The 50,623-nt window shown below is 36.7% G+C and carries 48 protein-coding genes, 1 pseudogene and 2 riboswitches; of the genes and pseudogenes, 15 read left to right on the plus strand and 34 right to left on the minus strand.

What is annotated here, in order from left to right; all coding sequences use genetic code 11:
* Positions 1 to 94 precede the first annotated feature (94 nt).
* Complete coding sequence (locus tag PVA17_RS03830; RefSeq protein ID WP_274066938.1) at positions 95 to 2,119, plus strand: multicopper oxidase family protein; 2,025 nt, start codon at positions 95 to 97, stop codon at positions 2,117 to 2,119.
* Between the two features lie 219 nt (positions 2,120 to 2,338).
* Here the strand turns inward: PVA17_RS03830 and PVA17_RS03835 are convergent, their stop codons facing one another.
* The 4 genes from PVA17_RS03835 to PVA17_RS03850 all read right to left on the minus strand — a co-directional run bounded on the left by PVA17_RS03835 (position 2,339) and on the right by PVA17_RS03850 (position 4,764).
* Positions 2,339 to 2,470, minus strand: a complete 132-nt coding sequence (locus tag PVA17_RS03835; protein WP_274066939.1) for a hypothetical protein — start codon at positions 2,468 to 2,470, stop codon at positions 2,339 to 2,341.
* Positions 2,471 to 2,614: 144 nt separating this feature from the next.
* The gene (locus PVA17_RS03840; RefSeq protein WP_274066940.1) at positions 2,615 to 3,880 is read right to left on the minus strand and encodes an MFS transporter; all 1,266 of its coding nucleotides are present in this window, start codon (positions 3,878 to 3,880) and stop codon (positions 2,615 to 2,617) included.
* Entirely contained in the window at positions 3,864 to 4,115 is a 252-nt protein-coding gene (locus PVA17_RS03845) for a hypothetical protein (protein ID WP_274066941.1), read from the minus strand. Before PVA17_RS03845 ends, PVA17_RS03840 begins: the two co-directional genes overlap by 17 nt.
* 73 nt (positions 4,116 to 4,188) lie before the next feature.
* Positions 4,189 to 4,764: a MarR family winged helix-turn-helix transcriptional regulator gene (locus PVA17_RS03850; protein ID WP_132359106.1), complete on the minus strand. Its 576-nt coding sequence runs from the start codon at positions 4,762 to 4,764 to the stop codon at positions 4,189 to 4,191.
* A 346-nt stretch (positions 4,765 to 5,110) separates the two neighbouring features.
* Here PVA17_RS03850 and PVA17_RS25345 point away from each other — a divergent pair, with 346 nt between their 5' ends.
* From PVA17_RS25345 to PVA17_RS03875, 6 genes are all read left to right on the plus strand, one after another.
* Positions 5,111 to 5,485 (plus strand): DUF2085 domain-containing protein, encoded by a 375-nt coding sequence (locus PVA17_RS25345; RefSeq protein WP_369128045.1) that lies wholly within the window; start codon positions 5,111 to 5,113, stop codon positions 5,483 to 5,485.
* An 11-nt stretch (positions 5,486 to 5,496) separates the two neighbouring features.
* On the plus strand, positions 5,497 to 5,904 hold the full coding sequence (locus tag PVA17_RS03855; RefSeq protein ID WP_132359108.1) for a zinc ribbon domain-containing protein: 408 nt from the start codon (positions 5,497 to 5,499) through the stop codon (positions 5,902 to 5,904).
* Between the two features lie 20 nt (positions 5,905 to 5,924).
* Entirely contained in the window at positions 5,925 to 6,227 is a 303-nt protein-coding gene (locus PVA17_RS03860; protein WP_274066942.1) for a zinc ribbon domain-containing protein, read from the plus strand.
* 274 nt (positions 6,228 to 6,501) lie between these two features.
* On the plus strand, positions 6,502 to 8,256 hold the full coding sequence (locus PVA17_RS03865) for an ABC transporter ATP-binding protein (protein ID WP_274066943.1): 1,755 nt from the start codon (positions 6,502 to 6,504) through the stop codon (positions 8,254 to 8,256).
* Positions 8,257 to 8,273: 17 nt separating this feature from the next.
* Entirely contained in the window at positions 8,274 to 8,951 is a 678-nt protein-coding gene (locus tag PVA17_RS03870) for a response regulator transcription factor (protein WP_274066944.1), read from the plus strand.
* The gene (locus PVA17_RS03875) at positions 8,948 to 10,018 is read left to right on the plus strand and encodes a HAMP domain-containing sensor histidine kinase (protein ID WP_274066945.1); all 1,071 of its coding nucleotides are present in this window, start codon (positions 8,948 to 8,950) and stop codon (positions 10,016 to 10,018) included. Before PVA17_RS03870 ends, PVA17_RS03875 begins: the two co-directional genes overlap by 4 nt.
* Positions 10,019 to 10,064: 46 nt before the next feature.
* Here the strand turns inward: PVA17_RS03875 and PVA17_RS03880 are convergent, their stop codons facing one another.
* Positions 10,065 to 10,652, minus strand: coding sequence for an NAD(P)H-dependent oxidoreductase (locus tag PVA17_RS03880; RefSeq protein ID WP_274066946.1), 588 nt, complete (start codon positions 10,650 to 10,652; stop codon positions 10,065 to 10,067).
* 120 nt (positions 10,653 to 10,772) lie between these two features.
* Between PVA17_RS03880 and PVA17_RS03885 the strand changes: the two genes are divergently transcribed.
* Entirely contained in the window at positions 10,773 to 11,210 is a 438-nt protein-coding gene (locus tag PVA17_RS03885) for a MarR family winged helix-turn-helix transcriptional regulator (RefSeq protein ID WP_274066947.1), read from the plus strand.
* Between the two features lie 46 nt (positions 11,211 to 11,256).
* Here PVA17_RS03885 and PVA17_RS03890 read toward each other — a convergent pair whose 3' ends face one another.
* Positions 11,257 to 11,466, minus strand: coding sequence for a GNAT family N-acetyltransferase (locus PVA17_RS03890; RefSeq protein ID WP_337993591.1), 210 nt, complete (start codon positions 11,464 to 11,466; stop codon positions 11,257 to 11,259).
* A gap of 384 nt (positions 11,467 to 11,850) precedes the next feature.
* Positions 11,851 to 12,714: a GNAT family N-acetyltransferase gene (locus PVA17_RS03895; RefSeq protein ID WP_274066948.1), complete on the minus strand. Its 864-nt coding sequence runs from the start codon at positions 12,712 to 12,714 to the stop codon at positions 11,851 to 11,853.
* 220 nt (positions 12,715 to 12,934) lie between these two features.
* Between PVA17_RS03895 and PVA17_RS03900 the strand changes: the two genes are divergently transcribed.
* Positions 12,935 to 13,699, plus strand: a complete 765-nt coding sequence (locus PVA17_RS03900; protein ID WP_483307999.1) for a YqcI/YcgG family protein — start codon at positions 12,935 to 12,937, stop codon at positions 13,697 to 13,699.
* Here the strand turns inward: PVA17_RS03900 and PVA17_RS03905 are convergent.
* From PVA17_RS03905 to PVA17_RS03915, 3 genes are read right to left on the minus strand one after another with little or no spacing between them, the layout of a single operon-like run.
* Positions 13,696 to 15,021: an amino acid permease gene (locus tag PVA17_RS03905; RefSeq protein ID WP_274066949.1), complete on the minus strand. Its 1,326-nt coding sequence runs from the start codon at positions 15,019 to 15,021 to the stop codon at positions 13,696 to 13,698. The genes PVA17_RS03900 and PVA17_RS03905 overlap by 4 nt on opposite strands.
* Positions 15,022 to 15,049: 28 nt before the next feature.
* Positions 15,050 to 15,553, minus strand: coding sequence for an arginine deiminase family protein (locus PVA17_RS03910; RefSeq protein ID WP_274066950.1), 504 nt, complete (start codon positions 15,551 to 15,553; stop codon positions 15,050 to 15,052).
* An 11-nt stretch (positions 15,554 to 15,564) separates the two neighbouring features.
* A complete protein-coding gene (locus tag PVA17_RS03915; protein ID WP_274066951.1) occupies positions 15,565 to 15,975 on the minus strand; it encodes a hypothetical protein in 411 nt (136 codons plus the stop codon).
* 138 nt (positions 15,976 to 16,113) lie between these two features.
* Between PVA17_RS03915 and PVA17_RS03920 the strand changes: the two genes are divergently transcribed.
* Entirely contained in the window at positions 16,114 to 16,530 is a 417-nt protein-coding gene (locus tag PVA17_RS03920; protein WP_274066952.1) for an NUDIX hydrolase, read from the plus strand.
* Between the two features lie 154 nt (positions 16,531 to 16,684).
* On the opposite strand, the gene PVA17_RS03925 is transcribed toward PVA17_RS03920, so the two are convergent.
* The 11 genes and pseudogenes from PVA17_RS03925 to ribE form a co-directional block, all read right to left on the minus strand.
* On the minus strand, positions 16,685 to 16,912 hold the full coding sequence (locus tag PVA17_RS03925) for a transcriptional regulator SplA domain-containing protein (protein ID WP_274066953.1): 228 nt from the start codon (positions 16,910 to 16,912) through the stop codon (positions 16,685 to 16,687).
* 263 nt (positions 16,913 to 17,175) lie between these two features.
* Entirely contained in the window at positions 17,176 to 17,685 is a 510-nt protein-coding gene (locus PVA17_RS03930; protein ID WP_132359144.1) for a QueT transporter family protein, read from the minus strand.
* 152 nt (positions 17,686 to 17,837) lie between these two features.
* Entirely contained in the window at positions 17,838 to 18,593 is a 756-nt protein-coding gene (locus PVA17_RS03935; RefSeq protein WP_274066954.1) for a 3-oxoacyl-ACP reductase, read from the minus strand.
* A gap of 55 nt (positions 18,594 to 18,648) precedes the next feature.
* The gene (locus PVA17_RS03940) at positions 18,649 to 18,870 is read right to left on the minus strand and encodes a DUF2829 domain-containing protein (RefSeq protein WP_274066955.1); all 222 of its coding nucleotides are present in this window, start codon (positions 18,868 to 18,870) and stop codon (positions 18,649 to 18,651) included.
* A gap of 355 nt (positions 18,871 to 19,225) precedes the next feature.
* The gene (locus PVA17_RS03945; RefSeq protein ID WP_274066956.1) at positions 19,226 to 20,074 is read right to left on the minus strand and encodes a GNAT family N-acetyltransferase; all 849 of its coding nucleotides are present in this window, start codon (positions 20,072 to 20,074) and stop codon (positions 19,226 to 19,228) included.
* Between the two features lie 19 nt (positions 20,075 to 20,093).
* Complete coding sequence (locus tag PVA17_RS03950; protein ID WP_337993590.1) at positions 20,094 to 20,657, minus strand: histidine phosphatase family protein; 564 nt, start codon at positions 20,655 to 20,657, stop codon at positions 20,094 to 20,096.
* Between the two features lie 776 nt (positions 20,658 to 21,433).
* Entirely contained in the window at positions 21,434 to 22,738 is a 1,305-nt protein-coding gene (locus PVA17_RS03955) for a Spo0B domain-containing protein (protein ID WP_274066957.1), read from the minus strand.
* 913 nt (positions 22,739 to 23,651) lie between these two features.
* Entirely contained in the window at positions 23,652 to 25,097 is a 1,446-nt protein-coding gene (locus tag PVA17_RS03960) for a spore germination protein (protein ID WP_274066958.1), read from the minus strand.
* A 184-nt stretch (positions 25,098 to 25,281) separates the two neighbouring features.
* On the minus strand, positions 25,282 to 25,749 hold the full coding sequence (gene ribH, locus PVA17_RS03965) for a 6,7-dimethyl-8-ribityllumazine synthase (RefSeq protein ID WP_132359158.1): 468 nt from the start codon (positions 25,747 to 25,749) through the stop codon (positions 25,282 to 25,284).
* Between the two features lie 51 nt (positions 25,750 to 25,800).
* Positions 25,801 to 26,394: pseudogene (gene ribB, locus PVA17_RS03970) on the minus strand (3,4-dihydroxy-2-butanone-4-phosphate synthase); the annotation flags it as partial.
* Between the two features lie 94 nt (positions 26,395 to 26,488).
* Positions 26,489 to 27,127, minus strand: coding sequence for a riboflavin synthase (gene ribE, locus PVA17_RS03975; protein ID WP_274066959.1), 639 nt, complete (start codon positions 27,125 to 27,127; stop codon positions 26,489 to 26,491).
* Between the two features lie 143 nt (positions 27,128 to 27,270).
* Positions 27,271 to 27,396, minus strand: a riboswitch (FMN riboswitch).
* A 124-nt stretch (positions 27,397 to 27,520) separates the two neighbouring features.
* Positions 27,521 to 27,646, minus strand: a riboswitch (FMN riboswitch).
* A 246-nt stretch (positions 27,647 to 27,892) separates the two neighbouring features.
* Here ribE and PVA17_RS03980 point away from each other — a divergent pair.
* The 3 genes from PVA17_RS03980 (at position 27,893) to PVA17_RS03990 (ending at position 30,720) form a co-directional block, all read left to right on the plus strand.
* Positions 27,893 to 29,017 carry a YibE/F family protein gene (locus PVA17_RS03980; RefSeq protein WP_274066960.1) on the plus strand — a complete coding sequence of 375 codons (1,125 nt, stop codon included), beginning with the start codon at positions 27,893 to 27,895 and terminating at the stop codon, positions 29,015 to 29,017.
* The gene (locus tag PVA17_RS03985) at positions 29,017 to 29,793 is read left to right on the plus strand and encodes a YibE/F family protein (RefSeq protein WP_132359164.1); all 777 of its coding nucleotides are present in this window, start codon (positions 29,017 to 29,019) and stop codon (positions 29,791 to 29,793) included. The genes PVA17_RS03980 and PVA17_RS03985 overlap by 1 nt, the downstream gene beginning before the upstream one ends.
* 309 nt (positions 29,794 to 30,102) lie before the next feature.
* Positions 30,103 to 30,720 carry an HAD hydrolase-like protein gene (locus PVA17_RS03990; RefSeq protein WP_132359166.1) on the plus strand — a complete coding sequence of 206 codons (618 nt, stop codon included), beginning with the start codon at positions 30,103 to 30,105 and terminating at the stop codon, positions 30,718 to 30,720.
* Between the two features lie 415 nt (positions 30,721 to 31,135).
* On the opposite strand, the gene PVA17_RS03995 is transcribed toward PVA17_RS03990, so the two are convergent.
* A complete protein-coding gene (locus tag PVA17_RS03995; RefSeq protein WP_132359168.1) occupies positions 31,136 to 32,122 on the minus strand; it encodes a VanW family protein in 987 nt (328 codons plus the stop codon).
* 164 nt (positions 32,123 to 32,286) lie between these two features.
* Positions 32,287 to 32,910: a transmembrane-type terpene cyclase gene (locus PVA17_RS04000; RefSeq protein WP_274066961.1), complete on the minus strand. Its 624-nt coding sequence runs from the start codon at positions 32,908 to 32,910 to the stop codon at positions 32,287 to 32,289.
* 166 nt (positions 32,911 to 33,076) lie between these two features.
* Between PVA17_RS04000 and pgeF the strand changes: the two genes are divergently transcribed.
* The gene (pgeF, locus tag PVA17_RS04005) at positions 33,077 to 33,841 is read left to right on the plus strand and encodes a peptidoglycan editing factor PgeF (RefSeq protein WP_274066962.1); all 765 of its coding nucleotides are present in this window, start codon (positions 33,077 to 33,079) and stop codon (positions 33,839 to 33,841) included.
* A gap of 83 nt (positions 33,842 to 33,924) precedes the next feature.
* On the opposite strand, the gene PVA17_RS04010 is transcribed toward pgeF, so the two are convergent.
* The 9 genes from PVA17_RS04010 to PVA17_RS04050 form a co-directional block, all read right to left on the minus strand.
* Complete coding sequence (locus PVA17_RS04010; protein WP_274066973.1) at positions 33,925 to 35,289, minus strand: amino acid permease; 1,365 nt, start codon at positions 35,287 to 35,289, stop codon at positions 33,925 to 33,927.
* Between the two features lie 436 nt (positions 35,290 to 35,725).
* A complete protein-coding gene (locus tag PVA17_RS04015) occupies positions 35,726 to 36,130 on the minus strand; it encodes a hypothetical protein (RefSeq protein ID WP_274066963.1) in 405 nt (134 codons plus the stop codon).
* A gap of 18 nt (positions 36,131 to 36,148) precedes the next feature.
* Positions 36,149 to 36,676 (minus strand): hypothetical protein, encoded by a 528-nt coding sequence (locus tag PVA17_RS04020; RefSeq protein ID WP_274066964.1) that lies wholly within the window; start codon positions 36,674 to 36,676, stop codon positions 36,149 to 36,151.
* Positions 36,677 to 36,892: 216 nt separating this feature from the next.
* Positions 36,893 to 37,102, minus strand: a complete 210-nt coding sequence (locus PVA17_RS04025; protein ID WP_274066965.1) for a hypothetical protein — start codon at positions 37,100 to 37,102, stop codon at positions 36,893 to 36,895.
* A 37-nt stretch (positions 37,103 to 37,139) separates the two neighbouring features.
* Entirely contained in the window at positions 37,140 to 38,666 is a 1,527-nt protein-coding gene (locus PVA17_RS04030; RefSeq protein WP_274066966.1) for an NCS1 family transporter, read from the minus strand.
* A 196-nt stretch (positions 38,667 to 38,862) separates the two neighbouring features.
* On the minus strand, positions 38,863 to 40,125 hold the full coding sequence (gene preA, locus PVA17_RS04035; protein WP_132359182.1) for an NAD-dependent dihydropyrimidine dehydrogenase subunit PreA: 1,263 nt from the start codon (positions 40,123 to 40,125) through the stop codon (positions 38,863 to 38,865).
* Positions 40,126 to 40,265: 140 nt separating this feature from the next.
* Positions 40,266 to 41,648, minus strand: coding sequence for an NAD(P)-dependent oxidoreductase (locus PVA17_RS04040; RefSeq protein ID WP_274066967.1), 1,383 nt, complete (start codon positions 41,646 to 41,648; stop codon positions 40,266 to 40,268).
* Positions 41,649 to 42,002: 354 nt separating this feature from the next.
* A complete protein-coding gene (gene hydA, locus PVA17_RS04045) occupies positions 42,003 to 43,406 on the minus strand; it encodes a dihydropyrimidinase (RefSeq protein WP_274066968.1) in 1,404 nt (467 codons plus the stop codon).
* Between the two features lie 66 nt (positions 43,407 to 43,472).
* Positions 43,473 to 44,717 carry a Zn-dependent hydrolase gene (locus tag PVA17_RS04050; protein WP_274066969.1) on the minus strand — a complete coding sequence of 415 codons (1,245 nt, stop codon included), beginning with the start codon at positions 44,715 to 44,717 and terminating at the stop codon, positions 43,473 to 43,475.
* Positions 44,718 to 44,856: 139 nt separating this feature from the next.
* On the opposite strand from PVA17_RS04050, the gene PVA17_RS04055 reads away from it, so the two are divergent.
* Positions 44,857 to 46,026: a PucR family transcriptional regulator gene (locus tag PVA17_RS04055; protein ID WP_274066970.1), complete on the plus strand. Its 1,170-nt coding sequence runs from the start codon at positions 44,857 to 44,859 to the stop codon at positions 46,024 to 46,026.
* A 224-nt stretch (positions 46,027 to 46,250) separates the two neighbouring features.
* On the opposite strand, the gene PVA17_RS04060 is transcribed toward PVA17_RS04055, so the two are convergent.
* Together PVA17_RS04060 and dinG are read right to left on the minus strand one after the other, a co-directional pair.
* On the minus strand, positions 46,251 to 46,625 hold the full coding sequence (locus tag PVA17_RS04060; protein WP_274066971.1) for a DUF378 domain-containing protein: 375 nt from the start codon (positions 46,623 to 46,625) through the stop codon (positions 46,251 to 46,253).
* Positions 46,626 to 47,421: 796 nt separating this feature from the next.
* Positions 47,422 to 50,193, minus strand: a complete 2,772-nt coding sequence (gene dinG, locus PVA17_RS04065) for an ATP-dependent DNA helicase DinG (RefSeq protein WP_274066972.1) — start codon at positions 50,191 to 50,193, stop codon at positions 47,422 to 47,424.
* Between the last annotated feature and the right edge of the window lie 430 nt (positions 50,194 to 50,623).

A 50,623-nucleotide genomic window follows, 5' to 3' on the forward strand; every position in this document is an offset into this window, starting at 1 on the left:
ACAATTATCTCCATTATTGTCCTAGTTGCCTATTGTTTTTACCCATATGATGAGGTAATGAGCAATTTTAAGAATTGAAAAGGGACGTGATGTTTTGACTAAAGAAGTTAATCCTACAGATCCAGAGACAATACCAAAATTTGTGGATGAGCTGCCAAAACCGGTTACCGCTAAACCTAAATATTATAAAGGCCAACAGAGAAAAAATTATTATGAACTTAAAATGATGCAAGCAGAGCATTCTTTCCATAAAGATTTCCCCAAATCAATCATATGGGGCTATAACGGACTTTATCCCGGACCGACAATTGAGGCTACAAAAGACAAAAGCATTTATGTTAGATATAAAAATCAATTGCCCTTAAATCACTTTTTACCGGTTGATTTTTCACTGCATGTGGCAAACGATTCAAAGGAAGTAAGAACTGTTACACATTTACATGGTGCAAATGTAGATTGGGAGAGTGACGGACATCCCGATGCATGGTATACAAGAGATTATGCACAAACAGGTCCAAAATTCAATAAAGAAATACATGAATATACTAATCATCAACCCGGCGCGACTCTGTGGTACCATGATCATGCAATGGCACTAACTCGTTTAAATGTCTATGCGGGATTAGCCGGTTTTTATTTACTTCGAGATTCGCTTGAGGAGCGTTCTAACCTACCTTGTGGTGACTATGAGTATCCCATCTTAATACAAGATAAATCGTTTAATGAAGACGGCTCACTTTTCTATCCAGATGAACCACCATTCCCAGTTTCCGTTCATCCATCTATTACACCTGGCTTTGTTGGTAATACCATCGTTGTAAACGGGAAGGTCTGGCCATATTTAAATGTCGAACCTCGTAAATATAGATTGCGTTTTCTCAATGGTTCCAATAGAAGAGGTTATGTCATTAGCCTTTCAAACGGTGATCCTATGATACAAATCGGAACAGACGGAGGCTTTTTAACTACGCCTCAAGAAATTCAATCTGTCGAATTATTGCCGGCAGAACGAACAGATGTTATAGTCGATTTTTCATCATATGAAGGTCAGGAAATAATGTTAGTCAATTCTGATGAAGATTTCATTGATGAACATACACGGGTAATTATGCAGTTTAAAGTGTGTCTTCCTCTAAAGTGTGAGGATACTAGTGAAATACCAGAAAGACTCGCAGTATCAACGGATTTACATTCTCACGATGCACATATCGAGAGACATTTACCATTAACTGCTACGACAGACGATTTTGGTCGACCAATGTTATTATTAAATAATCGTATGTATCATGATCCTACTACCGAAAAGCCTGCACTTGATAGTATTGAGATTTGGAATTTTATTAATGCCACGAGGTTTGATCACCCTATTCATCTACATTTAATTCAATTTAAAATACTAGAACGACGCCCTTTCGATATGGAGCTATATCAAACTGAAGGTAGACTGGAATTTACAGGACCCCCTGAAAAACCGCATAACTATGAGCAAGGTTGGAAGGATACTGTAAAAGCGGAAGCAGGGAAGGTTACGAAAATTATTATGCATTGGAAAGATCATGTCGGCCAATATATGTGGCATTGTCATGTCCTAGAACATGAAGATCATGACATGATGCGACCAATACTCGTCACGAACGAATTTCACCCTGTGCAAGAGCCACATCATGCTGAAATCCAGCATGAAATAAAACATGCGCAACGGCAACATGATGACTCTACGATTGTTTTGGGCAATAATGAGCACGCTGTACCGTTCTTGAACACTTCTCCACACATCACGCCAGTTGAAGAAATTGTAGAATACTCTCAAGCTTCTTTGCAAACAACGTATTTAGAAGATGAAATAGCACATACTCCGCAAACTACCCCTTTCTTAGCTAGTAAACAAAACAATACTCACTCTACTGAAACAGCTTATTTAGAAGACAATGTGGAATATAATCAGCTATCTTCACCACTCTTGAACAATACTCAAAATATCACGTTTTCAAAAATAGAACTGCCACAACATCAAATTATTCGTTCCGATATTGAAAGCATCCCTCAACCAATCTTCCCGTCTGACGAGTTTCAATCTCGACAAAGAATACCTGCGAGGCGTCGGAGAAGATGGTACTAATGTCACCAATATAAAAGGCTCGGACAAAACTGCAAACTCTTAAAATGCGCGAGATATCAATTTTAGCAACATGATTTCCCGCGCTTTTCTGATGTGATAAAAATCTTTTTTGAAAATATACTTACGTCCCTACCTTTCTATGATTTTATGCCTTTTTAATTAAACTATAAAGAATAGGGACGATAAACAATGTTAAATAAGTAGATAGTCGGCCTATAACTACAACATAAGGAGAATTTGAGCATTCGAAATAGCTATCGGGATTAATGCACCCATTGTTGCAATTGCTGTCATAAAAATTGGGCGAATACGTACGCCCCCTGCTTCAATTAAAGCTTTTTGCTTGGTCATACTTCCCTAAGCAACACATCTACTTCTTTTATCTACAAAAAAGAGCCCCTTTTGCTGTGCATTAAGAGACTCAAAAGTTAATCATATGAAAATGATTGTCAGTATTTAAAAAAGTAAAACATTGTGCAAAAGATTTCTTATGAATTATTCTGCTACTTCCTCGCTCTTTTCAACGCGTAAAATTCTCTTTGTTGCCATTGCCATCATTACCATGACAATACTAATCATTAAAATAGGAACGTAGACTTTAACACTAAATGCTTCAAATAAAAGGCCATACAATATTTGGCCAATCGGTGCCATACATTGTGAAACGGCGATGATGATAGCCATGACCTTCCCTAAGTTTTCATTAGGCGTTTCTTTTTGAACAAGTGTAATCACATATATTGAAATAACGGTCAAAACCATAGCTATAACAAGCGCACTACCGACAAATAAAGTATAAGACGGATAATATCCTATATGAAGGATGAGTGGCGTAACTGCTAGAGCCATTGGAACAATCAATAAAGCAGTGATAAACACCCAAAAGTATAAATTATTGATACCCATTTTTTTCGCAAAGTACCCCATTGATAAAGCGCCTAAAATTGTAGCAAAATCGATTAATCCCATCCCTATTCCATACAATGTATCACTACTTTGCATTGTAACACGCAGAATAATCGGTACACCTACGACAAACAGCGGTGTTAAAAATAAATTTAATAATGCAGCTAAAATCATACATTTGAATATAAAAGATTTCTTCACTACATAACTAAAGCCTTCTTTCAAATCATTTACAAGCGTCGGAATAATATGTCTATCCTGTTCTCGTTGCATAAATGGTATATGGATAAACATCTCTAATATAGCAGAAAGGAAAAAAAACACACCACTCACTATGACAAGCACTTTTAAGCCTATTAAACCGTAAAGTATTCCGCCTAATACAGGAGCAGCTACATTAGACAATGATTGAATACCATTGACTATTCCATTAGCTTGCTCTAGTTTCTCCTCTTCTACAAGTACCGGAATACTGGCCATGACTGCTGGTGCATACATAGCACTAACAAAGGAAAGAAGCACCATCACAACACCAATAAGCCAAATAGAACTATTACCATAAGCTAGCATTGCAAAGAAAATAAAAACGATTATGCTACTCGTAAAGTCAAAAATCACCATTAAATTGCGTCGATTAAACCTGTCTGCAATTGCTCCTCCTAGCGGTGCTAGTAAAATTGGGATACTCGATATCGCAAATAGTACCGCAAAAAGATCTGCACGTCCTGTAATATCTAGCACATAAAGTGATAAGGCAAACCTTAAAAGCGCAGATCCTAATATCGAAATAATTTGCCCAATCACCATAAGATTAAAATCTTTTGAAAAGCCTTTTCTTTTATTTTGTGATTCCATTCATTTGACCCCTTCCTTTACCATTCATTGCGCCTTTGATTGTAAGAAGAAAGACATTACTAAAAATACTGATAGTACTTAACCAAATGAGCCATTCTATTTGCACATACCAAGACATTATTAGCAATAAGACCCCCACGATAATGGATACATAATTTCCAGTACGATTAATGTTTGATTTCCGATAAAATTTTTCCTTAACCTCAAACGTAGATTTTTTTATTTTACGTTTCATAAAATAAACTTTTTATTGTAACTTCTGCTTAGTATCTTTTGCTTTTTGAGGGTAAAAAAATGTTATAGCTCCTTTAGTCACGGCGTTCTTCATCTCCATATCGTCTTTTTAATAACTCAGTAAAAACTCTCTCTTGGAAGTCTGAAATCTGTTTTGGCTCCTCGATCTCCATATTTACCGTTTCTTCATATCCGTCTAGTTCCTCACCGTCAAAGCGATAGAGTTTTTGTAATAGCTTCCATAATGTTTCAATTTCCTCTGTTGTAAAGTCTTTAAAGATATCTGCTAAAAAGTAAGTAGACTTCTCCGAACAAGCAATTAAAGCTGTTTTTCCCTCTGAGGTAATCTCGACATTGATCGACCTTTTATCTAATTTACTTGGTACCGTTTGGACATATCCTTTTTTCACAAGACTCGTTATTAACTTATTCGCAGTCTGCTTAGTTGTACCAAGCTTTTTGGCGATATTTACGAGTGTTGTATTTTCTACTGGTAAATGCGCAATAGCAATAAGAGCCATATGCTGTCTCGACGTTAATACTTCTAAATATTCATCTCCTTTTATTTGGACTTTATTGACAACTGAAAACAATGTCGCATAACTTTGCTGCATAAAATGCAATTCCTTCAATAAAAGCTGTAAATCCATATGTAGCACCTCGCTATTTAGTCACCATGTTTACTAAATAATACACAATAGCATTATTAACGTCAACATGGTGACTATTGTTTTTTGAATAAATCAAACATCCAATAGACCGACTGTCGGTTTATAATATTATATGGTATTCCTCCAAAAAAAGGAACTTATTTTAAACATTCCCCTTAAAAAAAAAGCTAGAAAAATTTCACGCAGGAACAAATACCTATTAACTTAATCTCTAAATATGTAAAAAGTAATTTTTATCATAGAAGGTACTACCAATATTTCTTTTTATAGTATATTATATTCGGTGTTTCCTTTTATTGAAAAACTTGATTAAATAGGTGATTTCGTGAATCGATATTTTCAACTTTTATTCCTTTGCCATAGATTACCGAGTCGATCTTTTTTTTACAGAGGTGTTCAATTTCCAATTTGCGCACGTTGCACAGGAATTTGTATAGGATATATAATTGGCATTATATTGGCATTATTTAAAATTTTACCCTTTTTTTATGCGCTTATTTTAACAATTCCAATGATTATAGACGGAACGGGGCAATTATTTAATAAATGGCTTAGTACTAATAATCGGCGATTAGTAACGGGAATATTCGGGGGAATAGGCATTGTTTTTATGATTTTACACGCCGCTCTCATATTTTGGAAACTAACTTTGTATCTCTATAAAAAAGGAGAATATATTGGTTCATTAATTTTTAACTAAGGAGACTGAAAATGTTTTGTACATATTGTGCATCCAATCTATCAGAACACGCAGAAATTTGCACAAATTGTGGTGTTAGAAAATTCAAAGTGTATAATTACTGTCATAATTGTGGGAATGAATTAAATGCTTTACAAGAAATGTGTACTTCATGCGGTATTATTTTAAAAAATTCTTCAAAAGGTACTCATCCACTAGTTCCTACATTACTTACATTTCTAATACCTGGTGTAGGCCAAATCATTAATAATCAAATTGGTAAGGGATTTCTTTGCTTATTTATATCTATAATATTCATTATTTTCATTCCTTTTCCTATAGGATTCATTATGGTTGGTATACCCATTTTAATTGATGCTTATTTAATCGGGAAAAAAATATATGAAAGAAAAGCAGTAGGAAAATGGGAATTCTTTTAATTTTAGGAGGTATAATTTAAATGTTTTGTCCACACTGTAGTGAAGAAATTGCAGCACAAGCAGAAATTTGTCCAAAATGTGGTGTTCGTGTACATAATACATCCGAAGAGGATAAACCAAATATAGCTATTAATATCCTTTCCTTTTGTTGTACACCGCTTTTAGGGATTATTATGTATTTTGTATGGAAAAATGATAAGCCTAAAGCAGCTAAATCCGCTTTAGTATGGGCGTTGATTGCAATAGGCTTATATGTAGTATTAATGGTTTTATTTGGAATAATAGGGTTTGTACTTGGTTCTATGGACGAGTATAATTATTAAAAAAAACTAGGAATTAGCTAGTCGACATCTTAGAAAGCGCGGGACATCAATTTTAAAACATTGATTCCTCGCGCTTTTCTGATGTATTTTTTTCCATCCTAAAAATTTACTTATGTCCAGCCTCATTTCATAGTTACTCCTTTATTTAATATAATAACCATACTACCTATCCTCATTATCTCCTCATTTCATATTCAGTTCATATTGACATGCTATAGTTAGTCATAGAAAAGATTCATGTTTTATTGTTGATGAAATCAAAGGAGGATTTACTGTGCAGGAGGCAGCAAAAGATACGACAAAACTGAAGGATTGGCGGCGCTTTATTCGCTTAGTCAAACAGGCTGAACCACCAATATGGCTTTTAATTATTGCATTAATAATGAGTTTAGCAACTACGGGCGTAGGCTTTATCGTTCCGTTATTTACAAAGAAATTAGTCGATGGTTTTTCATTAGCATCCCTTGATTATTGGCAAATACTTTTGTTAGGGATTGCATTTATCGCGCAGGCTATTGCGGGTGGACTTTCCATTTATTATTTAAATCGTGTCGGACATCATGTTGTTGCGAAATTACGAGATCAGCTTTGGAGAAAGCTACTTCATTTACCAATTCCTTATTACGATGAGAACGATACAGGTGAAACATTAAGCCGTGTGACGAATGACACAGCTGTTGTTAAGGATCTCATTACGGAACATCTTGCGAACTGTTTTTCGGGCGTACTATCTATTATTGGATCAATCATCATTCTATTAATCTTAGACTGGAAAATGACCTTAGTCATGCTAATTGCTGTTCCGCTTGCTATGGTTATTTTAATGCTATTAGGAAGACGAATGTTTGTCATTTCAAAAGGGATGCAAGATGAGACAGCAAAATTTACGGCTGTGCTTAATCAAGTTTTACCTGAAACGCGATTAGTAAAAGCGTCAAATGCCGAGAATATTGAATATGAGCGTGGCAAGAAAGGCATTACAAACCTTTTTACGTTTGGCTTAAAAGAGTCTAAAATCCATGCGCTTATTTCGCCTCTCATTTCGTTTGTATTAATGTCAGTCCTTGTGGTCATTATTGGTTACGGCGGTATACGCGTTTCTTCAGGAGAGCTTACAGCAGGCGACATGGTGGCCTTTATTTTGTATTTAATCCAAATTATTATGCCGATGACCCAATTAACGATGTTCTTTACACAGCTTCAAAAAGCAATGGGTGCTACGGGGCGAATTAGTGCATTACTTGAGCATGAGGAAGAACATATTTTCGAAGGACACACAGTAGAAAAAGTGGATCAACCGATTTATGTAAAAAATGTTGACTTTGCTTATGGAGAAGACCTAATTTTATCGAATATTAATTTTACCATTGAACCAGGTCAAGTGACGGCCATCGTAGGACCTAGTGGCGGGGGAAAAACAACAATATTTTCTCTGTTAGAAAGATATTATCATCCTGTTAACGGACGTATTACACTTGGAAAAACCCCTATCAACATGTACTCGCTGCATTCTTGGAGAAGCCAAATCGGCTACGTTGCTCAGGAGAGTGCACTGCTGTCTGGTACCATTCGTGAAAATATTTGCTATGGCATTGACAGAGAAGTGCAGGATGAAGAACTTAATAAAGTTGCTAAAATGGCCTATGCCGATCAATTTATCAATGAATTACCAGAGCAATTTGATACAGAGGTAGGAGAACGAGGCATTAAGCTTTCTGGTGGTCAGCGACAACGAATCTCTATCGCAAGAGCACTTTTGCGTGACCCTCAAATATTAATGCTAGATGAAGCAACATCTAGTCTAGATAGTAAATCGGAAATTTATGTTCAAAAAGCTTTAGATAATTTAATGCAAGGTAGAACAACGCTTGTCATTGCACACCGTCTTTCGACAGTAGTAGATGCAGATCAAATACTTTTTGTGGAAAAAGGACATATTACGGGCAGTGGCACACACGAGTCTCTATTTAAAACGCATAATATGTATCGGGAGTTTGCCAAGCAACAATTACGTATGAAAGAGGAATAACGAAGGGATTTGTTAGCATGACAAAACTATTAGTAGTAGATGATGATGCGCATATTCGGGAATTAGTTAAAGTATTTTTACTAAATGAAGGCTTAGAGGTAATTGAAGCTATGGACGGTGTGGATGCACTGTCCAAATTGGATACTGAAAAGGTGGATATGATTATAATGGATATTATGATGCCTAATATGGATGGCTGGGAATTATGCGAAGAAATACGTTCATTTAATGATAATCTACCTATCTTAATGTTAACTGCAAAGGGAGAAACCTCGCAAAAGGTTAAGGGTTTTCATCTTGGAACAGATGATTATCTTGTTAAACCATTTGAGCCAGCAGAGTTGATTGTCCGTGTGAAATCGATACTTAAAAGATACCATATTTCCCTATCTCAGCTTGTGGAAGCTGGCAATATTAAGTTAAATCGAAATACACATGAAGTCTTGTATAACGGTGAATCTTTAACACTTCGTTTAAAGGAATTTGAACTATTATTTACGTTAGCAAGCTATGCCGGAAAAACTTTTTCACGTGAAAAGTTAATTGAAGAAATTTGGGGATATGATTATGAAGGTGATGAACGGACAGTCGATGTTCATATTAAAAGACTTCGTCAACGTTTCCCCCAAGAAACAAGCGGATTCTCTATTCGTACAATTCGCGGCCTAGGCTATCGATTGGAACTTATTTCATGAAAAGACTAAAAAATTTTTTAAAGCTTTTTTTAACTTTAATGCTTCTTCTTATCATTAGCATCTTCTTTGCTTTTATTTCCTACCACATAACGTCCTGGATTTATGATTGGTTAGGCGAACATCCACAAGGTTTCTGGCTGCAATTATGGACGGTAGTTGGTGTTTTTGTGCTCTTTGCTTGTTCAGCCATCATCACCTTTTTAATAGGGCTAAAAAGACAACGGAACTATTGGAATACGATTGTAAATGCATTAAGCAGGATTGCTAAAGGTGATTTTACTGTTAAATTAGATCTGAAAACAGATGAAGATCAATTTGGTCAATTAATACATGGCATCAACCATATGGCAGTCGAATTAGGTGAAATGGAAAGAATGCGTCAAGAATTTATCTCGAATGTATCTCATGAAATTCAGTCGCCTCTAACATCTATTAACGGCTTTGCTAAAGCATTGAAAAACATTGACCTCCCTGAGGATAAACGACAGCATTATTTAGCCATCATTGAGATGGAAAGTAATCGACTATCAAAAATTAGTGACAATTTACTAAAGCTAACGTCGTTAGAATCACAACACCACCCCTTTGAGCCAAGGCATTACCGACTCGATAAGCAATTACGTAATGTCGTACTAACGCTGGAACCAAATTGGCTAGTCAAAAATATCGACATGGATCTGCAATTAGAAAACATTTCGGTCATGGCTGATGAAGATTTAATGAATCAAGTATGGATGAATTTACTAAGTAACAGCATTAAATTTACTCCAGCTGCTGGTACCATTACGATATCTATGACAAAACAAATGGATGCAATCACTATCAACATTCATGATAACGGTATCGGTTTAACAGTAGAACAACAAAAGCATGTATTCGAAAGATTTTATAAAGCAGACCAATCAAGAACTGCTGACAATGGCGGAAGTGGCTTAGGACTATCTATAGTAAAGAAAATCATCGATATGCATAACGGAACAATTACTGTTGAAAGTATACCAGCTGAATTTACAACGTTTTTTGTAACACTGCCATTAGAAATCAATGAGACTCGTGCAAACGATTAGGAGATTCTTTCTTCATCTGCATGAGTCTATTAGGCAGCTGAACTAACTAGTAAGCTACTTTTCTAAAATATTGATAAACTTTTTCAAGTTTTTTGCTTTGTCCCCCCTTCTTACTTTCCATATTGCCAAATTCAAAAAACTTCACTTGTTTAATACCAACAAAATTAAATAACGCTCTTTTCATTAATATTTTATGCGCATTATTGAGCAATAATAGTGGATATTTTGTTGGCCCTTTCATTGTCGAAATACAGACCACTGATTTTCCTTTTAGAAGCCCCTCAGGAAATAGTCCCTTTTTATCTTTATAGGCAAAATTGGCCGCAAATAATTGATCAATATACCCTAAAAGCATTGCTGGTGGTCTTCCCCACCATATCGGATAAACAAAAACGATTTTATCAGCCCACTTAATTTGTTGACGATATTTCTCTAGCTTCGGATCACGAAACATATCACGACGGCGTTTATGTTCATGAAATACTAAAATTGGGTTAAATTGCTCCTCGTATAAATCTAATACTTGAATCTTATTAATGAGCGGATTGTCATGACAACCCTTAATAGCCTCCTGTAAAAAAGCATAATTTAAACTTTTATGATTGGGATATGTATATATAATTAATGTATTCATCATAAGTCCTCCATTACTTATCATTTGATAATAAATAATAAACCGTCTGAATTTAGTTGTCAAATGATAATTGTTTTGAGATAAGTTTTTTGTTATCTTGTCAGTAAGAGGTGAACCCATTTGGACAAAAAACAATTATTTAATCAGTTCGTAGCTTTTACAACAGCGGTACACCAAGTAACGCACGAACTAACTCAAAATGTTAAAATCGATCATATTACACCAGTTCAATATAAAATTCTAGAATATATAACAGTAAGTCAGCCAGTTACACCTACTGAAATTAGTGATTGCCAGCATATGTCCTTACCTAATACAAGCCGTGAATTACGAAAATTACAGGAAAGAAAGTTTATTAAAAAAATTAGCGATACTGAAGATCGAAGAAAGCACTATGTTTGCCTTACAGAGGATGGAGAAAAAATAATGGGAGAAGCATTTGCCTGTATAGAAGAGCGCTTTCAACAACTTATCCAACATGCATCTAAAGAAGATATAGAGGACATTCATCATGCATTAAACGTTCTTAACGATAAAGTCTTTAACCCAAAATCATAAATAAAAACCTGCATGCTTTTCATTAAGACAAGCATTGCAGGTTCTTTTATTGTTTATTATATTGGCATAGAAAGCGTTCCACACCCGGGTATTTCTCTCCTAGGCTAGTTATGAAAAAACCATAGCATCGATAAAAATCTACAGCCTCATAATCTGTTTCTGCCACAATTGATGGGTACTTACTTGCTATAAAATGAATCATTTTACTGCCAATGCCTTTTCCTCTTTGATCAGCTAATACAGCAATATGCTTAATCTCACACTTTGATCAATTACGCCAAGGCGTAATTGCGTCCGGATTTTGAATTGTGCCCGCACAATTCATTCCTTTAAAAATCCGTGACATCCGCCGGAGGCCTTATCTTCATTCAATAAGTGTTTGGCAGAAAAGAAACACACTTTATTCATCTCGCCATCTTCAGAGGTGGAATACTTCTGTTGAATGAAGATAAACTGATTTGTTCTATCCCAATACAAACGACTATTCACCCCTAACTCCGAAACTATATAATGTCCTATTCGATAAAAGTATATTTTTCATACTCTTGTTGAAATTTTTACCCGAAGTTGCAAAAGAAAGTAGTTTTCTAATAGCTGGTGAAATAGTGTTTGCTTGAACTATATTCATATAACTTTCTCCTTAACTGTAGGTAGCAGGAATGACGACAGCATGACAAGCTTTTTCATAAAATTCGATTGGACCTGCTCCTCCGATAATAGCATATTCATAACCAATTTCGTGCATTTCTTTTAAACAATGATGGAGGAGAGAATATCCTATCCCCTTTACTCGATTAGTTTTAGCTACACCCATCGGGCCAAAATAACATTTTTTATTTTGATAAACGTCAAATCCTGCAAATCCAATAAGATCTCCATGATGATCAAAAGCTACATAGATGGGAGGCGTAGTACTTAAAAAGGCACTGTTAATCGTTTCTGACCATTCTTGCGAAAAATGACTTTCTACAAAATGAAGTAGCTTGCTTTTATCATCGCGATTGACTCTACGAATATTACTAGAAATCGAAACCGGGAATTGATAATTGTGAAGATGTGCAACCATATCCCGCGAAGTCGTACCAAGCTTTAAAATCATTTTCTTGTCTTCTTCTGAAACGAATTCGTCCAGCATATTCGCCCTTATTAACGCTTTAAGTAAGTGACCTTCATTTATATAAACCTGGTTATAGTTTTGCATATAAAAAGTCGCTTGTTCCAATACTGTTAAAACATCATTTGTTATAGGAACGTTAAATAAAGTATGGCTCGTAACTTTCTTGTCTGATTTTAGATCAAGTTCATGCATCAAATTTCTTATAGAAGCTTCATCTATCGTACATTTTAATACTATTTCGCCAAGGACCCCCTCTTTTTCTTTTAGACAAGCAAGTAAAAAATGAATAGGCTGTAACACTTTATGTTGTGAAGAGGCAGCTTCCTTTTCCGCATTCTTAAAGATTCTTAACATACGATTTGTTAATTTTATATTAACTGAATTCATATACTCTCATCCCTTCGTTTCATTTGACCTTAATGATCGAGCTATATGTAATTTTTAATTGTCAGAACTTATCGTATCATTAATTATTTTCTCTATAAATAAAATCCGAACTATTTAGCGGGAATTCCCCTTGTTTTTCAATTTAGAAAAATGCCAATACATCGTCACCCATTTGCTCTTTCTTAAATAGTATAAAGATGTATAGAAGGAGGAGACATAAGTGGAAGCAGCAGTGTTAGACAGGAAGTGGATTGAAGATCATTTTGAAACACTTCCATTATGGCAACAGTCAGCATATACCGACTTCGCTGCCATGGTTGCAGATGAAGCAAATACGTTTCCCTGTATTCCAGCTAGAAAAGGTTTTTTATCGAATGAGCTACGCTATAGTTTTATCGGAGATCCACGACAGGAGCAATCGATCAAGACGTTAGCACGATGCTTAAAAGAATACGATAAGTGTGCTAAAACGTTTGGTAAATATACAACCCATACTATTTTCTTTAAAACCCCTAATGATATGCATAAAAATTTTAATGTTGCAGATTATAGAAATTTATTTTGGTCTATTTTAAACAATTTGACGAAATTCGATGATATCGATTGGCCAACGGAAATTCCAACTGATCCAGCGCATCATGAGTGGGAATTTTGTTTTAACGGTGCGCCTTATTTTGTGTCTTGTGCAACGCCCGCACATAAATTGCGCAAGAGTCGTAATTTTTCTACTTTATTAATGGCATTTCAGCCACGCTGGATATTTGAGGAAATGAACGACACTACTGTCTTTGGTCGCAAGTTAAAAAAGCTTATTCGTCAACGCATTAACGAATACGACGCTATTCCAGCTCATTCTGATTTAAAATGGTATGGGCAAGAAGGTAGTTATGAATGGAAGCAGTATTTTTTAAGTGATGATAATAGTAGTGCATCGAAATGTCCTTTTTTACGGATGCAACATGCTCTTCAGAACAAAGAGCATTAAACATGCTTACTGTGTTTTTGCCTTTTCATGACAATGCAAGTCGCAATTCCTATGATGATGATAAAAAGCAGACTCACGAAAAAACCGAGTCTGCTTGTTTTTTCCCCTAACGTCCCAGACACCGTCACTACTATGAGCAACATCCCGATACCATTCTTCACATGCTCCCACTTTGACAGCTCCATTAGCTTTCTATATGTCACTAATATAAAGAGCCAGTTATAAATTAGCATTAAGCCTGCTGCTGTAACCAAATATTCAAAAATCTTTTCTGGCATAAGAAAGCCAATAATAATAGTGATGATTAAACCACTAGCTAAAAACAGAAATGCAGGAAATGGAATTTTCATCTTCCCTTTTTTCGCCAAAGCCGTTGGCGCATCATGATCCTCTGCCAAAGTAATGAGAATCGTAATAACTGCATATAACGAGGCTACCATTGTTGAAAAACCTGCAATAATTAACACACCATTAAAAATGTCTGCAAAAAAAGGAATGTGATAACCGTTAAGCGCTGTAATGAATGGGCTTTCCTCAATATTAAAGTCCTTCCAAGATACAAGTGCCAAGGCAAGCATAATAGCTATTATAAAAATGACAGTTATAGCAATTATCATGACTTTTCCAGCTTTCGGTGCTTCTTTAGGATTTTTTAAATCAATGACCATTAAACCCATAACTTCAATTCCACCAAATGCATAAAAGGCATATAGCAGCCCAAGCCATAGTCCTTTCACACCTTGCGAGAAAAATTCCCCATAATTTTCATACAATGCATCAAGTGTCGTTGATTCCGAATTAAATCCTTTTATTAGTAAGACAGCCGCTACTATAATAAACATCACAACCGCCGCTGCCTTTAACGCACCAAAAATATTTTGAAATTTTTCAAAGCCCTTCATACCCGTTAGAATAACGGCTAACCCAAGTGCAGCATAAATAGACGCAGCAACCCATAATGGAAGCGCCGGAAACCACAGCTTTGTGAAAATACCAAGCGCCGTCAATTGGCTACCCATAATGAGCATCTCAGAAATCAAGTAAATCCAGCCATTACTAAATCCTGCCCAATTGCCAAAAGCCTGCTTTGCATACGTACGGAATGATCCCTTATCCGGATTATCAACTGACATCTTAACAAGGGCATCATAGACAATATACGTAGCAATGGCCGCTAACAAAAAAGGAATCACAACAGCAGGACCACTCTTATGAATGGCCATACTTGTCCCAAGAAAAAAGCCTGTTCCTAGTGTACAACCTATACCGAGAAGCGAAAGCTGCCACCAAGATAACCTTCCTTTACTTGTTTTAGATGTCATTTTGATCAAGCCTCCTGCCTTTTTTTGGCTACTTTCTTAACAATGGCAATGTCATGCAACGAATGCCACCACCGCCTTTTTCAAGCTCTGTGACATCAATTTCTAGCAAATTTTTCTTTTGTAATAGTGGATGCTTCGTCCAGTGCTGCTTCGTTGCTTGCTTACTAATTAACAGTGTTTCGGGATTAAGATTAATAAAATTGATATCAGGGATTGTCTTATATTTTTCAAGCCAGTAAACATCAAAACCATGGTGATTTAAAAATTGCTCGGCCATTTCAAAACGATGTGTTCGAGTTGTGAACACGTGTACAGGAAAATACCGCATAAAGTTTTTAGCTATTAGCAAATTAGCGTTCGTCACATTGCAATTCATATCTAAATGCAGTGTATCGGAGCGTCTTGGCAAATCAATGATCGCAATTTCCGAAAACCCTTCTTGGAAGATACAATCCTTGATACTTTCCACAGCCTCTAACGTTGTTCTCATCCCAATATTAATAAGTACGGCATCCTTATTTAAAATCAGCACGTCTCCACATTCTAAAGCAGTCGAAGGTTGTTTATCTTTTTTTCCGGAAACCACTTTTCTAATAATGAGTGTGCATGTGGATACTCCGGACGCCTTAGCAAACTACCCACCGCTCCATAGAACATGCTATTTCCTATTACACAGGCTAGATCGCGAACAAAGTATCTATTAATAAGCTGTTCACTCACTGTTTTTACATCAGTTGATAGCTCTTCCGAATAATCAATAACCTTGACACCTGCATTTTCTAGTGTCGTCTTAAATCCCATGAAATTGTCCATTGCTTTTACATGATTAACAGCAGCATCCCATCCTACATTTTCAGCTATTGTTAAATCTGGTACATCGGAAGGTGCACAAAGCATAACAACCTTAAGTTCTTCATGCTCCGAACAACAATTCGGCTGAAATGAGTCCATCATGTATTCCCCCTGTCTTCATGACTATCTTTGTTAGCGTTACCATTGAGATTGGGATTATACAAATCAAAAGAGGATTTTTTTGTTATTTAGACAATTCATATATATAAGGAAAATACAATTTTAGAAATGAGTGGTACTATGGAATACTATAAATTTTTAAGACAATATGTAGGACACCAACCCATTATTTTACCTGGTTCAGTTGTAATAATTCTTAATACCACAAATGAAGTGTTATTACAAAAAAGATACGATGGAGGTTGGGGGCTTCCAGGTGGTTTGATGGAACTAGGAGAAAGCTTAGAAGATACCGCAAGAAGAGAAGTGTTAGAAGAGACAGGTTTAATTATAGAGGACCTAAAGTTATTAGGTATTTTTTCAGGTCCAGAATATTATCTTAAAGTTTCAAATGGGGATGAATTTTACTCAGTTACGGCAGTCTATTATACAAGAAATGTTAAAGGCGATTTAGTTATTGATTATAATGAATCAGAAACTATGCAATATTTCTCACTATTCAAATTACCGGATGGATTAGATGGCAGATATATTTAACCATATATAACGCAGTTAATTATAAAATAAGATTTAAAGAGAAAACTTATATGTCTTCTCTCATTAGAGTGTTGAAAAGCTGTTTTAAGTAAAAAATGCTACTTTTTATTTCATGGAAATCAATTCTAAATAAACTGTTTATTCCCAACTTTTATCAATGAAAATATTGGTGATAAGCTTGCTCAGCGTCCGTTTCGCTCGTAAATATTAACATATCATCTGTTAGCGGGTAATACGTCTCAAAGAGAAGTAGCGCTAGCTCCTTTGGATTATCTGGATTGTTCACTACTGCAGCTTCCTGTATGTTTACTACTTGCTGAATAGATGGATATTGATAAAAAATGAAAACTATATCCCCTGCCCTATATTGCTGTTGTTTCATTCCATCACCTTCCTATGCCTTTCTTCTAGTTTGGTGTAAGAAGAGATTAATTATCATTAAGTTTAAAAATTATTTAATTGCAAATAAAGCTCTTTAAATCAAAAGTGGCGGCAGATTCTTTTACATTATGGAACGCCTCCGTTTCATAATGTAGCTTTGTGCCAGATGGGGATGGCGCTTCGCCGACTGATCACCAGCCAGTTTCTCTTATAACATCAAAAAAGCAAGTCACCTTTTAATGATGACTTGCATTACTCTTCAATTTATTTCGTCAAATCAATTTTTTTATGCAATAAATAAATAGTCATACCACCAACAGTCATGGATAGCAACTCCCCAACACCTACAGTAAACCATGTCGCCCAAAAAGGAAAATCATTGAGAATTGTTAATTGTCCTGCAACGGTAAACATTGATACAGCGAAAATCAATGCAGTAATAACCATTTTCATTATATCATTTGTTATATTTTTCGTTACGCTGCGGCAAAGAATTAAAACTAGAAATGTCGCTATTCCACCAATAGGTACATCTAATACCCACGTTGGTGACATGAAATTTGCGAGTACTACTCCTAGCGTCACAGCTAATACATAGCGCTTATTATAGAGGGCCAGGTAGTTAAACATTTCCGACAAACGTAGTTGAACTGCCCCAAAACTAATGACTGACAATAAAACTGTTACTGCCACATATAAAGCTGCAACAAGTGCCGTCTTTGTAAGTTCGGTTACAGAAGCACGGCTGGAATCTTTTACAATAGATGTATGCAATTTTATTCTCCTTTGTAAAATAGCATATCCGCTATTTTAGTAATAACTACGGCCAAAGGAAGAGAGCTTTTCACCCTATCTGAAGTGCCGCAGTGCAAGCTGAATTTTGCTTACTTGCGTATTATAGCAGAACAATTTACGATTGAACAATACTATTTAGTGAGCCAACCGCCATCAATCGGTATAATTGCACCGTGTATATAATCAGCTGATGGACTAGCTAAATAAAGAGTTAAACTCGCCACTTCACTTGGTTGGGCCCAGCGCCCAGCAGGCGTTTCATCGGCGACCCATTTTGCAATCGCACCATCACCTTCAAAATCTGCTTTGTTCATCGGTGTTTGAATGGCTCCAGGTGCAATGGCATTGGAACGAATTCCTTCACGACAATAATCTAAGTCTAACTGCTTCGTATAGCCGACAATTGCATGTTTGGATGCTGTATACGCTGCGCCCCCACCGCCAGCAACAAGCCCAGCGATAGATGCCATATTAACGATTGTGCCTGATTTTCGTTTAACCATATGAGGTAATATTGTATTTGTCACAAAATAAGTACCTTTTACATTGGTATTCATAATTTTATCCCAAAGCGCCTCATCTGTATCAAGCGTTTTAGCAAAGCCATCTAATACGCCTGCGGTATTTAATAAAATATCTATCTGTTTAAAAATTGAAAGCGCCGCTTCAAATGCTTGCTCTACATCGTCCTTATTGCATACACTGCCTACTTTATAGGCAAATTGTTCAGGATATTGATGATGTAGACTTTCTAACCCTTGCTCATCTAAATCAAACCCGAATACACTCGCCCCATTTTCTAAAAATGCAATAGCTTGGGCTTGACCAATACCTGAAGCAGCCCCCGTTACAAATACCGTTTTACCGTTATATTCTTCAAACTTCATACATATCTCTCCTCAAAAAACAAAGAAACCACCTCATTTGAGATGGCTCTTTCGATTAATTGACAATTACCCAATCTTTCGCTAATAAATCACAGACTGTTGGTGTGAACATTGTATAGCCCTCACCACGTACATTAATTAAAAAATAAGGATTCAAAGCCTCGCCATCATGTTCGCTTTGTGCAACAAGCTTCACATATAATTCAGCACCGCCCCATCCTTTACGAATTACTTTTTCTCCCGCTTTTAAGCGTGGTAATATTTCTTCAAACGTCATTTAAATTCATCCTTTTATTTACTTGCTTTATCGGATTAGTATACTGGAAATCTCATATGTTGACAACCTATTCAATTATGCCTCAGCATAATTGTAGCTGTCCGCAACGGGTCAACAAAGCGGCCGGAATCATCTTTGTACTTAGCCTACGTGAAGTAGTCAGTTAGCCGTTAGCGCATAGACACAATGATTTTTGGCAACATCCTATATAAGAACTGCATTCCAATTCTGTGATATTTCATAGGCTAATAACTACTTGAAACAATTCGAGTTTAATGTAAATTCATCAACGTCAACGTTAGGGCCAAACTTTGACATTTCAAGCCTTCAAGTAATTTTCTCTACTCACCTTATATCAATCCATTTTCTTCTTCATTTGCACTTGCTCTGTCTTTACCTCTAGCCCATTCTCCATCAAATAGCTCGCCGCTGGATTGCTCGCTAAAAAGTTAACTGTAGCTAAATTTACTTTGTGATTTGTAATGCTTGCGATAAAGTGTGGTATATGTTCTACCTTGCCATTTTCTAATAACACTAACTGATAAAGCACTATGTGGTCGATTGCTCCATCCATATCCCATACGATTTTATATAACATATAACCAAGCGCTTCTTTATTCTCGTTGAAAAAAACTTTCGCTTCACCTTGTTTATTACTTTGCCAGCTACATTGCCAAGGAACATCTTCCTGGTAAAAAAATAAATAAGGAAGCTGCTCTGGCCGAATAGTTTCCACATGAATTGCGGCTCGTTCCTCTACTTTAGCTTCATATTCGCCACTTAAAAACAGCAATTTATTTGTAATTGTATAGCCATGCTTCTCATATAACGCAATGGCTACTTTATTCTCTTTTATAGCTTCAAGCGTTGTAACTTCTACATTCTCTCGTTCATAGATGGCGTTTGTTTCTTCCATTAAAACACGAGAAACACCTTGACCGCGATAGTCGGGAGAGATACCTGTTCCACCATTCCAAGCGATTTTCTTTCCATCCATTTCTCTAAAGCCATTTAATACAATGCCTACAGGATTATTTCGATCAAATGCGACAATTGAAAGCTCTGGCGATAATCCTTCTTTAACGAGGCGGTTTAAAAACATCTCTTCATTCATTTCTATTTGAACAAAATATCCCTCAAAGCCTTTATTCCAAGCTTTTAAAACTTCCGCTAAAGTGCACTGTGAGACTGTTTTTATTTCCATGCTTTTCCCCCATCCCTGCTTAATTAGAGCCATTACCTAAAAGTGGTAGATCTTCTAAAGTTAATTTTTTTATTATTTCATACCCATTTCCAGGACCATTTGGCCTAACAATAACCATTCCCATATTAGAAATATTCCCTAACCCAACATCTTCGGGAAAGCTATGGGCAACGATCACTTGATTCGTACCATGTGGTGGCTTTCTTTCTAACATCGATTGCAGATTTGATAATATATTTGTTTTTTCAACGATAGGTATGTTTCCACCCAATTTATAAATTTCATACCCGATTGGATCAATTTGGATATAGGCATATGGAAATGCGAGCTGTGCCGTTTCAATTGTACGACAAAACGGACTTGCGACAATCGGTGAACTGATCGGGATTTGATAATAGCGAAGCATTTGTCCAAAGTAAATGGCCTCCCTTCGCCCAACGTCAGACAAATTTCTTTGCGTATAGCAATCTTGAAAATTTAAATTTGTCTGATCTACCCCGACAGTCGCTTGGCCATGCCTCGCATACAAAATGAATCCACCCTTTTTCAATAAAGAAAGGATTGATTTATCCAAATATTTCATCTCCTCCTAATAGAGTACCATTTTGATTATTAATAATATATGAAAAGAATCGCTCAAAAAATGTAAAATGAAAGTTAAAAAAGCTTTTTACATAGTGAGAGTTACTTCAGCAGTAGAGCAGCTAATTTAATCCGCATTCCCTTTATTTGGCCGGTAAACCTCCCCATTTAGCCGTTTTGCGTAAGATGAAACTTTATTATATGGGTACCGTCTGGAAAATACGGGTTTGTAACGCTAAGCCCTTTCCCAAACGTTACCCCTTTAATTTAATCCAATTCATCAGATTTTTGAAATCTTATTCTATCCTTATTTGTTGGAATTCCATTATTTACTTTTTCCCATCTGCCATTTTTAAATAATTCGTATTGTTCAAAAGCAAAAGGCAATCCGTTTGCTGTTGATCAAGAATTCCACAATTTTATTGAGCACAAATAACTTTAAAGAGCCTTATTACAATAAAACGAAATCCACGGCTTTAGTGATTCTAGGGGGAGCAAGAAGATAATCTATAAGGGAATGTAAAAGGGCTTGGAGCAGTTCGAGGATTATGCTAAGTTTGAAGCTTTAAACGGATGGCAGATGAGTTAGGAACACGGCTAGAAGGAGTAGACTCGATAAAAGCAACTACTGAAATCAAAGATTAGCGAGGAATATAAAAACTATTTTAGAGAGCGTTGCTTAGAAATGCGGGCGTATTATAATTGCAAATAAAGCCGTCGGATTGGACGGCTTTATTTGCATTACTTTAACGCTTTATTTTTATGAAGTTTGGAAATTTACTTTATTGGAATGGTAACTATTGCTGTTGTCTCTAAATGTTTTGATGAATCGATAGAAATTTGACCGTCGTACTTATTAACAATTTCATTCACAATAAACAAGCCCTGCCCTCTTATTTTACCAATTCCTGGCTTTTTAGTGGAGAAACCTTGCTTGAATATTTGCCCTGCCTGTACAATATTTGGTCCAGTATTTGTAACCTTAAATTCATATTGATTATCATCAGCTTTACAGCAAATTGTAATTTTTCGTTGCTCTTCCGGTAATTCATTTGCCGCATCAATCGCATTATCTATTAAATTCGACAAGATTTTGATTAAATCCGTCGTTTTAATTTTATTAAATGCATCCTGTGAGACTGAAAAATCCATATCAATATTATGATTTTGTGCAGTTAGTTTTTTCGTTTGTAACAATATTGCCAAACCAGGATGATCAATATTTAATTTGAGTGACCTAATAGCCTGAACCTCTTTGGAAAGTGAAGATAAATATTGTTTGGCCTGATCAGGTTTGTCTAATTGCAGAAATCCATGTAACACTTGTATATGATTGGTGAAATCATGTCTTAAAGAGGACACGGAAGTGATTAAAGTTTTAATTTCTGCTTGATATGTATCCTCTGTCGCTCCAACTTCCTTCGCTACTTCTTTTTGATACCATCTCTGTAAGAAGAAAACAGAGCAGATAACGATTAAAATGAGCAAACCATTAAAAATAAAGATAAAAAGATTGTCTTTGATAACTTTTCCCTTGATGCCATTTAATGTGTCTGCACTAATATCAATTCCTATGTATGCAATAATCTTTCCTGCTTTATCTTTGATCGGTGCACCAACAGTTAAGTAAGACCCGTATATAGGATCTGCTATTACTTCTGTTACAAAAGTTTCTCCTTTAAAAGCTCTTTGCACTTGCATCTCGGGTACTGTACAGTCCATTCCGATATCAAAGCCTTTAGATTCAGGTGGTAAACCCATAATCATTGCTTTGGATACCTTTGGATTATCAATCTCTAATGTATAAACAAATAAGGCACCTATTTTTACTCTTGCATCATTTAAGTAATTTCTTAATTGCCAGTAATAATCGTTTTTCACAGGGTTATCTAAAAATTGTTTGTACGCCTCTATATCAATTGAAGATGCAATAGAACTAGCAGCTTCTAGACTTTGGTTAGCTATTGACTCTTCAACTGTCTTTTTCATTTTTATGTAGGATGTAAAGATGTTTAAACTTGTAAACAATATTAATAAGATAATTGATAGTAGTAAAATTAGTTTTATTTTTCGTGTTTTCATACAAACTGGTACTTCCTCATCTATAGACATGAATAATGCCTTAATTTAGTTGGGCTTGGCCTTCGCATAATGACGTCCGGAATCGGCTTTTTGTTATGTATAAGATTCCAGATTTTTCGCCTCTCTAAATAACACTATTCGTTCTTATCTTATCATCCCAAGCAAGTTTTGACTATTACCAACCCACTTTATTTGCCCCTTACTTTTGGGCTATCTCCTTCCCGTATTAATGTTGGAGAAGTCTTGTTCAGGACTGATAAAATTCTAAAACAATTTTTATTCTTCGAGCGAAACACCCTTCTAGTTGCAACCATTAGTTTAATAATCCTTCCCTAGAAAGTAAACTAAAAAGCCAAACAAACTTTTATCATGCCCCCTTTCTTATTATATATTACTTATTCCATTCCATCTTTGTTGTTTAGATCAATTCAACCTTTTAACCTTTTAGGAAGCGTTAGAGCTTCATCCAAATAATCTTTAAAGGAAATTGTAATCGGTTCAGCGTCCTCTCCTAAGATTGACGGACCCTTGAATATTTTTCTCCTTCATACTCGTTGCTTGAATTGTAACAATAACCATGTGGAAGTTCTCTTCCAATATATAATGTTGAACGAAAATCAAAGTTTCTAATTTAATTTCCGTCTTACAGCACATTTCTGGAAAGGTAATATTATAGCAACTATACATATCAATGACGGAATTCAGCGTTTGAAGCTAATCCAACGGCCAAGTCTTCCTTTTCTTGCAAAAGACTAAGGGCATGAAATCGTTTTGCCATTTGGATACTTTTTTCTTACCCTAATGTAATTGACTTTTTAAATTCATCGTAAAGCTTCAAGTTAATAAAAGGTCAAGTGAAATAAGATATAAAAAGATCAGGCCTATAAAAGCCCGATCTCTACATTTTAAATATTTATTTTTTCCTACTCGATGTCCTTGTCTTATCCTGTACATTTAAAAATTTAGGTCGCGTACGATAACCTGCTGGAGATAAGCGAAATAAAGATTTTTTTATCTCCTGCCAATCTAAATCTGCACCCATATTTAAGAATGGAACACCTAATACTCGTATATTCGCAGTATAAAGAAGTATGAAGAACACCGAAATGAAAAATCCAAATAACCCAAAAAAGGCAGATGCTAAAATGATGATAATCCTGAGAATGCTCATTGCTGTTACGATAGACTGATTGATAAGTGTATAGGCTGCAATACTGGAAGTAGCGATAACTACAATCATGGAGGGGCTCGTAACACCCGATTTAATGGCTGCATCCCCAATAATCAACCCCCCAACAACACTTATGGAACCACTAATAACATTGGGTAAATGTATATTTGCTTCTCGAAATAATTCAAACATAAAAAGCATCATTAATGTTTCAAGAATAGTTGGAAATGGGAGACCCGTTCTTGACTCAACAACTGTTGCCAACAGAATGAATGGCAATTGCTCTTGATGGTAGGTTGTAAGTGCAATCCAAAAACCTGGTAAAAGTACACTTATTAAAATAGCTATTATTCGTAGTATACGCTCCATAGAACTTATAATAATCGGATACTCATTATCCTCACCGGATTTAAAGAGTAACATTGAATTTGTAGGTGTAATAACGGCGTATGATACACCATCAACTATGATAATAATGCGCCCTCTACTTAATGCTTGCACAGCATAATCAGGACGTCCAGTATAATCATGTCTTGGTATAATTTTAGTGCTTTGTTCAATTCTTTCCATCAATAAATCCCCACTAAATACAATATCCGTATCAATTTGCAGTAGCTGTAATTTCAATTTCTCAAGCACCTTTTGATTGACGACATCTTCAAAATAAAGTACAGCTACGGTTGTTTTGGAGCGTTTACCAAGTTCATATGTTTCAACACTTAATGAATTGGTAGGTAACCGTTTTCGTATTAAAGCAATATTAATAAAAACATCCTCAATAAAATCATCTCTCGGACCTCTGACAACTAATTCAAGAGTTGTTTCTTTAGGCTCCCGATTTGGTTTTTTTGCGATATAACTCGAATACAACAAATTCAGATTTTCAAAATATAGTAAAACATGCCCTTTATAGACTCTAGTTATCGCATCATCTTTACTTGTTATTCTCTGAAGATGAGGAATGTGTAAATTATTTTGTATATGTTCCTCTAACAATTCCTCCGATTTTCCAGCAAATAATGATTGTACTCGTTGTACAATAACAGTCTGCAGTAACCGCTCATCCATCATTCCTTCACATTTTATCAAATGTACTTTATGTTGCTGAAATAAATATTCTTGGAATATTACATCAGCAGAGCGTTGAAATAGTGACTTCAAAGATTTCAAATTTAATTCTTGTTGCATTGAAGAAATATCCCTCATCTCCTACTGAGTCAGCTCCTAATTAGTACATTTATGAGTAATAACACAAATACACTTACGGCTATTTTCCCCATGGTCTAAAAAAATATGCAAGAAAACTTTAAAGTTCATAATGCTTTTTCAGAATAATTCACCTACGAATTTTTCATACTATTATTAGAAAAACTTATCCAATCATCTTCTTTAAATTCGCCATTTCAATAGCAGACATCGCTGCATCATAGCCTTTATTTCCTGATTTAGTCCCTGCACGCTCAATCGCTTGTTCAATACTTTCTGTAGTAACAATGCCAAAAATAACAGGTACATTTGTAGTTAGTGATACATTAGCAATTCCTTTTGCTGATTCATTACATACATAATCATAATGTGTTGTTGAGCCACGGATTACTGTACCTAATCCAATTATTGCATCATATTTCTTTGTTTCGGCTAACTGTTTTGCAATGAACGGAACTTCAAATGCACCAGGAACCCATGCGACATCGATAGAATTCTCATCCACACCATGTCGCTTTAAACCATCTAATGCACCGTCTAATAATTTGCTTGTAATAAATTCGTTGAAACGACCAACTACTACTGCTATTTTTAAATCCGTACCAATCAATTGTGCTTCAAATGTTTTAACCATTGTTCTTTTCTCCTTTTATATAGACATTTTATTTTCTTCCATTATTTGTTGACGACGATAAGTGGCCAATGCTTCTATGGAGATCATTTTTAAATGATGTAGCGCTGCATATTTAACAAGGTCATTAAAGCGAAGCATTTTGCCATTGTCCCCCATAATTTCACAAATAATGCCCGCAGGAATACTATGACAAAGCTTGGCCAAATCAATTGTAGCTTCTGTATGCCCTCTACGCTCTAATACACCATTTTCCTTTGCAACTAACGGGAATACATGACCGGGTCTACGAAAATCCGTAGCTTTCGCTTGTGGTTCTAGCATTTTTTGTATAGTCATTGCCCGTTCAAAGGCACTAATTCCAGTCGTTGTGTCTACATGATCAATACTAACGGTAAATGCCGTTTGATGATTATCTGTATTAATACTAACCATAGGCTTTAATGCTAATTTTTGTGCAAGCTCCTGTGAAATCGGCGTACAAATAAGACCTCTTCCATAAGTCGCCATAAAATTAATCGTTTCTGGGGTCATAAATTCCGCAAGTGCGAGTAAGTCCCCTTCGTTTTCTCGGTCCTCGTCATCTACTACAATAATCATCTTCCCTTGTTTTAAATCCTCTAATGCTTCTTCAATTGAATGTAGCAATATCGCCACCTCCAGCTCGTAAAATGTATTAGATCCATTATGCCTCGGCATAATTGCGTCTAAAATCTTGCAGATATTTGGACTCTACTAGAAGTTAAAACCCGTTTTTTGCTAAGAAGTCTCTTGAAATGGTTGGTGCTTCCTGTCCACGCTTAAGTTGATGCAAAATGTATTTTCCAACTAAATCGGTTTCAACATTGACGAGATCACCAATTTTTTTCATACCTAAAATAGTTTCCTTGTATGTGTGAGGTATCAGTGATACTGTGATACCGTTTTTCTCGACATGGAAGAGGGTTAAACTCGTTCCGTCGATTGTAATGGAGCCCTTTGGTATACAGTAGCTCGTTAACTCCTTCGATAGTTCAACATCAATATAGACTGCATTTGCTAATGGTCGCTTGCGCACTATTTTCCCTATCCCGTCTACATGTCCGGATACAAAATGACCACCGAAACGTCCATTAGCCGACATAGCGCGCTCTAAATTTACCGGATCTCCAACTACGAGCTGCTGTAAATTTGTTGCGCTCACTGTTTCAGGCATTACATCCATCGTTAGCTCTTGTTCATTAAAATGTATCACTGTTAAACAAACACCATTGACCGCTATACTGTCTCCGAGCTTTACATCCTCTACCATTTGCTTTGAAATTACGGTAATTTTCATACTTTGCCGATCACTTTGCATGGTTTTTACGGTACCAATATCCTCAACAATTCCTGTAAACATTTTTTCACCTGCTTTCAATCATTTAATAAATTTCCGTTCAAACAAAAAACCCCTTACATGAAAGGGGTTTGGGAGTTTATCTACATAAGACGTCAACAAATAAACCTTATGGATATAATATTTTTTCCATAGGCTGTCATCTCATCGTTCTTCTCCCATCCAGACTGTCACTGTCGGTTTTGGATTCGCACCAAATCAGCTTGCGCTCACGGACTTTGAATTTTTTCATCACCGCCGATTGGGAATTTCACCCTACCCCGAAGAACTACTGCTATTCAATTTTTTAGCTAAATAAAACAAAAACTACTTCCCGCTATAAAATGGGAAGTAGTTAACATAAAAGCATACTCAAAGAAACCTTATAAACTCAAGCGAATTTAAAAAGCTCATACTTTTACCCTTCTCCCATCCAGACTATAACTGTCGGTTTTGGATTTGCACCAAATCAGCTTGCGCTCACGGACTTTGAATTTCTTCATCACCGCCGATTGGGAATTTCACCCTACCCTGAAGGATATTTTTATTTAGCTATTTCTAACGATAACACTATTTTATTTTATTATCCAGATAATTCTTAATAGAAATTTTTTTCTCTACCTAATTTCGCTTTCATAAATTTGTACTAACGTTGGTTTTTTTCTTAAATGAAGGAACCTCTAGTCATTTAGCACGTTACTTTATAATGGCATTTTTTTATCTGCTTAACATTAACAATGAACGCAACGAATATGATTAGATTCCCTTCTCACATTGGAGGTTTTTTTATTGCAAACCATCTTGAAAAAAAAATCGTTTAACAAAGTCATATTTTATACTTTTATCGCAATTTGCTTTATCGCTTCTGTTTTTTTCGTTTATCACAATGAAGGATTTTATGACCGTCCAATTGCAGAAGTTATAAAAACAGAATTAAAAGAATCAAATCTTGTAACGGATATGTATGAAAATGATGATCATTTATATACTCAGCAAATTACAGCTGTATTAAAAAATGGTGAAAAAAAAGGTAAGCTTATTCATTTTACCAATGAGTATTCAGCATCTGGAGCCTTTGATCAAGAGTACCATGTTGGACATAAATTATTTGTTTCTATAAAAGCAAATACAAACGAAAATGGAGATTTAACTGGGACAATTTTAGACGTAAAACGTGATCAGTTTGTCTTGATAGTGGCGTGGATTTTTATCGTTGCTTTGCTGATTGTTGGGAAAAGACAAGGGTTATTTTCTATCATCAGTTTAGTTGTAAATTCTCTTGTCTTATCCTACGCTTTAGATTTATATATACATTCCAATATAAATTTGATAGTTATTAGCGGGGCATGTGTTCTTTTATTTACAGTCATTTCTTTAATTCTCATTAACGGCTTGAACGAGAAAACATATGCGGGGATTGTTGCAACACTTATTGGAACATTTATTTCGTTATTGATTAGCGCTTTAGTTTTGTGGATCACAAACGAGAACGGAATTCGATATGAAGAGATGCAATTTTTAACGCGCCCATATCGAGTAATTTTTATGGCTGGGTTATTTATTGGAGCACTAGGAGCTGTAATGGATGTCTCCATCACAATGGCTTCTTCAATGTTCGCTTTATTTGAGCAAAACCAAGATCTATCTGACCAAGCACTGAAAACCTCAGGAATTGATATCGGGAAAGACATTATGGGAACGATTACAAGTATTTTGTTTTTTGTTTATATTTGTGGCTCAATCCCTATGTTGATTTTATATTTGAAAAACTCTTATCCATTGGGGCAAACACTTTCCATGAACCTTTCATTAGAATTAGCGAGAGCCCTAGCAGGGGGAATCGGTGTTGTCTTAACGATTCCGATCAGTTTATACACTTCTATTTTTTTCATTAATCGAAAGAGGGCAAAATAATGAATGTATTAGTATGGTTAACGGCCATTTTATTCATATTAATGATTGTTATTGGTGGGAAAAAAGGTGTACGTTCTTTTCTATCTTTATTTTTAAACTTTGGAGTGCTCTTTATAACTATCTTTTTAATGACCAGTCAGAAAAATAGCCCGATTTTATTAACGCTCATTGCCTGTACCGTCATTAGCTGGATTAGCTTATTTTTTATTAATGAAATGAGCAGTAAAACGGTAACTGCATTCATTTCTACAATGATTACGATTGTAATTTTATTACTATTCATTGTTTTTGTAACGGAGAAATCAATGATTCGTGGATTCGGGGAAGAATCCTCTGAGGAAATTAGCATATTTTCCCTTTATATTGGCGTCAATTTTGTGCAAATTGGCGCTTCCGTTATTATTATGAGTACGATTGGGGCAATTTTGGATGTTGCTATTTCCATTGCTACTTCCATGCATGAGATTCTTCATCATAATCCTTTCATTAGCAGAAAAAAATTATTTACATCAGGTTTAAGCATTGGAAGGGACATTTTAGGTACAGATACAAATACATTATTTTTCGCCTTCTTTGGTGGTTATTTAAGCTTGTTCATATGGTTTAAAGATTTATCTTATTCAATTGGCGAAATCATTAATTCTAAAGTATTTACCACTGAACTTATTATGATATTTTGCGCAGGCATTGGCATCGCACTTATCATTCCTATTACTTCCTCGGTAAATGCCTATTATTTAACAAAAAAACGAGATACAACACAAGATGCTTCATAATAGTTGTACCTGTCACCCTGCTCAATACCAACGGATGACAGGTACATTTTTGTCCATTCAACTACATAATAAAGATGATTTCGTTATTGATTTCAACGCATTTTTCGGTACAATATTTACCAAAGAAGATACCTTACTCCCTTTCATCAAAAAAAACATTTACCCTTTAGTAAAAAAATTATTCATCAAGGGTAATTTACAATACGCTGTTTCATATCCTGTATAATCATGTCATTATTTTTTGAATAGGCAGTAACATTTTCAAGAAAAAACGTCTTTACAACTAGATTATAAAGGAGAAAATTTGTAATGAAATATATTATCTTTGATTTTGATGGAACACTGGCAGATTCTACAGCAGTGTTTACATCAGCTTGGAATACGATTGCACAAAAATATAAATTTAAAGGAATAGAGTTAAAGGAAATCGAATCATTAAAAAAATTATCTATAGCGGAGCGCAGTAAATTATTCGACTTCCCAATGTATAAATTGCCCATGATTTTACCACAGTTTTATCGCTTGTATCGTCAGTCATTAAATGATGTTCATCTTTATGATGGCATTAAAGATGTCCTTTTGGAAATTGATAAAAGAGGCTATAAAATCCTTATTATTTCCTCTAATTCACAAGAGAATATTTTAGAATTTCTAAAAATGAACGGCATTCATTGTGTATCAAATGTTCTCTGTTCAAACCGTATTTTCGGAAAAGATAAAGTAATAAAAAAATTTTTAAAGGATTCAGGCATTACCCCTTCTGAAGTTTTATACATCGGTGATGAGCAAAGAGATATTGTAGCCTGCAAAAAAGTGGGCGTACCTATTATTTGGGTTGGTTGGGGATATGACGCTATTGAAGTTGTATGCCAAGAAGATCCCGAGTACAAAGTAGCTACACCTCAAGAGATTTTAAATATTATCTAAACGAATAGGATCATAGCGATTAAAAAATGGCTATGATCCTATTGTAGTTGAAAAAAAGTATGGACTTTCGGCAAAGTGAGGGGGTAATTACCGTGTGGACTGGGCACTTTCCTAGGGACGTCCAAGGAGCCGCTTTACTTGCAATGCTCGCTCAAAGGTCTCCGTTTTTTGCGCGAAAGCGAAGCGGCAGCGGCACCGAAGTTGATCACAAAGCGTTATCATAGGAACTGTTGGTCGTAGCCTTCGTTCCTCTTTCTCTAATCCACAAGGAGTCGCCAAATCTTCACTCTAATTTAATGGATAATACGAAAGCGAAGCGACAACACTAAATACTTATGTATGAAAAGTGTCAGCGATATTTCTTTTCTGCAGTTCTAACAAAAAAAAGACACATTGTAAGTGTCTATGAAAAAAACTATGGCTTTTTCAAGTTGGCTACATATTTTTTTGCTGTTCTGATCTCAATTGTAAGAGAATTTTTACTATAGCTAGCTTTAATTAAAAATGGTACGTTAGTTGTATTTTGAAATCTAAAATCTAAACCACCATAGGAAACTGTAGCATCTCTTCCTTTTGGAACATACCCGACATCCAATGAATGGTGGTGACGTTCTACAAATTTCACCGGTATTTGATCAACCGCGTTAAATAAGGTTGAGGACGTTTGACAGATGCCTCCCCCAATGCCCATCACAACCTTTTTGTTGATGATCTCTGGTGCAGGCTGATAACCATTAACTTCATCCCTAGGTCCAACAACTGTATTAAAGGAGAAATAATCACCACTTCCAACGATAACATTATTAATCGCCTTCGCAGAAAGTTCAATATTTTTATTTCTTCCTGCATCATGAGTATTAAAATAAGTTGTATAGGACCCAACAGCTACGTCTTCTAAATACGGAATGTCTTCAAAATTATAGCCGCTTTCTGTAACAGATAAGGGCAACTCCACTTTACCACCAGTTGCTGATGCTTCTAATATTCTCTCTACTAAGTCACGTTCTTTTAAAACAATTAAAGGACTACCTTTAATTACTTTTCCTTGATCATCAAGCTTATCGAGTATCATCCGCTTATCATAGCCGGTTGTTTTTTCGTTTCCTCGCGCCAAATCTTTTGCTAATTGCTTAATTTGTTCTGTATACGATTGTCGATCTCGTTCGTAGTCCATTTCCTTCGGTGCAATTGTTTGGATGATAGCTTTTGTTGAAGGGTCTTCGATTTCAACCACGACGGGCTCTGCTTGTTGTAAGGTAACAGGCTTTTTTACATCATCCGCTTTTTGCTCTGACGCTTGAATTTGTTGTTGTTGTTTTTTCTCATCTACATTTTTCCCCTGACAGCCAATTAGCCCAACTGTACAAATAATGGATAATGTGGTTATCCACTTCTTTTTCAAATAAAACACCTACCCTATCGATATACTACAGAGACATCTTATTCGTGTATTGCTGATAGTGTGTTTCATTTCATCATTTTTATTTGTTTATAAAATGAAAACACTCTACAAAGTTGAATTGTAGAGCGCTATTTTTTTATAGATGATGCCACGGAATCATTTTTTCATTTTGCATATTTCACTTTAAACCTAAAGATCAATACTATATAAATCCAATCATAAATAAAGATTGCAAGCGAAATAATAGTAATCAAAGGCGTTCTAAAATACAAATAAAAGCAAACTGCCGCAAACACAGTACCGATCATTTTACAAACAGCTATGCCCATTGATTGTCCACTTAAGTTCCCCCTCTGTATGAATAAGGCGATAAAAAGCCCTGACATCATCAGATTTTGGAAAAATGCTGCATATATGCCTGCTGTATCTTTGAATTCATGCATCAGCGCTAAAATCGTGAAAAAGCTTACTACGAGTGTTATGAAAAAAGATGAATAAAATACCTTTCTCGGAATAACTTTTTTATACTCCTTATAACCATAAAGTAAAAATTGCATCAGAATGAAGATATCCAAAAAAAACCATAGGAAAGTAAGGATCCTCATCAAATCATTTAACGGAAACATAAATGAAAAAATAAATTCCCATGAAATATTTGCACAAATTGCAGCCATAGGCATGCCATATCTCTTATCCTTTATTCCTTGTTTGATGATTAATATATATGTAATAATCCAAAATAGCCACATGCCAAATTGGCTGATCAATATGAATTTTTCTTGCGTCATATCTACAAACTCCTTCCCTCTAATTATCATTCTTCGATACTATATGTGAAGAAATCTATTGTTTATGTCATAGGAATTGTAGAAAATACTTATGGCTCAAATAATCTAAAGAGTAAGCGCCTATACATTCATTAACCAATCATATATAGTAAGACGAGGTGATAATATGAAAACTAAAATTTATTATGATAACGACCAATTTATTGCAGGCACTACCTTAAAGGATGACATCGAGCCGGAACATAACAATATGGCGCTCCATACATGTGTGAATGAAGCAGATGTGCTAAAAAACCGAAAACAATTAGCAGCTACTTTAAATTGTGACTTAAATAATTTTATTTGCACGCAACAAACACATAGTGCTAATTTCCATAAAGTCACGATTTCTGATAAAGGACGAGGCGCTGAGCAAATGGACACTGCCATTAGTAATACCGATGCACTTTATACATTAGAGCCGAATTTACTTTTATGTAGTTTTACAGCAGATTGCGTACCTGTTATTTTTTATAATAAAGTTAATGGCCTTATTGGCGTAGTGCATTCAGGCTGGCAAGGCACCGTCAAGGAAGTCACATCAAAGCTTTTCCAACATTTGATAGAGCATGAGCAATGTCATCCACAACATTTTCACGTCCAAATCGGTATGGCACTTAGTCAGCAGAAATTTGAGGTGGATGCAGATGTTTATGAAAAATTCCACAACCTAGGCTATGCCGAGGACTTTATGTATTACAATGCACAAACAAATAAATATCATATCGATAATCAGCAAACTGTAAAAAAACAATGTGAGCTTGCAGGTATTCCAGTTGAGCAGATTTTGATTGATACAACATGCACATTCCTTAGCCCAGATGGTTTTTCCTACCGTCAAGATAAACAGACTGGCAGACATTTAAGCTTCATTATGCGTAAAGAACAGTAGTTAAAAGGGACAATCCACTATTAATGATAATAAGCAAAAAGGATGTATCTCATAGTAGAGAAATACATCCTTTTTACATTTCATTATTTATTAACGGGACGATCTTTTCCAATTCTAAAAACATAATAGCTCATGATCACAAGACCTAAGAAAATAATGCCCACAATAAGTGAAACTCTAGTATCATCATTAATCCACATACCGATCAGCACCATTATTAAAAAGGCAATCGTTATATAGTTTGTAAATGGTGTAAATGGCATTTTGAATGGGTGTTTGGAAAGTTGTTCACCTTTTATTTTTCTAAATCGTAGTTGACTGATTAAAATAATAAACCACGGGACCATCCCCGGTAATACACTAGCACTGTATACATAGACAAATAAATTTCCTGGTGCAATATAACTGAGAATAACGCCGATAAACAATCCGATTAGCACGCCTGCAGTGCCAAATATCGGAACACCATTTTTAGAAAGCTTCGCAAAAAATTGAGGTGCTTGTCCATTCATGGCAAGTGTATATAGCATACGTCCAGCACTATAAATTCCACTATTACAACCTGACATTGCTGCTGTAATGACCACAAAATTAATAATACCTGCCGCAGCGGTAATTCCAACCTTCGCAAAAGTTGCAACAAACGGGCTACCAATCGTGCCTAATTCATCCCAAGGATAAACCGTTACAATAACAAAAATTGCACCAATATAAAATATTAAAATACGCCAAATAATACTTTGAATCGCATTCGTAATCGTTTTTTGAGGATTTTTCGCTTCTCCTGCTGTAATCCCAATGAGCTCAACACCTTGATAGGCTGCAACTACTAATGATAACGCAAAGAAGAAACCTGTCCAGCCGCCAGTAAAGAAACCTCCATGATTCCAAAGATTCGATAATCCGATTGCCACGCCTCCATTACCAATCCCGAAGAAAATAAGACCAAAGCCCGCAATAATCATTAAAACAATCGTTACGATTTTAATCATAGCAAACCAAAACTCAAATTCTCCAAAAGTTTTAACAGATATAAAGTTGGCCACACCTAAAATCACCATGGCGATCAATCCTGGAATCCATGCTGGTAAATCAGGATACCAATACTGCATATACGTGCCTACTGCTATAATCTCTGACATCCCAACAATAACCCACTGAAACCAGTTACTCCACGCTGTTAAATAACCTGCTAATGGGTGTATATATTTATAGCCAAATGTTGCAAAGGAACCCGTACTCGGCTCCATATAAAGCATTTCTCCCATTGCTCGCATAATGAAAAAAATAAATAGACCTGCTATAGCATATGCAAGGAGCACAGAAGGTCCTGTCCACTGAATGGCACTTGCAGACCCCATAAACAAGCCCACGCCAATAGTGCCTCCAAGAGCAATCATTTGGATATGACGTGCATCTAATCCCCTTTTTAATTCTTTATTTGCCACTAAATTACGCCTCTTTCTAAAGTTCTTTCTACGATGAATTATCTTATAATAATAATCAATTCCATTGAAAAACACAATTGTATTTTTAGGAAAAACACGATTATAGCAATAATAAAATAAGGATTTTAAGCATTTTGGTGTTCTATCCATGACTTTGGCGGTTCTTTCGGATGACTTCTTCTGCGGGTCTTTCCGTCGCTTCAGCTCTTCTTTCTGTTTTGCCTGTTCTATCTGTCGTTTTGGCTTTTCCATCCGTCGTTTTGGCTTTTCCATCCGTCGTTTTGGCTTTCCATCAGTCAAGCCCTTAATATTGTGTAAAATTCTATACAAAGTTTTTCAACCCTGATTTTAGTTTTCCTAAATTTTACGGCTTATGTTGGAATTCGCCGCTAAAACTTTGAGTTTCGCCGCCAACCAAGCAAAGAACGCCGCTAAACTATAAAGTTTCGCTGCTAACAAGCTTTTTATCAGCGATTGTCGGAAGTTTATCAGCGATTTTGCTGTTTTTATCAGCGATTGTTGGAGGTTTATCAGCGATTTTGCTGTTTTTATCAGCGATTGTCGGAGGTTTATCAGCGATTTTGCTGTTTTTATATCCGTCGCCTTGACTTTTCGATCCGTTACTTTGACGGTTCTTCCGCTTTAGCTGTTCTTTCCGTCGCTTCAGCTCTTCTTTCCACTTTGCCTGTTCTTTCCGTCGCTTGGGCTGTTCATTCCGTCGCTTCGGCGGTTCTTTCCGCTTTTCCTGTTCTTTCCGTCGTCGTGGCTTTTCCTCCGTCACTTTGCCTGTTCTTTCCGTCACTTTGGTTGTTCTTTCCGTCACTTTGGTTGTTCTTTCCATCGCCTTGGCTGTTCTTTCCTACGCTTCAGCTCTTCTTTCCGCTTTGCCTGTTCTTTCCGTCGCTTCAGCTTTTCCATCCGTCGCTTTGCCTGTTCTTTCCGTCACTTTGGCTTTTCCATCCATCGCTTCGGCGGTTCTTTCCGCTTTGCCTGTTCTTTCCGTCGCCTTGGCTCTTCTTTCGGTCGCTTCGGCCGTTCTATCCATCACTTTGACGGTTCTATCCACGACTTCGGCTGTTCTATCCACGATTTTGACGTTTACGACTTCTGCGGCTCTTTCCGTCACCTTGGCCGCTCTATCCATTACTTTGACGGTTCTATCCACGACTTTGGCTGTTCTATCCACGATTTTGACGGTTACGACTTCTACAGGTCTTTCCGTCGTCTTGGCTTTTCCATCCGTCGCTTCGGCGGTTCTTTCCGTCACTTCGGTTCTTTCCGTCGCTTCAGCTTTTCCATCCGTCGCTTTGCCTGTTCTTTCCGTCACCTTGGCCGTTCTATCCATCACTTTGACGGTTCTATCCACGACTTCCGCTGTTCTATCCACGATTTTGGCTGTTCTATCCACGATTTTGACGTTAAACGACTTCTGCGGCTCTTTCCGTCGCCTTGGCTGTTCTATTCATAATTTTGACGGTTCTAACCACCACTGTGAGAAACATTTCAACTGGTTATAGCTATAAACCAACCAGCTTTGAGTAAAAACATACGTAAAAAAACTCTATCCCATCATGAAAGGCGTGAATGGAATAGAGTTTTTTTGTTATTGTAACAACGTCTGTTCTTGGAGCTTTGCTGAGAAGTATTTGCGGGCATCTGCTGTTAGAATTTGCATCAGAATAACCTCTTCTTGACGGGCAAATTCTACAAACATTCCACTTAGATTTTCATAAACATATTTGATTTTATAGCCACTATCTAAATACTGATCTATTTTTTTTATTTCCTCTATGCTTTGTTGATGTTCTGACATGCAATCACCTCACCTTTTTTGTGAATATCTTGGGTGGTTAATTTTTATTCAGACCTTTGATTTCTAGCAGCGGATCTGGTTGTTCAACGACATCATTCTCTTCTGGAACGACAGTTGGAGCAGGCGTTTGCTGCTGTCCAAATAGTTCATCCAAATTGTGACCGACTGTAATTCCTAAATATTTTGCATCACTTGGATCCTCTAGCTCAGCTTGAGGGTATTTTTTGAACCACCAATACTTCGCTAATACATAATATACAAGTGCCCCTACAAAGAACCCTACTAATGAAGAATAAGTGGAAAATATATTTGCCACTGCACCACCGATAATCCAAGCGATTAAACCAGCTAAGTTAAAGCCCTTCAAATATTTAAACTGACCATCTAAGTCATAAAGTGCTTTTACATGCACACGACGTTTACGGATTAAATAATAATCGGCAAATAAAATACCAACAATCGCAGTTAAAATTCCCCCGATAATTAAAAGTGCATTGACTAACACATTAAATAAACTCCATGGTTGTGCTAGAATACCAATGATTCCTGCAATAACAACCCCTACCCAAAACGGCACTTTTGGCCCACCGATATTCGAGAAAATTGTTCCAGCCGGGATAACATTTGCAGAGGTGTTAGTCGACCATTGTGCTAATACAATCATTAACAATAAGATTCCTAAAATAAAGCCACTTGCACTTTGCTGTAGTGCATTGATCGGATCAGCAGAGGCAACAGCCATATAGCACACAGCACCAATTGTCACTATGAAAGTATTTGTAATCGGCATGACGATTAATGAGCCGACCAGCTGTGTTTTATTGCGTTTGAACCAGCTGCGTTCATTTTTTGGTGCTTTAAAGAAGCGTGACAGTGAAGGCATATCGGCTGCTAGCGTCGACCAAAATCCCATATTCGCCATAATCACTACCATAAATGCCGTGAAGGCTGAGAATCCTGTTGTTGGCGCTTCCACCCACGTCCAAATATTTTTCCCTTGAGCTACTGCATTATCTGCCAATGTATAATACATCCAGCAGGAAATTAAAATGATAACTGGTGCTGCTAAATCTGCAAAGCGTTCAATAGATTTAATACCTAGTGATGTATTAAATAACTGAAGTGCTGCAAAGACAATGAAACAGACAAACCAATTATCAAAACTAAAAAGTAAATTTAAAATGCCGTTTATCGCTAATGCTCCAAAATAAGTATTCAGACCGAACCAACAGGCGGCCGTTACACCCCTTACAAGTGACGGAATATGTGTGCCAAATGTACCGAACGGTGCACGCATATATACTGGGAATGATAAGCCATGTTCAATGCCTATATCTCCAATTAACGTCATAAATACACCAATAAGACAAGAGCCAATCAACGTTGCTAAAATTACCATTGGCAATGGTAAGCTTATGATGGCCGTTCCACCGATTGCAAAAGCCGCTAATACAATTGCCATCCCTATCCAAATTACTGCAAAACCAAATGTTCCAATATTTCTTTGTTGATGTGTCACTGGAAGTAAATCTGGGGATTTTAAATAATTCCCATCACGTTCCATATAATCTCTCCTTTTTATAAAAATTTCCGTGACAACTTACATGAGGTTATTCCTTCCTTCAACGAAATTGCTGAAGGAAGTTGGAATTTCAGTTTATCTTCCTTCGACCAAATACTCCCACCTTAGAAGGTAGTGCGACGAATGAAGATCAAGCCTATAACGCAATTAAGCCAAGGCGAAATTGATTTTAGACTTTTTACTTAGATAGACTGCTAATTAAAGATTGACGTTCATTCCAAGTCATTGGTGGAACTGTAGATTTACGTTCAACCATTGTGATGGCATCATCTACAGGACAAACGATTGAGCATAAATTACAGCCTACACAATCCTCCTCCCGCACTTTCAGCATTGGGCGGCCGTCTTCTGAATATAAGTCGATACATTGATGCGATGTATCCTCACATGCAATATGGCACTTGTTACAGTTAATGCAAACATCATTATTAATTTCCGCCACGATTTTATAATTTAAATCCAAGTCACCCCAATTAGAAAATCTGGAAACTGAGCGACCTACTAAATCCATGACAGAAGCAATACCTTTATCGTCTAAATAGTTATTGAGTCCATCGACCATATCCTCAACAATACTAAAGCCATGATGCATCGCTGCAGTACAAACTTGCACGCCCGTAGCGCCCATTAATATAAACTCGGCAGCATCTTGCCAATTGGAAATACCACCAATGCCTGAAATAGGAACATTAATTAATGGATTCCGAGCACATTCTGCTACCATATTGAGTGCAATTGGTTTAACGGCAGGACCACAATAGCCACCATGTGCACCCTTTCCGGCTACATGGGGCACGGTATTCCATGTATCTAAGTCGACACCGGCTAAGCTGTTAATTGTATTAATCATACTAATAGCATCTGCTCCACCTCTTGTGGCCGCTTCTGCCGTTACCGTAATATCGGTAATGTTCGGTGTTAATTTCACAATTACTGGCGTTTTCGCTGCTTCTTTCACCCAGTACGTTTGCTTTTCCACTAATTCAGGTACTTGACCAGAGGCAGATCCCATTCCTCGTTCTGCCATCCCATGTGGACAGCCAAAGTTAAGCTCAAGACCATCAACACCCACATCTTCAACTCTTTTAACAATCTCATGCCATTTTTCTTGCTTTGGCTCTACCATTAAGGACGCGATAATTGCATGATGTGGAAATCTTTTTTTTGTTTCATAAATTTCTTGCAAATTTACCTCTAACGGACGATCCGTAATCAGTTCAATATTATTGAAGCCAGCTACTCTTTGTCCGTTAAAGCTAACAGCTGCAAAGCGTGAAGAAACATTTAAAATTGGATCCCCCAATGTCTTCCAGACAGCACCACCCCACCCCGCTTCAAAGGCTCGTTGTACTTGATAGCCTGAATTCGTTGGCGGTGCCGACGCAAGCCAAAATGGATTCGGCGATTTGATGCCCGCTAAGTCAATACGTAAGTCTGCCATAGTTGTTCCTCCTTTTTGCAATCTCACTTGGTTTATCAATTATTCCTCGGCACAATTGCGTCGAGTTCCTCTATTTCAGCGTGCATTCGCCTCACCATCTATAGAGATGGGAGCTTCTGCAACATTCACTGTACCTGTCGCTATGCTTTCGGTACAATAGACACTTTGCTGAAAGAAGTTAAACGTTCATGGATCTTTTTTGCTGCGTCTTTCCCTTGCTGTACAGCGGTTACAACCATCGCCTCGCCCTGGCCATTTCCGAAGACGACATCTCCACACGCAAATACTTTGTCATTCGAAGTTTGCATTGTCGTTTCATCAATATCGACAACACCATTTGTATGCTGTAAGCCAAAAGCTTCAATCAATGACACAAAACGCGTTTGCCCAATTGCCTTAATAACAGCATCCACTTCAATAATAAAATTGGACCCCTTAATCTCCTCAGGTCTTTGACGACCATCAGCACCCGCTTCACCGAGCCTCATTTTTACACATTCAATGCCTACGACCTTACCTGACTCATTGCCAATTATTTTTTTCGGTGCTGTTAACCACTTAAACTCCACATTATCCTGCTTGGCAAATTCATACTCAAATTTGTACGCCGTCATTTCCTTTTGTGTTCTTCTATAAAGAATTTGAACATTGTCAGCACCTAAGCGCACTGCACATGTAGCACCGTCAATCGCGGTATTTCCCGCACCAATGACAGCCACCCGCTTCCCAACTATATCTTTTGTAAGCGGTCCCATTTTTGTCTTTCTGACAAACTCTATCGCATCATGTACACCGTCTAAATCTTCTCCTTCAATGTCCAGATTCGGTACAGCTCCCATACCAACTGCTAAAATAACACTGTCATATTGCTCCAAAATCTCTTCAGCAGAAATATCTACACCGACAGTTGTGTTCGTTTTGATTTCCACACCAAGCTTTTCGATTTGTTCAACTTCCCAATCAACGACTTCATTTGGTAAACGGAACGACACTATACCAAAGCTCCCTAAGCCACCAGCTTTTGCTTCAGCTTCATAAATAGTGACCTGATAACCAAATCGACTGAGTTCACGCGCAGCCGATAAACCAGCAGGACCTGCACCAATAATTGCTACCTTGTGTCCATTGCTTTGCCCTTGCTTAAATAGCTGAACATTCGTTGCCATTGCCCAATCTGTTGCATAGCGCTGTAGCTCTCCGATTTTAATTGGCTTTGTTGAGGAATTTAACACACACGCCCCTTCACATAGTTCCTCCGTTGGACAAACCCTTGCACAGCTTGCACCAATTGGATTTGCTTCTAATATAGTCGTAGCAGAGCCCTTCATATTACCAGAAGCAATTTTTTTTATGAAATTTGGAATTTGAATACTCGTTGGGCAGGCTTTCATACATGGTGCATCGTAGCAATATAGACAACGATTGGATTCCTCTATTGCTTCATTCTTTGTCATCCTACTAGTCAATTCCATAAAATTACGTGTTAACTGCTGGGACATTGCATTTTCTTGATTCGGAGCCATTTCCACATCCCCCTCATGTGTTCATTTTTTCCTTCTTAGTGACTCATCACCATAACGTGTGGTTAATTTTCGTTCCGGCTAAGCACTACCCTCAGGGCGTCCGATTTGCTGTCGCTTCGCTTGCGTACGGGAAACATCCGCTTCGCTGCATGGTCCCATCTGTGACGCTAATCCCCAAGGAGTCGCCAGCCTCCACTTCAGTCAACCCTATATACATGACATTGAACATATATCATCCACAACTTTTTGTGATGCGCCTTAATAATTTCACCAAGATTCATCTCGCCATCTATTGAGCAGATGTAGCTATAGACCGATTACTCTGTTCTCCATCCAAAGCAATCGGTCATTATGCTAAATGTTTAGTGCTTCTGCAGTCGTTGTTTTTAATGCACGTTTTATATATTGCCCGCTACCTAGTACACCAACAAATTCTTTATTTTTAATGACATATTCGCCACGTACTAGTACGCTTACTGGTTCACCCGTTACTTCCCATCCCTCATATGGGTTATAATCTACGTTCATATGATGTGTTTTCGCAGAAATTTCTCGTTTTACCTCTGGATCAAAAATAACGATATCGGCATCAGAACCGATTGCAATCGTTCCTTTTTGTGGAAATAAACCAAATATTTTTGCTGCACTTGTGGAAATCATATCGACAAACTCATTAATAGAAATTTTTCCTTTCGCCACACCTTCTGAATATAAAATACTAAAGCGATCTTCAATAAAAGGCCCACCATTAGGAATTTTAGAAAAATCATTTATTCCTAACTGCTTTTTACCCTTGAAACTAAACGAGCACTGATCAGAGCCAATTGTTTGTAGTTGTTTTGCTTTTAGAGCATTCCATAAATGATCCTGATGGTATTTCGGTCGAAGTGGTGGGGACCAAACATATTTTGCACCCTCAAATCCTGGTTGTGCTAAAGCAGATTGATCCAAAGTTAAATATGGTGGACATGTTTCACCATAGACGTCATAGCCTTTTTCACGCGCAGCAATGATCTCATCAACTGCCTCTTTACAAGTAACATGTACAACATAAAGGCTAGCGCCCGCGATATGGGCTAACTCAATCGCACGTTTTGTCGCTTCGCCTTCTAATTCAGCTGGACGAGTAAGCGCATGATAAATTGGCTCCTTATGACCTGCACGTCGCGCCTCTTCTACAAGCTCATCAATAACAGAACCATTTTCACAGTGCACCATAACAACGGCACCGAGGTCTTTCGCTATTTTAAAAGCTTTAAAAAGGGTACGGTCTGAGGCTTGAAATTCTTTCGCATAAGCCATAAATACCTTGACAGAAGTAATACCCTCTTGCTCTAAGATCTTCGGCAATTCGGCTTCCGTTTCAGTGGTTAAATCACCAATCATTAAGTGGAATCCGTAGTCTATGGCTGATTTCCCCTTCGCCTTGTCATGCCACTTTTCAACTGCATCTGAGAGTTTATCCTCGCCAGCTGTTAAGCAGAAATCCAAAATAGTAGTCGTCCCACCGAAAGCCGCTGCAATGGTACCAGATTTCCAATCATCATCAGTCACAGTATTGTTAAATGGCATATCTAAATGTGTGTGAGGATCAATTCCTCCTGGCATCACATATTTACCGGTAGCATCAATAACTTCTGCCCCAATGTCAGATAAATTTTTGCCAATTTGAACAATTTTTCCGTTTTCAATTAAAATATCTGCCTCAAAAACATCTGCAGCTGTTGCCACTCGTCCATCTTTAATAATTTTTTTCATTCTGCCCCTCACCCTTCGTAAAATAATGGAGAATGCTCAATCATGACAATGTTAGGAAAACCTACTTTAATGTAACGTGTAAGTTTCCCCCATACTGAACTTTGTTTGTAGCGTCAATACTGTTTCTAGTAATACATCTGCTCCTTTCGCACAATCCTCAAATGTTGTTTCCTCCTCCTCGCAATGACTCTTACCATTAATACTTGGTACGAAAATCATCGCTGATGGAACAATGCTTGCCATGTATTGCGCATCATGTCCTGCCCCGCTAAACATTCGGTGAGCAGTATAACCAAAGCTCTGACAAGCCCTTTCCACTTCATTACAAATATGAGTATCAAAATAGACTGTATCTCTACCCCATAGCTTTACTGGCTTAATGCTACAGCCCATATCCTCTGTAGGAAGATTATTCAGTATGGCCTCTACTTTTTGCATGACCTCTGGTTTTTGATGACGTGAATCTATCGTAAATGTCACATTGTTCGGTATCACGGTATGAATATTTGGTGAAACATTCATTCGTCCAAATGTAAACACTAACTGTTCATCGATTTTTCCGAGCTCTTCATGTAAATACGAAATGATTTTTGAAGTTACAATCATCGGATCTTGACGCATTGACATCGGTGTCGTTCCAGCATGATTGGACTGCCCTGTAACCGAAATTTCATAGCACACCATACCTAATACACCTTCAACAACACCAATTTCCAACTGCTTTGCCTCTAGAACAGGTCCTTGTTCAATATGCAATTCGATATAAGCAAGTGCTTCCTTTAAACGATTTTCTTGATCTCCTTCATAGCCACTTGCTTGCAATGCTTCTTTGAAACTAGTGCCGTTTTTATCGATAGATTGCAGCATTTTTTCTTTATCAAATTTCGCTGAAATAACCCCTGAGCTCATCATGGCTGGATCAAAACGAGCACCTTCTTCATTCGTGAAATTCACAATCATGATCGGGATATCTAGCTCAATCTCGTTTTCTTTTAATGTTCTAATAGCCTCAATAGCCGTTAAAACGCCTAATACACCATCAAATTTCCCACCCTTTTCAACGGAATCTAAATGCGACCCCATTACAATTGGAGGAACATCCTTTTTCCCAGGTAAAATGGCATAAACATTACCCATATCATCGATTTTGATGTCCATCCCTAGTTCATCACAACACGCACAAAAATAGTTTCTTGCTAAGACATCCTCTTTCGAAAGAGACAAACGAGTTACGCCACCATTTTCAGTAGCTCCAAATTGACTAAATTGTGCAATTAACTCTTGCAATCGTCTACTATTACACTTATACATATGCAAGTCCTCTCTTTCACAGTAGTTATACACATTCTATAAAAGATAAAAATTATGAGATATAGATAGTAAACTAAAAAAATATGTGCATCTGCACATAATATATGGTAAGTTATGTTCATAATAAGGGGGGGAGAAAATGGGGACAATTCGCAAAATTGTAGAGGGAGTTCAATTCCCAATGCTAACATTAATAGCTGGACATAACGGAACGTATCGAAGAGTTACAGGGATTAACGTTGTAGAAAGCATCGATTTAATTATGTTTTGTAGACCTAATGAATTAGTCGTGACTACAGGTATTAATTTATCTTCTGATGGAGATTCCTTAGAGCAACTCGTAAAACTAGCTTTCACTAAAAAAGTAGCTGGTTTCATTATTAATACCGGCCCATATATTCCAAATATACCAGAATCAGTCATCTCTTTTGCCAATGAACATGATTTCCCTATTTTTCACATGCCATGGAATTATCGAATAGCCGATCTATTAAAAACAACATTTCAATTTATCGCCAATCACCACCAAGAGCTTTCTATCGAAGAAAAGGTTCTTTATAATTTACTTTTTCACTACAAACAAAACGCCAACTATATTAAAGATCAATTAGCACTACTAGGTTTTCCACAAGGTAGGGAACTAGCCATTATTGCATGTACAACAAATGGTGCACAAGCTAATATTGACCGTTACGAGGTCATGATCCAATTTGCATTTCAAAATAGATATAAACGCTTCTTAAAACTTAAACATAAAAATCACCTCATCTTTTTAATCGACAGAGCACAAATCAATACACCAAATACTCCCTTCTCAAAAGTTGTTGAAGAAATTTACGACAAAATTACGCAAAAAAATGGTTACTTGGATATTATCATAGGTAAAGGAAATTATCATAAAGAGCTTGAAAATGTCCGCAAAAGCTATAATGAGTCATTAACAGTAATCCAATTAGCAAAGCTTCATAACAATCGCTTCCTATATAAATATAAAGAAATTGGTGCCTACAAAATTATTATGGCCGTGCAAAATCAAACATTAATCAAATCATATAGCCAAGACATCTTAGGTCAGCTTTATCGCTATGATGAATTGCATAACTCAGATTATGTACAATTTCTACGCATTTATCTCGATGAAAATGGAAGTACCCGTAGGATTAGTGAACGTTTATTTCTTCATCGCAATACAGTACTTTATAAAATAAAAAAAGTAGAAACACTATTAGATATGGACTTAAGTAATCCATTTACAAAAACAAATCTCTATATTGCATTTTTGATTGAGGATGTGTTAACGCACCAATAAATTTTATCACCATAAGATTTCTATTTTAAACGCCCAAAATCCAGTTTATTGTTTTGTCCATATACTATTGCTAAGTGATTGCGGCTAATGAAGGGCTTCTAGTAAAAATCCGCTTCGCCATCAGGGTGCAAATCCCTTATATCTTTGCGGATTTTTATGTTAGCCATAACGAAAAAACTGATGCACCAAAATGGTCATCAGTTTTTTGAGGAATAAACTCGAGGTTATTTTTTGTTTTTCTTTTTATTTTTACTATGTGAATCCTTTTTTTCTTCTTTTAGCACATTAGTTGTTTTTAAAGCCGTAAAATCTGCTTCATCACCAAACTCCATACCATAGTTTGGATTTCTGTCTATGCGCGTATGATGGTCATGATTTAAATCAGGAACAAGATCTTCGTCCTCATCAAATCGCATAATAAGAACAGGTAGAGATATTAGTCCAGCTATTCCAACGAATGCATAAATCCATCGTGACAATACTGCTGTTTGTCCACCGAACAAATAGGCAACTAAATCAAACCTAAAGAAACCTATAAGTCCCCAGTTGATTGCGCCTACGATGACTAACACTAAAGCGATTCTATAAACTACGCTCACGTTTACACCTCCTTCACTTGTAAATACGAAGCCAGTAATACACCCGAAGTTCATTCTTCACATGTATATAAAGCGTCGATATTGCAAAAAAATTGTCATAACAAGTGGTAAAATTACAAATACTTATTGTGTAAATTAACTCGCTCATTTTGACGGTCTTATTTTTAGCAGTAACCGCTTATTTATACAAGGGCATGCCTAGGCTAAGTTATATTACAAACAAAGGGAACGTTAAAAGTCGAAGGCCATAAACCTAAAAATTCCAACTCACCTTCTGCATTCTCCTTATTCGTTTACAGCCATCATATAATTAGGAAATATCCATTTACTTCGTCCCCGTTCTTGTTCTTATGGTCTTTGAAAAAATCGAAGAAACCCTAACCAAATCTACCAATTGGCTTAAGTTATATAATTACCAAAAATTTCATAAATCACATATAATATATGTGATAGTCTATAACTTTAATTACCATTATTATACAAAAAAGAAAGGGCGTATTTTATGAAAAAACTGATAACCATTAGGACTTTAGCATTTTTAGCCGTATCACTAATCCTTTTTGCAGATGGTGTCCAAACAGCTGATTTTCTTTTTTGCCTTCTATTGTCACTATTCTTTATTGGTCATCCTTGGTACGAACTTTTTAAACATAAATTTAGGGTTAGGGGAAATCAGTAAAAGGTACTTTTATCTAGGGCAAACGAATAAAATTTTCACATCAAAAAAGCGTGAGACATCAACTTTTACATTGATTTCTCACACTTTTTAAGATTTTGACCAGAAAAGGGGTTTCAACTATTTCTGCCAATGATTAAGTTCCTTTAACAACTCAGGTAGTTGTAATTTTTTAACATCAATCGGTGGTAACGCCTTGATAAATTCCTTACCATACGACTTTGTTGAAATGCGGCGGTCTAAAACGATAAAGGCTCCTTTATCCTGCGATGAACGGATTAAACGACCGAAGCCTTGTTTAAAACGCATAATGGCTTCTGGTAGTGATAGCTCATTGAAGGAATTGCGACCTTGTGCAGTAATATGCTTTGCGCGCGCCTTAAATACAGGCTCTTCTGGTGAGGAGAACGGCAGGCGTACAACAATAACTGATGCAAGTGCGTCACCAGGAACGTCTACACCTTCCCAGAAGCTGTTTGTACCAAAAAGAACGGCATGGCTAAATTTTTGGAATGATTTCAGGATTCGCATACGGCTCCCCCCCGTTACACCTTGTGCAAAGAGCATATAGTCTTCAAGGAGTTCACTATCTTGAATAAGCTCCACTGTTTTTCGAAGCATATCCTGTGCGGTAAATAGGACAAAACAACGTCCTTCCGTCATCCGTACTGTGCGTGTAATCGCCTGTGCGACCGCTTCAATATATTCATCCTGTGACACATGTTGAATATCGGGCATATCTGTGACAATAAATGCCTTCGCTCCTGCATAATAGGATGGGGACGCTTGTAGCTTTCGAACTGGCACACTATCAGAAATACCGAGCTGGCGCGTCACAAAACGCTCATTGCCTGGTACAGTTAAAGTACCAGAAGTCCATACTATGCTTGCCTGCTTACGAAGCGGTGCCAGTACTTTTTCGATGATTGGCGTGACATTCACAGGCTTTTTAAAAACTTGTAAGCTACCTGGAACACTCCGTAAATCGAATTCTAACCACACTGAATTATCATCCTGTGACGCTAGGAAAATTTCCTCCCATTCAGCGATTTTCACTTTTAATTCACTGATCCAATAATGCCATTCTGATAATATAAAGCGCTCATTTTTATCTAATTGCTCAATATTATTTTCAAAAGCCTGTCCTATTTCTGTCGCAAGATCAAGCCACTGCTGTGTCATCTTACTTACTTGTAACAGCGGTTCTTTTGCTAGCGATACATCCTCTAAAAACAAAGTGCATTTACTACTAGCTTGTTTCCCTTTTATTTGGTGCTGCATTTTTTGAACAGCTCGCTGAATAGTTTCATCGAATGTCCGTTGTAGACGTATAAATTGTGCATCTAGTCGCTGTAAGCTTTGCATAGAAACACGTTGTTTTTCCTTAGCGGCCTGACTAAATTGCTGGAACAAAGCAGTTTCCTCCATCGTTCCTATTTGGCCAAAAATGTACTTCCATTGCGTATAGGAGAAGACAATTTCGTCCTGCTGCATGGCAGATTGTATAAATTGATGTGCTTCGTCGATGATCCATCCGTCAATTTGTGTAAAGATCGGTGTTTGACGGACTAAATCACTAAGTACCATAGAATGATTGGTTACAATACAATCAGCAAATTCACTATTTTTTAACGCTTGCTCATAGAAATCAAAGCCCTTTGAAGGTTTTTCATCAGGCATTTTACGGATTTTTTCTAAAAATAGTTGGCCACCACCAGATACATTAAGCTCACTTAACACACCTGTTTCTGTTTTCGTCAGCCAAACGAGAATCTGTAAAATTGTAAAGGTATCATCATAAGTTTCATCAGCATAAGCCATACATTGCTCAAAGCGTGCAACGTCAATATAGTGCTGCATGCCCTTCAGAACAGCAATATTTACTTTAGTACCAAGGATTTTTTCAATCTTCGGTAGCTCTTCTTCAACAAGTTGCTCCTGCAAGTGTGATGTATATGTGCTAATCGCAATTTTTTTACCGACTGCTCGAGCATATAAAATCGCAGGAAGTAGATAGCCCGCTGTTTTACCAATGCCTGTTGAAGCCTCTATAACGCATTCCCTTTTGTCATTGAGCGCTTGCCAAATAGTGTCCATCATCTCAAATTGCGCTGGTCGTTGCTCAAAATTCGCCATAGCCTTTGTCATTAATGCTGTTTTGTCAGCTGCTGATTGTGGATATGATACAATCTCTTCATTATTTATATGCTTTTTTCTTCCATCACAAATAGCTAAATTGCGATAGTAGGAGACATTTTCATTAGCAGTTACATGCTGTCTTTTAATTTGCAGAGCTTCAAAGAAAAGTTGGGATAAATTTGATTTTAATCTGAATGAACGTTTATGCATTTGTTCAAGAGTTAGCTGAGGGAGACTGAGTAACTCCTTCCAGCAATGTTTAAAGAGCTCAGCAGTTGCTCGGGCATCGTCATCTGCTCGGTGTGCATTTGTTAGCTCTATATTTAAATCTGCCGCTAAATCACCTAGCTTAAAGCTAAGTGACATTGGAAATAAAATTTTGGCAAGCTCAACCGTGTCCATCTTTTTACCTTGCCATTTCGGTAAACCTGCACGCTTGAACTCTGCTTGTAAAAAGGATAAGTCAAAATCCGCATTATGCGCGACAAATACACAATCAGCAAGTAGTTCGTATATGTAGTCGGCATGTGCCTCAAACGGCAAGGCATCCTTTACATCCTCATCCGTAATATGCGTTAAATCCTGAATGAACGTTGGAATAGCTTTACCTGGATAAATAAACTTCGTAAAGGTACGCTCAATTTTCCAATCTTTCATAATAACAATGGCTATTTGAATCATTCGGTCCCCATTTGCCGGTGAATGACCAGTCGTCTCCAAATCAACAATTGCATACTTTTGACTTTCCACCATACATCTCAACTCACAGTTCACATTAGATAGATGAATTTTATCACATATTTATATGTTTGGTCATGTGTCGGTTATCTACCGTAGTGCTCTTTTATACTAAAACACATTCAAATACTTTAAATTTCCAAATCTACTTAATGTCAAGCAAAACTATTGTAAAACTATAAAAGATGTTTAGAAATGGTTTCGTTCAATTTTTTACTTAAATAAATGCAGGGGAATATAGTGTTTTTAAAAAGTAAAAAAAACAGGTGAAAAGGAATTAAACTGTTAATTCTCACCTGTTTCGTTTTTTTAAGAAATATTATAGCTTAAGAAGCATCTTCTAATAATAATAACTTCTTAAGATGCTTAGGATTTGATATTTCTGTAGAAAAATTCACTATACCGTTCTTATCTACAAAATAAAGGTAGGGTGTTTTTGTTACTT

Source organism: Lysinibacillus sp. CNPSo 3705 (genome assembly GCF_028674935.1).
Classification (GTDB): Bacteria; Bacillota; Bacilli; order Bacillales_A; family Planococcaceae; genus Lysinibacillus.

Bases quoted from the DNA above. Each gene is read 5' to 3' on its own strand.
- PVA17_RS03835 (WP_274066939.1), bottom strand. From the start codon at position 2,470: ATGACCAAGCAAAAAGCTTTAATTGAAGCAGGGGGCGTACGTATTCGC.
- PVA17_RS03840 (WP_274066940.1), bottom strand. From the start codon at position 3,880: ATGGAATCACAAAATAAAAGAAAAGGCTTTTCAAAAGATTTTAATCTT.
- PVA17_RS03845 (WP_274066941.1), bottom strand. From the start codon at position 4,115: ATGAAACGTAAAATAAAAAAATCTACGTTTGAGGTTAAGGAAAAATTT.
- PVA17_RS03850 (WP_132359106.1), bottom strand. From the start codon at position 4,764: ATGGATTTACAGCTTTTATTGAAGGAATTGCATTTTATGCAGCAAAGT.
- PVA17_RS03855 (WP_132359108.1), top strand. From the start codon at position 5,497: ATGTTTTGTACATATTGTGCATCCAATCTATCAGAACACGCAGAAATT.
- PVA17_RS03860 (WP_274066942.1), top strand. From the start codon at position 5,925: ATGTTTTGTCCACACTGTAGTGAAGAAATTGCAGCACAAGCAGAAATT.
- PVA17_RS03870 (WP_274066944.1), top strand. From the start codon at position 8,274: ATGACAAAACTATTAGTAGTAGATGATGATGCGCATATTCGGGAATTA.
- PVA17_RS03875 (WP_274066945.1), top strand. From the start codon at position 8,948: ATGAAAAGACTAAAAAATTTTTTAAAGCTTTTTTTAACTTTAATGCTT.
- PVA17_RS03880 (WP_274066946.1), bottom strand. From the start codon at position 10,652: ATGAATACATTAATTATATATACATATCCCAATCATAAAAGTTTAAAT.
- PVA17_RS03895 (WP_274066948.1), bottom strand. From the start codon at position 12,714: ATGAATTCAGTTAATATAAAATTAACAAATCGTATGTTAAGAATCTTT.
- PVA17_RS03905 (WP_274066949.1), bottom strand. From the start codon at position 15,021: ATGACATCTAAAACAAGTAAAGGAAGGTTATCTTGGTGGCAGCTTTCG.
- PVA17_RS03915 (WP_274066951.1), bottom strand. From the start codon at position 15,975: ATGATGGACTCATTTCAGCCGAATTGTTGTTCGGAGCATGAAGAACTT.
- PVA17_RS03920 (WP_274066952.1), top strand. From the start codon at position 16,114: ATGGAATACTATAAATTTTTAAGACAATATGTAGGACACCAACCCATT.
- PVA17_RS03925 (WP_274066953.1), bottom strand. From the start codon at position 16,912: ATGAAACAACAGCAATATAGGGCAGGGGATATAGTTTTCATTTTTTAT.
- PVA17_RS03935 (WP_274066954.1), bottom strand. From the start codon at position 18,593: ATGAAGTTTGAAGAATATAACGGTAAAACGGTATTTGTAACGGGGGCT.
- PVA17_RS03940 (WP_274066955.1), bottom strand. From the start codon at position 18,870: ATGACGTTTGAAGAAATATTACCACGCTTAAAAGCGGGAGAAAAAGTA.
- PVA17_RS03945 (WP_274066956.1), bottom strand. From the start codon at position 20,074: ATGGAAATAAAAACAGTCTCACAGTGCACTTTAGCGGAAGTTTTAAAA.
- PVA17_RS03950 (WP_337993590.1), bottom strand. From the start codon at position 20,657: ATGAAATATTTGGATAAATCAATCCTTTCTTTATTGAAAAAGGGTGGA.
- PVA17_RS03955 (WP_274066957.1), bottom strand. From the start codon at position 22,738: ATGAAAACACGAAAAATAAAACTAATTTTACTACTATCAATTATCTTA.
- PVA17_RS03960 (WP_274066958.1), bottom strand. From the start codon at position 25,097: ATGCAACAAGAATTAAATTTGAAATCTTTGAAGTCACTATTTCAACGC.
- ribH (WP_132359158.1), bottom strand. From the start codon at position 25,749: ATGGTTAAAACATTTGAAGCACAATTGATTGGTACGGATTTAAAAATA.
- ribE (WP_274066959.1), bottom strand. From the start codon at position 27,127: ATGTTTACAGGAATTGTTGAGGATATTGGTACCGTAAAAACCATGCAA.
- PVA17_RS03985 (WP_132359164.1), top strand. From the start codon at position 29,017: ATGAATGTATTAGTATGGTTAACGGCCATTTTATTCATATTAATGATT.
- PVA17_RS03990 (WP_132359166.1), top strand. From the start codon at position 30,103: ATGAAATATATTATCTTTGATTTTGATGGAACACTGGCAGATTCTACA.
- PVA17_RS04000 (WP_274066961.1), bottom strand. From the start codon at position 32,910: ATGACGCAAGAAAAATTCATATTGATCAGCCAATTTGGCATGTGGCTA.
- pgeF (WP_274066962.1), top strand. From the start codon at position 33,077: ATGAAAACTAAAATTTATTATGATAACGACCAATTTATTGCAGGCACT.
- PVA17_RS04015 (WP_274066963.1), bottom strand. From the start codon at position 36,130: ATGGAAAGAACAACCAAAGTGACGGAAAGAACAACCAAAGTGACGGAA.
- PVA17_RS04025 (WP_274066965.1), bottom strand. From the start codon at position 37,102: ATGTCAGAACATCAACAAAGCATAGAGGAAATAAAAAAAATAGATCAG.
- PVA17_RS04030 (WP_274066966.1), bottom strand. From the start codon at position 38,666: ATGGAACGTGATGGGAATTATTTAAAATCCCCAGATTTACTTCCAGTG.
- preA (WP_132359182.1), bottom strand. From the start codon at position 40,125: ATGGCAGACTTACGTATTGACTTAGCGGGCATCAAATCGCCGAATCCA.
- PVA17_RS04040 (WP_274066967.1), bottom strand. From the start codon at position 41,648: ATGGCTCCGAATCAAGAAAATGCAATGTCCCAGCAGTTAACACGTAAT.
- hydA (WP_274066968.1), bottom strand. From the start codon at position 43,406: ATGAAAAAAATTATTAAAGATGGACGAGTGGCAACAGCTGCAGATGTT.
- PVA17_RS04050 (WP_274066969.1), bottom strand. From the start codon at position 44,717: ATGTATAAGTGTAATAGTAGACGATTGCAAGAGTTAATTGCACAATTT.
- PVA17_RS04055 (WP_274066970.1), top strand. From the start codon at position 44,857: ATGGGGACAATTCGCAAAATTGTAGAGGGAGTTCAATTCCCAATGCTA.
- dinG (WP_274066972.1), bottom strand. From the start codon at position 50,193: ATGGTGGAAAGTCAAAAGTATGCAATTGTTGATTTGGAGACGACTGGT.